Raw genomic sequence first — 56,154 nt, forward strand, 5'->3', positions numbered from 1 at the left:
AGGCTCACGGTCAAGGCAGGTCGCGGTCCGTAGAGAGCCAACTGGAACGAGGACCCCGACAATCAGTCTCAGCCAAGGCGACTGGCCAGATGTAGGGTGGAGACGCCCCAGAGGAGGATTCATTCATGCGTCCGTCTATCCTTGCCCTCGATTTGGAGGGCACCTTGATATCAAACGCTGTAAGCCAAATTCCTCGACCTGGACTCTACGATTTCTTGGAGTGGGCGCAGGCACAGTTCGATCGGTTAGTCATGTTCACGACAGTGGATGAAGCTAGATTTCGACGAATTGCAGCGTTGCTGGCGTCGGAGGGTCGGGCGCCAGCGTGGTTTAGTGAGCTGGCTTGCACGGAGTGGAGCGGTCCAACGAAGGATCTGACATTCGTATCTCCCAAGCTGGGAGACGCACTTCTGTTTGATGACCACGCCGCTTATGTACACCCCGGGCAAGAGAGCCTTTGGGTTGAAGTTCCGCTGTTTGGTTCGCCGTATCCGCCATATGACGACGGGCTTCATGTTGCTTCCCGCCGCTTAGAGAAACGCATAGAGGAGTTGGCAATCGGACCCCAGCCGCCTGATGAGCTTGCGGAGCTGTAGCCACGGCATTTCCCTGATCTCGGATGGCTTGGTCTGTCGGAGCCGACCAAGCTTGTGGCGATCGGCGGAACGGCCGTCGGAAGAAGAGGCAGCTTGGTAGAGCGCCTTCGTGCAATCGCGTCCTCGGGCATCGAGAAGGCTGTGTATGCCCTGGCGAAAAGGCTGCCGTCTAGGAAGAAATCTCCAGACAGTTACGAAATGTCCAACGCATCTTGGGTCGAAGCAGCTTGTGCGGATAGACCAGACTGAAATACTTCTTCATCAGTCTATTGGAGTTGAGCCTCCAGGTAGCAGCGCACGGCCTCAAGGTCCTCAATGTGCCCATTGCACATCAGCTTGATCGCGGGCGCGCCGCAGAAGACGTCTGCCGCATTGTCGCGGTGGATCCACGAATTAGCCTGTTCGGGACTACGAAAGATAGTGTGGAGCGCACGATAGATCGAGATGATATGGCCAATGCGCATAAGCACAAGTTCATCAACCAAGTTTTCCGTGTCGTCCCAGCTCTGTGGAAGCTGCGACAGCGCCAGCATCTGGCGCTGCTCACTCTCGCCCAGAGACCAAGACTCGGCGATTCGACTGAACGTCCGAACTGCGGCGCCCTTCAGATCGCTAGGCTGTTCACTCGCAGACTCGGGCACGGCTCAACTCCTCAGTTGACCTTTCATAAGGGTACGCTGCCGGACTAGCAATCACCACTGACCGAAAAGACTATCGGGCTCTGACCCCATCAAAAAGACGTGCGGTCAACGCCCAACGACCTTTGCGCTCCAGTCCGTGGATGCTGATCACCACGCTGTCCCTGATCTCTGCCAGGAAGCTGAAACCAAACTCATCCAGTTCGACCTCAGCTTGTCCCTCAATCGAATCGACCGCTATTGGCTTCTTATCCTCACTGTTCCAAACCGCGGAGTCCCAGTCAGGAGCGACGAAGCTAGCATTCACAGTGGCTTGGCACCTGCCAAAGCCGATGTACTGGCTGTCTTCCCCACTGATTCGGTAGAGGGACGAAACGGACAACTCGCTGACTCGCAGGACTCGCAGGATCTCCAAAAGCACATCATCCGAGTCTTCGGCCTCTACATCCGTATGGATCAAGGCATCCTCGAGCGGCACAACGAAAATCTCAGTGTCTCGCTCCAGCAGTTCGACCATCGCAGGACCTTCCGGTGCGATCCCCAGCGCGTCGAAGAGTTGAGGCATGGCCTTCACTTGAGTGAGGTGCTCGCCCTGATCACAAGCTTGAGTGAAATCTCCATCACTTGACCAGATGATCAGCGGTCTGTCCGAACTGACATCTGCGGTGATTGCGGCGAAGATGAAGGCGTCGGGAAACTGATCCTTCTTCACCTGGGCGCTGAACAATCCAGTGCCGCGTGTGTAGTGTGCCAGGACGTCGCTTGGCCTCACGCTGTCAATACTTCGGATCTCGGCCCGCATGCGTTGAGTGAGCTGAAAATTCACGGATGCCAGATGTCTGGAAAAGAACGAAGCACGCATCTCGTCCTTGTCCATAACAGGGAGCTCCAAGCCCAGTAGCTGCTTGGCTGCTTGGCTCAGATCAGGCTTGCTCAGGGGCTCGAGTCTTTCCACATCAGAGTTTCCGAAGCGCTTGGCTACTTCGGTTATTGTCAAGTCAGTGGAGACAACTTTGACGATCCCATGCTCTACAAGCTCTTCCAATGTCGACGCCTCAGCTCGCTTAAAGCGGGGCCCCCAACTGATCCAGATGTTGGCGTCAACAAACACTCGATGCGGATAGTTTGGCATGCAGTGCCCAGGGGGTTCGACGGAAATGATGCTGACGTCCAGGCTGTCGTGCAAGCCCACCACGTCGAAGGTTAACCTATTGAAACAGAGCACCAATCGAGTGCGATTTGCACCGCGCGCGAAGGCGACACTCCCCGCCCACTAGGCGGCTGCCGGTGCTTAATCCTCGAGTCTGGACTTCCTCCTACCTGCTGAAGAATATCTTTCTGTCCGCTTCATCGTGGAGGGCGTGCCTTGCGATGTGGGAGTTCGCCGGCGGAACTGCGCTGGAGAACAGGCGGAACGGCAGGTCATCGATAGATATCTCCGCTACTATCGCGCTGAAGTCCTTCTCGTAGCAATCCTGAAGAACCTTTAGGTTCGTCGATGGGAAGCTGTTCTTGAACTCCTTGTTGTACTCGGGCATGAAGTAGCGAATGAGCGAAGCTTCATATAGCGTTATCCGCTCCTGCTCGTTAGTGTCGTGAAGCTTGGCGATGCCTGCCCTAATTCTCGCGCCATCATCATCTCTGTTTTTTGCAAACGGATTGAAGACGGTAAAGAGCTGGCCGTTAGGGAACGTCTTCAGCAGCAGAAGTGTGAGCTTGTGAGTGGCTGGTATCCCCTTAAGGGAGATCTTCTGTAGCGTTTCGTGCTTCAGTAGTCGATCGAGTGCATTGCGAGAGCCGTCTGTGCCATATGCCTGGCCGATGTACTTGACCTCGAAGTCGATCACTTTGCTAATGTCGCTAAGCCTGGACTGGAGGTACTCTGGATCAACCTGATACCTCTCACCCGAGGGGGAAAGCACGATGTACTCGCCTTCTGCTTCAACCAGTGTCCAGTCGTCAGGGCAGTGGAGCGGAACCTCATAGGTCTTGCCCAAAACAGTCATGTAGAAGGTGAGCTTTCCTCCCTCGAGCTTTGCGTCATCCAGGGAGATCTTGGGTACAAGACCGATCAAGTAGATGTGGCAATCCTGAATAAGCTCCATCATTGGAGCAAGCAGTTCCTGATCGTAAATTGTCTCCGCCGGCAGGGTGCAATAGCCATTCGCGTACAGTCCTAGGGCATGCTCAACCTCGAACATTGCCTCACCAAGACGTTCCTTCAGATCCTTCTGCATAGCCAGTCCGCGTAGGTTGATTGTTGGCCGATAGTTGGCCCCAAATGGCTCAGAGTCAAGGGAGCGTTGCGGGGCAAAGGCCGACTTGAATTTTGGCTAGCCCCGGCCCCGCGGTCCGTTTGGTTGCGCCTCCGAGCGACTCGTCATCGCGACGCAGCGCTATCACCCTGGGGCGGCCCCTATCGACGAGTTGGACGCTTGGAACGACGGCTCACCAATCGCGTGAACCTGAAGCTCGAGGAAAAGTAGGTCTGCCCCCTTTTACGGAAGCGATCAGCTCGCTCCTGATCTCGAAAGTCAAAGATGACGTAGCCTTCAGCGAGGAGCCTTGCATTGGTCCTGCCGGCAATGGTCTGGTAGCCGTCGATGTTTGCTGCGAGCCCGCGCAGCATGCTGTACGCGTCCGATGCCTCCTTGGTGCTGAGTTCTTTGCGGAGGGTGGCTTTGATCTTGTACATTCAATCTGATCTCTCTTGACTGAGGAAGAGCGGTCTTTCCCGCTCGTCCCTCATTTACAAGATCAGAAAAATTCCATACCGCAGATGGATTAACCCATTCCATCAGGAGGCTTTGACCTGCACTGAGGTTGAGGTCGCAGAATGGCGATTCCCTCAACCTGGTTCTCAGTATGAACAGCAACAACCAAGTACCGTCTTCCTATGGCATGGTCCGCCTCAGCAATCCGGAGGGTCTGTACGACCCGCGCCCCAACGGCTACTCCCATGTGGCAGAAGTGTCCTTGCCAGCGCGACTGATCCATGTAGCCGGACAAGGCGGCGAGGATGCTTCTGGAGCTCTTTCGAGCAACTTCGAGGATCAGGTCATTCAGGCGCTTTCGAATCTCAGGACCGCTCTTGAGTCGGCCAATGCCAGCCTCAATGACGTGGCTCGGATTAGAGTTCTTGTAGTGGATCACGACCAGAATCGGTTGGGCGTAGTGGCCAACCAGATGCTCGCGCATTGGTCAGATCGAGCGGCGCCGGCGTGTACCTTGATCCCTGTTCCTCGCCTTGCCCTTGATGGCATGCTCTTTGAAATAGAGGCGGAGGCATATGTCGCCTAGGAGATAGGCGGTACAAAGATCTAGCGGCCTACGTTGCCTGAGGGCTCATCCACTTGCCATAAAGTTCAGCAGCGACTAGCCGATAGACGTTGTCGAGCTGGAACGCTCTGCTCTCCCTAAGGACGGGGCAAGGCTCACCTAACTTACTAGCGGTGAACTTACACTGATGAATGCAACCGGTTATAAGAAAGAAATCGCCAGGATTCTTGAATCGCTCCGCGTCAAAGAGGCGGAGGGGAGTGACAGGTCCTCTGGTGCCTCGCTGTACGCTGCGCACTATACGAGGTTACTTACACCGAAGTTCATGCTGGAGAAGTCCGGCACGAACAAGATGAGACAGTTCGATGGCGATTACATGAACGATCCGGAGGAAGGTCGCTATCTTGTAGACGTAATGATCGACGTCGCTGAGTCGTGTCCCCACGATCTCAAGTCCGAGTTCGTGAGTAGGCTTGCCGCTCTTCGGGATGCACCTTTGCTCTACTCAGCTTACGGACGCGCCACTTTCTTGTCATGCTGGACGCGTGTCGAGATCAAGGCAGGTACGGAGAGCGAGAAGGACTCTCTGGATCACTGGAGGTTCTACGGCGATGATGGCAGGGGTTCGTGCATCATGGTGCCCATGGAACACTTGCGGACGATCTTCCCTAATCAACTGTATGACGTGACGTATGGGTCCGATCCGCGTGGTGGAGGTAAAGCTGCGGCTGACCGGCCTGTCAGTCAGTTTAGGAAGGCGCTGGCGGATCTTATTAAGAATTTGCCTAAGACCAAGGCACGTGCGATGGAGCAGCTCGAAGATGTGATCAAGGCGACCCATCCCTTGCTGTTCCTCTTCAAGTCCTCTCATTACGCAGCCGAGAAGGAGATTCGAACGATCGTCCATACGGATGGCTACGGGACTGCGGACCACGTCTTCTTTGACACCAGGGAGCCCGCAAGAGCTTACGTCGAAAGCCCCGAGGGCCTGATTAGTGATGACGCAATCCTGTTCTACGGGCCCAAGGCTAGCCCGCACTGCGCTATTGAAGCTCTTGGCTTGGCCCACAATCACAATCTTCGGCTTAAGGCGTTCTCAAGTACCAAGCCCTATCGGTAGTGTTTGCTGAACCGGAGTTCCCGATCTTGAATCTGAGCACAACCGCTTCAGTGTAAACATTCCCTTGGATCCCCAAGAGAGCCTGTTCTCTTGGGGATCGCTGAACGTGCTAACTCAGCTTCAGAGCTTTCTTTGACATGCCGACCAACATATCGTGCGATTTGATCTTCCGTGCCATGAAGGGGGCACGGAACTGGCCGAATGGCAGAGAAGTCAGCCCGTCCTTTCGACCGAGTGAGACGATCATGAGCTTGCCCGCTCCTTGGCCGGGCATCGCCGGCTTGTAGGGCTTCAAGGTCACTTTGGATTGGCTGTCGGTGGCCACCAACTTCTTCAGGTTGGCAACGACAGACTTCACATGCAGTCCGGCGATGATGGCCAATCGGTTCTCAGGCGTATTTGCTACGTCGCCCACAGCGAACACGGTTGGGTGGTCGACTACGCGCAGGTAGTTGTCTACCTTTGGGGATGACACTCACAGCAGAAGGTGTGGAGTCGGAGGAGCAAGCCAAGTTTGTTCGATGCCTGGTTCCAACAGCGATCGGTCAAGGTTGGCTGCTGGGTCGCCCTTGCAGTGCGGACCAGCACTTGGGGTTGGAAGAGAAGCGGCACGAGCCGTCCTGCCTCTGCTTCACGGAAATGGACTTGGGCTAGGTTGCCGTTCGACAAAAGTTGAGTTAGATCATTGGAAGATGTATGCCGGAATCGATCAAAACAGACCGCCTGGTTAGGCGGGCAGGCGGCAAGCCGCTCTATATGATCCTTGCTGGAGTTTTCTCGCAATCTATCGCGAGCGGCTACTACCCTGTGGGGAGGACGTTGCCGTCAGAGAAGGAACTGACTGTCATTCACGGTGTGAGCAGGCAAACGGTAAGGCAAGCCATCGCAGTGCTGAAGCGGCAAGGCTTGGTATCTTCCCGGCCGGGGATTGGCTCGATCGTCCTCCCGTCACCTCAAGGCCCAGAGCTCTTCCGTCCAATCACTCGCGGAGCGGATCTGATGGAATGTTTGGCGGCAACAGAGCTACATCGGGTTTCCCACGAGAGGGTTCAATCGAACGAGGAGCTCTCTAGGCTGCTGGAATGCCGGCGCGGCACTCAGCTTTCTGAGGCCTGTTTCCTAAGGAAGCGCCCATCGAAAGCACTGGCAATTTGCGTCCTGCGAGCCTATGTTCCCGTCAAGTTTGCCGCCGCGCAGCTGACTCCGCCTGTCGCATCTGGGCCGCTGTTCCGAAACATAGAGAGGATGTTCGGGGAGCAGATCACTGAGGTGAGGCAGGACGTGACCGCTGCCACTCTGGATCGAAGCAGTGCTGAGTTGCTTCAGGCAGCGCCCGGGGACGCAGCCCTACGGGTTGTTCGCTTTTACTTCGCCAATGAGCGCCCCATCCAGATCGCGGTCAGCATCTACCCGAGTAGCCGGTTCCGCCAGAGCATCAACTTCACGCTGGATTCCACGGACCGCGGCGACGCGTGTCCCGGTCGTGGCGAGGGGCAAGACTAGGCTGATTTTGGTCTAGGTGGCACATAATTTGCATACCGTTACTGGGTGCGGGGATAGGGCACAGATTGCGGACATGTCTTGGACTTGTGAGGCGTGACGGTCGAATGCGCTTGCCCTCAAGGCGGGGGAGCTCCATCTAGAAGGGGCAACACCTCGCAACCATGCATTCCCGCGTATGACACAGGTGCCTTGCGGGAGAAGTGGGACCGGAAGGCGGGGCTGAGTTCTTGCTCAATGCGATCTATGCGGGTCTACTCGTTGGTCCGTCGAGTCGCAGAGGGCATCGACCTAGGTATGTGAGAGATCTTAGGGGGGCTTGGTGGATGTGTAACATCCAATCTGGGGTGGGCCAAGACCCAAGGGAACGTCAGGTCCAAGGATGGATAGGACGCGATCTGCCTAAGTGACCTTTCAGGCTTGGTTCGATCTGGGGCGGTGTGTGGCCTGGTCAGGCGCCAGGTTCGCCTCTGGAGAGCGGGCGCGCCTTCCGGTAGTGCTGTGGGGTTTGCTCTGGAGTAGATGGAACGGAGGCCATGCACGTCGCTTCAGTGGCGACCTGCGGCCCCTCACGCCGGGGTCCGTATCGCACCCGGTGCTGAGCGTTTGAGCCAATGCGATGCAGCACCACAACCTGTTGACGCAACCAATGATCGATACCAATCCACTGGGCAGCTATGGCCCGCATGACGACTACATCCTTCTTCGAGAGTACTTGATAGAAGGTGGAACAATTGCGGCGATGTTGGGCATAGTCGCAGATGTTGAGGCCGAGCTGCATTCGGAGCTCGCAGCTACCGACAGAGCCGAAACCAAACGCATGCTCGACCTGGCGGGCATGCTGCGCTACGGACTTTGCACAGCCGACGTCCCCGCCCTCGATAGCGAGCTGGACAAGTTGCGTAATGCGGCCATTGCTAGCGTTGCCAGAGCGGAGCTGGCTGGCAATCAAGTCGAAGATGCTGCTGTCAGGGTGATTGCCGCATTGGAGAAGCTGACCTCCAGCTCTCAGGTGATCGTCATTAGTACGTCGGCGAGGCTTCGCGGATCGCTCACCCGCGCCTTCCCTTGGCTCGGAGGTCTTTTGAAGGCTGTCAATGGCCGTCGCCAGAGCGTGGTCACGGTAGATCGCGCCATGATGGCTGCCGACATCGCGCGGACCGTGAGCCAGGGGGCCGGTACAACGCTGGTCGCCCTGCGCAGCCTCTTGGACTCGCGGTTCGATCGACAAACGCGCATCCCCCCCTATCTGGAGACAATGCAGATTGCTGAGGGCAAGACTCCGGCCTATATCGACGGTCTTGATGAGTTCGCCGACGCGGCTGGACTGGACTGGAATCAGTTGATCACCGCGCTCGATAAGGAGCAGCCAAAGCTCCAAGTTTGGGAGAATGAGTTCAGGCGGACTCTGGAATCAGCGTACGCCTCTGTACGTCCTTGCTTGTTGGGCGACTCCGAATTCTGGCGCAAGCGCCTCCGGCCCAAGATGTATCCCGAAGCCCTGGCATGACCTGCTCCTGCCCCCTCAATCGTGAGTGGGGCTCATCGCCACAATTATCATCCGTACCAGCCAGGTACGACTCCACAATCAAGGAAAGTACACATGACCGGGTCTGAGAAGGTCGACGCGCCTTGCGCCGCCTGCCAGCGCGACACCAAGCACGACATCGTTCGGGAGTACGTGGAAAAGGGGGATGTTCCTGATGACATCGCACTGAGCTGGACTCATGAGTTCCAGATCATCCAATGCAGGGGCTGCTCGCACGTTTCCTTCCGCATGGCTAAGGGAACCAACGACGACGTCCAGCGTCAGGATGATGGTGAATGGGACTATGTCCCGCAAGTCAGCATCTTCCCAGCTCCTTTTGCTGGACGCACCGCAGTGGAAGGCGATGAGCTTTTGCCGCCCAAGATTCAGCGGATCTACGCCGAAACGTTGGCCGCCCTGAATGGCGGACTCCAGGTGCTTTGCGGTATTGGCATCAGGGCTGTCATTGAGACGGTCTGCGCGGACCAGAGTGCGCCTGGCAGAAATCTTGCCGAGAAGATTGATGGACTGGTTGCGCTGAACGTCATGACTCCCGATGGCGCGAAGATCCTGCACAACCTTCGCACCATGGGCAATAGCGCAGCGCATGAAGTTCTCCCGCACTCCTTGGCGGAACTCAATCTGGCGTTTGATGTTGTCAACCACACCCTCCTTGGGGTCTACATTCTGCCTATTCATGCAACAAGGAAATTCAAGGCGAAGTAGGCTGGCCGGCTGGAGGCCGATCGAGCTCACTAGCCCTGTTCTTTGCAGGGCTAGTGGTTCAGCGCATGACTCTCAACCTAGTTTCCAGACCCGCCAATCGTGTTGAATGGCCCGAGAGCTGCCGATGACCAGTCCTTCCTCTCAACCCAAACGCATTCTGGTGGTCGAAGACGATCGTGACAGTGCTGAAGTCATGGACGCGTACCTGCGGCGCGATGGCTTTCTGGTAGCTATCGCCGCTGATGGCGAGCACTCGCTCCGTTCCGTAGCACCTATCGCTATCTCAGCCGGGTGAGGACGGAAAGTGCATTGATTGATGCAATGCACTAGCGAGAATGCACCGCATTCGATCGGCTCGAAGGCCTGATTGATCAAAGCCTTCAGTAGACGGATCTCTTGCCGCTCCGGCGGCCTGCGGATTAAAGTTTCCGAAGCAGGTGTCGCCTGCCGCCGGCAGGTGGAATGCGTCGTCGAGGCACTCGGCCCTGATGCAGACTCCTCAAGATTCGGAGCGGGCGGAGGTTAAGCCCAATTGGCGAGACCCAACTGTCCCTCGGATGAAGCGGTCCTTGGGATAGCCGCACCGGTCTCCCCTAGCACCCTTGGCCAAATTTCTAATGGGCCGTCGGCGGGGTTATCATGAGCCAGTGGCCAATGGACGTCTTGGCTGGCTCGCGTGGCCCGAGGCAGCAAGCAGTCCATAAGGTGACGACTAGGGCGCAACTGGCTTCGTTGCGCTTTAGCTCTCTCTGCATCGTAGTCTGGAACTCTGCCCGATCACGGCGCTGAATATTTACCTCTACGGATACCAACATGGAAGCAGATACCGGAGTCCTTGAAATTGCTGATCGAATCAAGGATGAGCTAAGCAAGGAGGAGCCTGATCGACTGCTGGTGGCTCAATTGAGTCATCGGCTGTTGGACTTGGACAGCGCGAGAGTCCGCTTTACCGTGGACGCCACCCACGTTCAAAGGCTTGGGCGTGAACTAGTCGCAAAGCAGGAGACCGCACTGGCTGAGCTAGTGAAGAACTCCTTCGACGCGGACGCTTGCCTCGTCTTGATCAACATTGCGCCTCCAGGCAAAGCGAATGCCGGGGAGATAGAAATCATTGACGATGGCGTCGGAATGTCGCTGGACGATCTTCGAAATGGCTGGATGCGGCTATCCACCGATTCAAAGGTCGACAAAAGCCAGTCGCCACTCTATGGCCGCCTACGCGCTGGGCGAAAAGGAATCGGACGCTTTGCGGTCGAGCGTCTCGGCAGACGCCTAGTCCTTACAACCGGGCAAGAGGGCAACAGCGTCGGCTACAGAATTTCCTTCCATTGGGACGAGCAGTTCACACGCGGCCAGGAGCTGACATTTGTCACCAATAGCGTAGAGGAATACGAGAAGAAGCTAGAAGAAAAGGGGACGACGCTTCGAATCCTTGATCTGCGCGACAGCTGGACGGCCGCCTCCATAAGGATGGCATGGAAGATGCTGTTTCAGCTTCAGTCCCCCGTTCTCGGTCAAGAGGTTGTGGGAGCCGATGGCTCCGCGAAGGACCCGGGTTTTCAGGTGTTCATTGACTCCATGGACGCTCGCGGTGCGAAAACCTCGCTGTCTTTGGAGGCGGAGTTTGAGAATTTGGCGATCGCCAATGTTGAGGCGGAACTCCAAGACGACGGAACGGTAACTCTCACGCTCGACTCAACCAAACTCAATCATCACGAGAAAGAAACCCTTAACCTGCCGAGCTTGGCTGGCCTAGGGCCGGTGCATCTCAAAGCTCATTATTTGATATTTAACAAGAGTGCCATGCCAGGCGCGGACGTGAAGAGCGCCACCAACCTGGCTCGGGAGCTTGGAGGCATCAAGCTCTATCGCAATGGATTCAGAGTATCACCATACGGCGACCAGGGCGATGATTGGCTGAGCCTGGCAAGCGAGAGCGCCCGTCGCGTCGTGCTCGTGCCAGCGAACAACCACAACTTTGCTGGCCAAGTTCACGTCACTTCCAAAGGCAACCCCGGTCTCGAGGAAACGGCGAGCCGCGAAGGGCTACTTGAAGGGCCTGCATACGAGAAGCTGGTTGAGTTCGTTCACTCATCTCTCATTTGGTTTGCCAAGCGGGTTGGCTCCGTTCGAGAAAGGAAAGTGCTGGCCGGCCAGAAGGATTTTGGGCAGAGGAAGAAAGACTCTCTGCACTCTCGGGTAACGGAGATTGCCAATCGCCTTCGTCAAGCCAAGAGCCAAGTCGAGTCAGAGTCAGCTATCGACGAGATCCTTTCGGTTGCTATCGAGTACGAACAGCAAGTTGAGGGCGAACGCGCTGAAACGTTGAAGTATGAGGCGATGCTCAGGGTGTTGGCCTCGTTGGGTCTATCAATCGCTGTTTTCTCCCATGAGGTTTCCGCCTCAACCGCCTCTCTTGAAGCAGCCGTGGATGGCTTGGCTTCGCTCATTGACGAAGCCGGCGAGCCGCTTCGATCAGAGGCGAGAAACGAGCTGGCACAGGTCAAAGACGGCAGTGGGCGTATTGCGGAACTTGGTGGGTATCTGGGTAACCTGACTACTCAGAGTGAATCTCGGAAGCTACGGACGCTCGTGGTAAGTACCGTGTGCGAGACTTTTAACTCACAATTTGAGAGCTATGCGGCAGGTAGGGGCGTCAAGCTCGACGTTCCCAAGATGAATCCACTGCTTCGCACGTGCCCAATGCATCGAAGTGAGTTCGACTCGATCCTCTTCAATTTTTTCTCTAATTCGATGAAGGCGATCAAACGTGCAAGGCCTGCGCATCCCAGAATACTCGTGGACGCGTTTGAAGAGAAACGATTTATCGTCCTGCGCTTTCAGGATACCGGCGACGGCATCAAGGATATGCATAAGGACAGAATCTTCGATGCCTTCTTCACGACCTCCGGATCGGATGAGGAAGAGGGATCTGGAACCGGACTCGGTCTGCGGATCGTGAGCGACATTGCTCAGTCATACGGGGGAAGTGTCACGTTGGCAGATCCTGACCCCGAGTTCACCACGGCCTTTGAGTTCCGCTTGCTTAAATTTGACCCAGCTAAACACACACTTTGAAGGGATTTGATATGAAAGGAATCTACGTTGATGACCAGCCCAGAGAGGCTAGGATCATCTCCCAACGACTGATGAGCGATGGTGTCTCTATTGATGTGATGGAGCCGTCGGAGGATCTGCTTGCGCTCGCGACCAGCATTGCCGACGCGCGTCCAGACTTTGTACTCCTAGACTACCGACTTGATCAGTTCATCGTTTCCGGCTCGAATACCTCAGTCGGGTACAGGGCAGCGCCGTTGGCTCAACAGTTGCGTGATCGTACCGATGAGCCCTCGACTGCTGAATTTCCTATTGTCCTGATATCTTCTGAAGATAAGATCAGGAAGCTGTTCCGACCGGAAAAAACTGCTCACGATCTATTCGATTGGAAGCTTATCAAGACCAAGGTGGGTGACGCTGAGCGCTCTCCCAGTGTCATCTTGGGTCTGTCACGAGGGTATTCACACTTGAAGAGTCTTGAAGGTAATTTCAGGGATCTTTCCGTCTTCGGTCTCGTCGAAGAACAGGAATTCCTCGTCGACCATCAGGAGCTTCAGCATGCACTGGAGCAAGCTGAGTACGTACATGTTGCCGCAAGGTACTTACTGACCTTCGTGATCAAGCGGCAGGGTATTCTCTTGGATCGCCGTAATCTCCATGCTCGCCTGGGTATCAGCTCAGCCAGCGAAGGCATCGCGGAAATTGAGGCACTCTTCGATGCTGAAAGGTACGACGGCGTGTTCTCGGAATGTCGCGACCTGTGGTGGACGGAGCTGTTTGAGGCGCGCTTCCGGGAGTACTTTCAGGTTTCAACGAACATGATTTCTGCTTCGGATCGGGCAGCTCGTCTCAGTGAAAAGGTCGGCGTCCTCGTCACCGGTGCTGCCGACACTTGGGACGGTAGCAAAGGCTTCTATCCGTCCTTCGCTTGCGCCTGCTGCGGTGAGCCGACTGCCCTCAACCATTCGGTCGCTTGCTTTGACAGCAGATTGCCGAGTTTCGTTCAGAGGCTTCGCGTCTGCTACCGGTGCGTGCAGCAGGACAAGATCCAAGAGGAACGAAGTGCCCATGAAGATGACCACCATCTTCAGGTTGACGCGAAGGAGCTGATCATTGCAGATATGCTTAGAAGCCACCAACTCGTGCCGGGGGAAGCATGATTCCCACCGCAGTGGACATGGCAGCCGCTGTCAGGGCCAACGGCAGCAAGCTCATCGAGCACGGAATCTTGGCCGAGAGTTCTTGGTTGGCAGTCAATTCGCTTTACGCAGATCTTAGGCGCCAGAAGGACAATGAAGCATGGAAGCTAACTGTTCCCCGTGAGTATGCCTTCCATTTCAATATTGTCCAGAACGAGAAGAAAATTCAGTTCAGACCCGTTGTCTCTGTCAAGGGGATCGATACTGATCCGCAGGATGAGAATATCTTCAAGAACCTAGATATATCGCTTCAGGTGAGCTGCATCAAGTCCTTACACCATGCCCGTTGGCATTTCGACAAAGCCAATGAGGAGAAGGGCATTTTCCAGGCGGGTCCTCTCTTTCATATGCAGTTCGGTGGCCACAGCTCTGATCAGGGTGAAGACTTTTGGCTCAAGGAGCCAAGATGGGCTCATGCACCAATGGACCTCATTCTTCTACTCGAGGCAGTTACAGCCAATTTTTTCACTGACAAGTGGCTCACTTCAGTGCGAAGCGATCCGACTTGGTGCGCATATGTCACCAAGTCAGAGAAGCTGTGCTTGAGTGCGTACATCGAAAAGGTTAGCAAGGCCATACAGATCAGCAGCGACACCGTCCTGAGCGCGCTCTGGGCAACCCCGAAGACCTAGACCAAGACGCTTCTGCGACTCCCAGGCATGCGCAGCCTGCGTAATGCCTCCAAGTCCCGCCTTAGCGTTGATACTAGCGCTGCGCTGTATCGATTTCCGATGTAACGTCTCACATACCCATCGGCCAAGTCCATGGCACACCGGTTATCGCCGCGTTTCAGCGCGGCGTCGATGAGCGCAAAGACCTTTGCGGTGTGGGCGGATGCGACGGCCTTCGGCCACGGAATTCGGATTTTTCCAACGTCCCTGGGCTCATGCTTAAGTACACCAGATCCATACGACCTGCCAGTCATCTCTGCATGAAGCTGGGCGTAACTACACTGCAAGGTGATTGCAATCTGTTTGCGTTGAGTCGCAGTGACATCGTCCGCGAAGAAGATCTTATGAACGGTATTGGTGCAGTGGATCTTTTGCGGGTTTAGCACCAGTTTTGGGCCCAGATCGCGCATGACAGGCCAGAAGGCATGTGGGACTTGAGCAAGATTGGTCTGATGCCAGCACCTCCGCTTACGAAAGGTGCTGTTGCCGAGGATGCGATCCTTGGGATACTTGTCAAGGTAGCGCTTTATCGCATCAGGAATTCTGTCATCTTCACTGTAGGAAAGCAGAAAGAACGACAATCCAGCCTCAGCTGCCAATCGCAGCTGAGGCTTTCCGAAGCTAAGCCCAGCGGCCATTCCGCCTTTGGCAAAGACGGGCTGGAGATCACCCACATCGATTCCTTCCTCCTCGGCTCGTTGCCTTGAGAAGAGGAAGTACGGGTTGTCACCGGTCACAGCACCAATGCGGGCGGTGAGAAGCTTTTCCAGCTCTACGGTAGGGACTGCGTCCATCTCCCCAACCTGCTTGAACGGTCGAGCTGCATGCGTTGCTTTAAGGGCTGTTGGCGCCACGACGCCCCAGCTTTTAAGCTGGTCGGCAAGATCGGCAACAGTTTCGACACTACGCTCATCTAGGAAGCATCCCTTCGGATCTCGAAAACCCTCAGCCACTAGGACAACGGACTCCTCGGCAACACCCGCAGGGGTAAAGAGACGCTCATGGACGTGGAATAGGGCGGCTGCGCTAAATTCTCGCCGGAGAACATCCTTGAGATGCCCAGCGTAATTGGCCCGCAGAATGCTGCCAGGCAGAACCCAAGCAACGCGCCCGCCAGGCTCGAGGAAGTTCAGGGCGTGGAGCACGAAGTAAGCCCACAAGCTGGCCCGCGCCGATAGCCCTGGCCACTCTGAACCGTTGATCGTAGCTTGATACCTAGCCCTGTTTTCCCCCAGTGCTTGGTAGGAAACATAGGGCGGGTTGCCGAGCGCAACGTTGAAACGTGCTCCTTCCCATGTCTGGCCGGGCCGGGTATCTAGGAAGTCTACATGAGGGAAATGCTGCGCTGAAGAGTCAGTGCCAAAGGCCTCTCTAAGATATCCAAAGGCCGCCTTGTCCACGTCACAGCCGTGAATGAAGTCATGAGGACTGTTCTGACCAAGATGAACGAGCCTATTCTTGGCAGCCATCAAGAATCCGCATCCGCCAAAGCCTGGTTCAAGCACGCGGTCAGTCGCGGAACCAATCGCCCATTCTGCCACCACCGCGCTGAGGTGATCTGGAGTGTAGTAGGCACCAAGGGCGCGTCGGCGAGCTCGCTCTGCTTCTCCAGCCACGGAGGGATCTCCGATATCAGTGCCGATTGCGTCGTCCAATGTCACTCAATAACTCCTTCATCAAGCATGTCAGCAATCGCCCTCAGGAGAGTAGCCGTAGTCTTTCGCCTCCCTTCAGAGGCCTCTATCACTGCCTTCATCAGCGTGGCAGGGATACCCGGGTTTGGTCCACGCGCCTGTTCTCTCACAAATTCATGAATTTTAGTGAAAGAGTCTGTCCAGCGCGGGGGATTGGTGCTCAATGCGCGCCAAGCTGAAGACTCACTCGTCCCCGCATAATAACCCAATCGCTTCGCAGTCAAGTTATTTTGCTGTACGTATGCGAGAATTTGGCGAAGTGCACCTGAGGCGTCTTCGCCGCCTGTCGCCGGTCTTCTTCCGCGAGCCATCGTGGGCATCTAGGTAATTAGTGAATTAGTGATGAGAGTGTCATTCATTTAATGATCTGGTTCAAGTGCGCTTCGCGACGAAGTCCTAAAGCTGGCATGGGACTCAAGCTTCGAATGGCCTTTGCTCGCCCGAGAGTGCTGGGCCGCTTGCCTGGCAAGAGACACGGAGCCACACGGAGCCCAAGGTTGTGTCAATGGCTTTGAAGGCCTCTTGATGCTTCGCTCTCAGCGGTATCACCGAAGAGCGCGTCCGCAACTCCAAACCACGTCGGTGCGCCGCTTTAGACTCAATGCAGCGTTTCATTCGGCGTACCACTGCCGCGTGCACCGTCTTTAAGTGCAGCTCGCGCGTTGACGTGGTTGCCGCGATGCCAACATCAGTTCATTCCTCAGGCCACCGCGCGGATCGGCCTGGATCACGACACCAGTTTGCGCGTCACGTGCATGACTGATGGGCGACTGAAAAAGGCTATTAGAGCCGGGTCTCCTGCAGATGCGCTGGTGCTTGAGGGCTTGGCGGCAGGCTTCTTAGGTGAGGCCAGTGACCGCCGATACCTTCAGCGAGTCGGCTCCCGCTGCCTGACGGCGCATCTCCACACTAAGCGGGTGCCCGGTAGCGATAACTTCTGAGAGAACTCAACCTTGGGCCAGATACGTCAAGTTCGATCAGGGGCCGAGACCTGATGTTAGATGCGATTGGGCGTAGCGAAGCTGCCCTGCGTACTCTGGTCAGGTATCCCAATTTGCGCACGCTTGCGCCCCGTTCGGCCGCCTGCGCGCCGGCAACTTGGCTGTCTACACACTAGACAGGGCGGGGGAGGAGGCAGGATAGTCCTCGACAGGCCCTGGGGACTGTGCTGTGAGCATACTCAACGTTCTGGTGCGACCTGACCAGCTGGTCGTGGCCGTGGATACCCTCGCGGTAGACGCTTTGAGTGGTCGGCCCTCAGAAGGCGCCAAGGTCCTTCTGATCCCTCAGCACAATCTGGTCCTGGCGACCCGGGGATCGGCTCAATTCTTCTTGAGAATATATGAATTGGCGCTCCAGGCTAGCTTCCGCGCGGACTTCACCCTTGAGCGGCTCATGGCTGAATTGGGCTTGGTGATGGACCAGCTTTGGCCAAATTTTCAGAGGGCAGTGTCTGAGGCTGGTCTCCCGATTGAGCACTTGGGGAGCGAGATAGTCTTGGGCGGCTGGTCCCCCATTGCGGGGCGAATGATGGTCACGGCCTATGCCAAAACCGACAGTCAAACCCCAGCCATAGTGCAGCCCGTCACCGGGCAGCTGGCTTCGCCGGGCGAGCCAATCCAGAACATAGCTCCGAGCATGGCACAGGCCGATCTCTTGGCTGCGGGTAGGTTACAGCTCGCTTTCCTTCATCAAGGCCAAAGTAGTCCAAAGGGGCGCAATCGAATGCTTGCTGCTGTGTTGAGGCAAGGCCAAGCGGTAATGCACGATCTGGGGCCGATTTAGGGCCTGCGCCGGGCCATGGAGCCACGGTCGCTCAGTTCAGTCTGCTCGATGCCGGCGACCAAGATCCAATAGAATCTCCCAACAGTCCGTACCCTGGCGATGGGTCGGCTCCGATCAAACTGGGGAAGGCAGAAATGGCGCCGGATCGACATCCATACGGCTTGGGCATCCCCGACATGATGACCTTTGCGACTGACAACTATGGTCACTATGTTGACAGCGCCCTGGCAGCTTTAAGCCAAGCCAATCTGCTGATGGCTCAAGAAGACCTTGTTAGTCGGTATGCGCGTTTGCCGCGTGCCGCTGAACTCCAGTTGGACATGGTTTCTGTCGCCCAGCGGCTTCAAGAGCGCTACGACCTAGAGACAAAGAGCTCAGCCCTCCTCGATCTGGCCGGTCGGCACGGCACTGACGTGGCAAGCGATGCACTGTGGTCAGCTTCTCGCGTAAGCGTGTATGAGCGGGCCATTGACAATCTGGTTAACGCCATCCGTGAGGAGCAGCAACTTGATCGGCTTGGCTTGGTTGACTACACGTGGGGGCTGATCGAGAGCTACATCGGCGGCGGGCGCGACGCGCGACGTCTGGCGCAGAATATTGCTGGTCCCGCAGATCCTGCAGCAGCTCTGCAAGGCCTATACGACCGCGCCAGCTCGTACGCAGAGTACTCAGCCGAGTTCTTAAGGGAAGTTCAGGAGGAAGTGTTCTCCTACGATCAGATCGATCTGGACATCGATGAGGAAACAGAAGATCTAGATGCAGCATCGGCAAAGAGCAAAGCACTTGAGAGCACCGTCGCCAAGCTAAGTTGCTTGCCGAAGGAGCCAAGTCATCCGCTGTCAAGTGAAAGGATTGCTCTAATATCTGTTTGCCTGGCCTTGGTCTTTGGTCTGGCTGATCAGCTCAAGTGGTACCTGGATGTGCTGGAGAAGCGACGGGAAGCTGCAGAGTCGGTACTGGAGCAGGAAGTGATTGCCGAGCGTCACCGAGAGGCGATGGAGTCGGCCGCACGCCTGAATCGTACGATGGAGGTCCTTGTTGCGCAGGCGCTCAGCCAAGGCATATCCGTCGTTAGACGTCCAGTGGCCGTCAGGTCGAGGCCTGGAGGTGGACTAGTGCTCGGAACTGTGTACCCGAACCAGCAAGTGGAAATTACGGGTAAGCATTCGCGCTGGCTCAAGGTCCATTTGCGAGATCACATTGAGGGGCGAGAGATTGAGGGCTGGGTTCTAAAGCAGTATCTGAGCCCTATGAATAAGGCTGCGGAGCTTGGTGCGGCTGCAGAGCCTGAGCGCAATAGCCGCTAGGACGAAGGCAAAGGCCCGGCGTGGATGAGCCAGCCCAGCATCTGCCTTCATGTGCAGTCCAAACAAGCCGCATGCTAAGGCCGATCCATGCATGTGATGAGTGTTGTCCCAGCCGAAAGGACACGACCTTTCGGCCTGTAGGTTCTACACCGCAGGCGGCACTTGCACGGCAACAATTCCTAAAGTGTGCTTGGCTAGCTAGCAGTTGATCTTTCAAAGCCACTGTTGCTTGCGGGTGTTCCCCACTGGCGGATGAATTCCTCTTGTGCACGTGTTTCCACTGCTCCTGGGCGCACTGCGCGCACCATTGCAACTGCGCTACCGGCGCTCGGGGCTGTGCGAGTATCCAAGAGAAGAAGCGCAGCAACCGTGCCAGCGCGACCGAGGCCACCTTTGCAGTGGACTACCAGCCGTCGCCCGTCGAGCAACTCATCGCAAAGTGCGGGGCCAAGAGTCTTCCAAGGTACAAGGAAGCGCTCATCGGGAGCCGCACCATCGGTGATTGGAAGCCCGTGCCATTGCAGTCCCTGCTGGGAGGCGCGCTCGGGCAACCGCTGTATGCGTAGCTCCTCAAACTCCCAGGATTCGATCAGAGTGATCAGATGGGCAGCGCCCCATGCCTTGATAGCCGCGAGGTCGGTGTCCAGATCCCTGGCCCAAGAGCCGGTCATGGCAATATCTTGGAACTTGCCTGGCGCAAAGGTAACACCGACCCCTCCGCCTCTTTGCCCGATGGGGATCTCTGCGATGAGGAGGGGGTGAGACTGGCTTGTTCTGATCACGAGGTATCTCTAAAGCCGAGCGGAGATTCGTCTAATAGCACCAGATCCAGCGCGACTTCAAGCGTACCAGTAGGCTCACACCTATCTCGGATCGACGGGTCAGCAACTCTGTGGACGTCCCTAGCGCTAGCTCGACTAGGGGCGAGGACGAAACAGTCAGTAGGCCATTATGCGCCGAGGGCAGAGTTAGAATTACCTCAAAGTCCAGGAGGATCTAATGCACCAGCCGTCTATCGAAGATCCTCGACAGCCTTTGCTGGACACCCCGCCCTCATCATCTGAGTGGGTGTGCGTATCTTGTCTGAAGGATGAATTCATAAGAGAGATCTGTGCGCCCAATGACTGGCAGCTTCGCTGCTGCGGTTGCGGCATGTGCGATAAGTTTGGTGCTCGCCTTGACAAGATTGCAGACCGTATTCGTGGCGCCTTGCAGCAGCACTACGAACCGGACATCGGGCTCTATCGAGGCTACGAGCTGGACTTGCCGCAAATCGTCTCGCGGGCTATCGGTTGTAGAAACGCGACGGTGACCGAGGCGATCTCTTCTATTCTGGAAGATAGAGAGTCTGAGGAAGAATCCGGCGACTCGCTCGACGAGAATTCCTTCTATTATCCCGGACAGACCTACAGTAGGGTGCGAAGTCCTTTTGATTCAGAGGATCATGAGCGTTGGTACGTGGTGAGCGATTGGGACCACGTGGCACATGATCTGGTTCACGGTCGTCGCTTCTTCAACGATAAAGCACGGGAATCCTTCAGTCGCCTTCTCAACGAGGCCATGGCGGCTACCTCGCTGGAGGCGCCAGGCTCGGTAGCTGTAATGCGAATTCTGCCGGAGGGAACTCTCGTCTATCGTTCTCGAGTATCCAATGGTGAGGATCAGACGCGTCGATTCCGAGAGTGGCCCGCACAGGAGTTGGGTGCCGCTCCGCGGAGAATTGCGGCAAACAATCGCATGAGCGCCGCTGGTGTGCCGGTGTTCTACGGGTCTGCCGAGATTGAGACCTGTATTGCCGAAGTACGACCGTCCATTGGCGATACTGTTGTAGCTGGCCAGTTTCGCACCACGAGGTCATTGAAGCTGTTTGATTTCACGAGACTGGACTATCGCCTTAGACACGAGCCGCTTAGCCTTCTGGATCCGAAGCACGAACAGCGCTCAATGGACAGAACCTTGCTGTCATACTTGCACGAAGAGATTGCAAAGCCCATGCGCTCCAACGACACGGGGTACGTCGTGACACAGGCCCTGACCGAGTTCATACGGTACGGGAGGGTCGAGAACTTCGATGGGGTTGCCTTCCAGTCTGTCCAGCGGCAGAACGGTTTGAACTACGCATTGTTCGATGAAGATGATCCGTCTGCTCCCCAATCGCTGGATGGCAGATCACGGTTCCCTGTCGAAATACTTTCAGGGGCCGTGACTGAGCACGTTGTGGACTCACTGAGCTACGCCCTGAGTTGTCCCCAGCCGACCTCCTATCGGTAGTATGCGGACAATACTGCTAAGCAGGCTGTCTCCGCTTAGCCTGCTGCGATCCTCCAGTCATTCAAATGGACCGTGCAATGGCTTCCAAAGCATTTCAAACATTCACCCACGTTATTCAGGATGCGGTAGATCTTTTGGCGCATTTCGACGCAATCAATTCGCAGCCGCCGCCTGAGAACTCCGAGGTGTTGAAGAGAGCAAGTCTGGTTATGGCGCTTGCTGCACTTGAAACCTACATTGAAGAACGAATCAGTGAGGCTGCCCAACAGGTCGTGGGGAGAGATGGACCAGGGGGCAGAGTTCGAGAGTTCTATCTAGCCTCCCTTGAGAACGACCTCAGGTACTTCCACACCCCTACGCCTGAGAGGGTTGGCAAAATTTTTGATAAGTACTTGCAGATCAACATCTTCGAAGGCTGGGTGTGGAACCACTATGATCCGGCGCGAGCGAAATCCCATCTCAACACGATTGCGAAGAGGCGTGGAGATATCGCCCACCGATCACTCCGACCAGTCGCAGGACAGACCGCGGCGCACGCTGTCAATCGAGAAGACCTACGGAAGCACATTCGATTCATATGTGACTTGGTCGCAGCCACTGACAAGTACATTGAGACCAAGATTTGATCCTTGCGTACACATCCAATCGCTAGTGAGTAAAGTGTATCTCCCTCGCTGAGCGCTGCGGTGGCCGACCTTTATAGTTCTGGAAGGAGATGGTGTGATCGCATTCATCGGCTGGGGTTCACTTATATGGGACCCACGCGAGCTGCCGATCGTCGGGCATTGGCAAACTGACGGTCCCGAAGTACGTGTCGAATTCCAGCGCCAGTCTGCTGATGGACGCTTGACGCTGGTTCTTAGCCCTGATGCATTGTTGGTGACATCGCTCTGGGCGAAATTTGACGGCACTGATCTGTCCGAGGCGCGCGCAGCCCTTGCTAGTCGCGAGGGCGTTTCCCCAAGGAACGCCAACTCTTTAGTAGGCGTCTGGAGAAGAGGCGATGCCTCACCGGAGTGCTTACCCGGCCTGAGCGGTTGGGCAGAGCGAAAATCTGTTTCTGGGGTGGTATGGACGGCCCTGCCGCCGAAGTTGGCAGGGAAGGTAGTCGAGACTGTAACAAGCGAAGAGGCTCTGTCGTATCTGAGCTCCCTCACAGGCACGGTGCGCGCCTCAGCGGAAGAGTATGTGCGCCGGACACCAGGGCAGATTGCTACCCGCTATCGGACGCGAATCGAGGAGACCTTGGGCTGGAGGCCGCTCTAGGCTGCCCCCACTACAGCGACTCTGCTCGCCTACCTAATGCCAGGCAATGGCCACCTGATCTCGCCCCAAGGCCTTAACGCCAGGGCTCCTTGTGGCAAAAATGGAGGGAAGCAGCGTCCGATGCCATCAGTGATGTCTGATAGCCAAGGACGACGCCTTCCACGCGCGAGTCTCGTTTCTAAATGTGGAGTCTGGTTTTTAGCTGGATATGACAGCCCCCACCCACCAGCGCCGCCGCACTGGCACTGTGATGCGGTGCCCGAAAGGGCCGCTGCCGCCATCGTCTTGGGTCCAGCCCCTCACCGCTCACCGATGCAATCGCAGCCAGCTGCAAAGCCTCGGCTTCCTCGGTATCCGGCAACAGGCTGGGCAGGCGCGAGGCCAGCAGCGTCTTGCCGCAGCCAGGACTGCCGATCAGAAGCAAATGATGCCCACCCGCTGCGGCCACTTCCAACGCGCGCCGCGCATGCGGCTGCCCGCGCACGTCGGCCAGATCCGGCAGCGGCAACGGTGTCGTGTCCACGCGCTCCACGGGCGGCAACAGACGCGGATTGCCCAACCCGGCGCAGCACTCCAGCAGCGTGCGCGCCACACGCACATCGGCATGCTCGGCCAACGCCGCCTCGGCGGCATTCCCCGGCGGCACCACCAGGATGCGCCCGGCTTCAGCGGCGGCGATTGCGGCGGGTAGTGCACCCGCCACCGGGCGCAGTTCACCGGTCAGCCCCAGCTCGCCCAGGAACTCATACTGCAGCAGCGACTGCGGATCGACCTGGCCACTGGCCGCCAGAATGCCCAGCGCGATGGCCAGGTCGTAACGCCCACCTTCCTTGGGCAGATCGGCGGGCGCCAGGTTCAAGGTGATGCGCCGCTGCGGAAAGTCGAAGCGCGCGCAGAGCAGGGCGGCACGCACGCGCTCGCGGGATTCGCGCACGCTGGCTTCGGCCAAGCCCACGATCTGAGTGACAGGCAGGCCGCCAGAGAGATGCACTTCCACCCGCACCAGCGGGGCATCGACCCCGGCGCGGGCACGGCTGTGGACCAGCGCCAGGCTCATGTGTGGTTTCCTGCAGAGAGACGCTTGATGGTGCGGCAGGTAATCTGCGTGGGACTATCGGGAATTGCCGGCAATGCGTCTAGGGGTATTTCTGCCTGCAAAGGGTGCAGCATTCGGATCAAGGGCAGATGATCTGTGCAGCGCGGCGCTGCGATGGCGGTCTCGGAGGTCTTGCGTCAGGCAAGGCGTACAACAGGGCAGTAGCGGAAAGGAGCGAGCTGAAATGCAGTGCATTCGAGTACTGATGGCCCTCTCGCTCGCCGTGGGCCTGCCGGGGTGCCGGGATGAGGTGGAGAGTTCAACGTATCCCATTGGCCAGACGGGAGCGACGTGCACCGCCTACAACGGCTTCGACCGCCAGCCTCCTGAAGTGGTTGTGGCCGAGCTTGCCAAGCGAGGGTTGGATAGTCGCCGATTGGTGCACAGGACAGTCTGCGGCCCGATCACCAGTTGGGACATTCTCCCCGCAGGGGCGTCGATCGACCGGATACCTCCGCCAGACGCATATGTAAACGTCCGCATGCGGGAGGACGGCTCGGTTTCCGTCAGTACAGACCGCCCCTGACGTTGGCGCCGCCCTTGATGATCGAGCATCGGGCGGCCCCTTGCTGTGCAGATGCAGCGCCACTATAGGCGTCAGCCTACGAAGGCACTTCAGCGCTGAAGACGTTGGTGGGATCGGCCTGGCGGTGCGCCGGCCCCCCAAGCAGACACCGCTGCTCATCAGGCACCAACCCATCGAAGCGCCCAAACCGCGCCTCAACCCACGAAGGCCCCGCACTTTCCACCAGCAACCGCCCCTGGCTCTGGTGCAGATCCAGCCAACGCTCGAAGCTGGTGCGCAGACGCTCGATGTCCGGCGCCCGCCACCGTGCATCGGCAGGCATCCGGATCTGCACGCGCGAGGGCGCGTTCTCCACGTCCATCACCAGCACGCCCTTGCAGCGGATCTCGAAGGACGTCGCCCCGGCATGGCGCGCGTGCAGTTCAAAGCCCTCGTGGGCCTTCGCAGTGACGAAGCCCAGCGCATCACTGTGCAGCAGGCGGTAATCGGCCGGCTGCAGCTTCTGGTAGGCCCACACCTGATCGCCCGCTGGCTCGGGCCAGCCCATCCACACCGCCGCCATGATCGAGGCGCACACCGCCGCAGCGGCCAGGCCGTGCTTCTTCATTTGTCCCCCCCACACAGGCAGAAAACTCCGCGCCATAAGCGCGCTCAGTCCTTGGGTCGCATCCGCTCGTGGATGAAGGCGGTCAGCGCCAGATCGGCCATCACCAGCCCCTCCATCACCCGGTCGCCGACGTACTGCTCGGGCTCGCCGTTCTGGCGCGTGCGCTCGGCCGCCAGCAGGATCTCCTGCACGATGCGCTGGCCGGTGAGCGCGCAGTCGGCATCGGACAACGCCATCTGCCGGCTGCGTAGATGGTGCCGCTCGGGCCAGGGTTGGCCGTCGGCCGCAGCGCCCGCGCCGATGGCGTGCAGGATGGCGATCAGGCTGTTGGGGTCCAGCGCGGGCGCGGGTGACGGCGCTTTCTGGATGGGGCGCGGGGGCGGGGAGTGCGGCGTGGTCATGGCGGGCTCCGTGCATGCAGGCAGAAGCCGCCACCGATAAAGGTGGCGGACAGGGCGTGGCTCGAAAACCGGTGTGTGATGATCGCCGGTGGGCACGAGGCCCCCACGCCCCGCCCGCCATAGCCGGCAGACGGATTGCCAGCCGGCACCACGCAAGGTGATGCCGGCTGGCAAGCGCAAACTTCATCACAACAACGGGTTTTCGAGTCCCGGCCACCGATGCACGGTGGCGCAGTAACGATTACCTGCTGTTGTGCGGAATGCCAACGGGTAGGGGTCAATGCCGCCAAAACCCGAGACGCTTTTGGCATTGTCGCATAGCGTGGAAAGGGGCGAGAGCCTTGGCGTGCCAGGCGCAGCGGCACTTCTGGAACGGAGTCGTCAGAACCTTCCGCCAGAGACGCAGGGCGCGGCAAATGCGACAGCACTCGCTCATCGGGCATGTGTGATCGCTCATGCAACCGAACCGCTGCGACACCCGCGAGATGGTTTAAATGACTTCTTGCCTATTGAACCTACCGAGTGCCGCGCGCAACCTGACTACTGATGTAGTCACTCAAGATCGCCCTGGCCGCAGTAGGAAGGTTCTGCAGCGTTCGACTGGATTCCACCCACTGGCGCAGGCCAAACAAGGACCACTGTACATGTCACGCCGCAGCCGACTGCTTCTCTGCGCGGGTCTGGTCCCGCTTCCGTGGTTCCTGTTCTGGACCAGTGTTGCCGCCGTGTTCGCACCGGGCTACAACCCGCTTGCGCAGCACGCCAGCGAGCTGCTGCAGGCGCCAACGCTCGCAAGCATCTGCGGCAGGATCGCCGCCCTCGGCTCCGGCGTGGGCTTCGTGGCGTTTGCCATCGGGGTGTGGCGGGAGTCCGGTCGGCGGATTGCCGTAGGCGCGATCTGCTGGTTGGTCTTTGGCATTTCCATGCTGACCAACGGGCTCTGGCCCATGGGCCATCCGATGCACGGCTTCTACACCATCGGTATCGCAAACATCATTGCACCTGCGATGTCGCACATCGAACTGAGTGCATGGTCGGTCAACCGAAGAGCGTACGCCGTGACCGCGATGGTGAGCATCGCGAGCATCGTCTATCTCTGGTTGAACGTGGTGGGGGCGGACCCGGAGGGCTTCAGAGGGCTGACCCAGCGCCTGTTCTCGTCGGTCAACTCGCTGTGGCCGTTCCTGGTTGCGCTGTACCTGCTGCGAAGGGGTTCAAGCGCGCTGAAGGTGCAGCCTGCGCATTGATGGTGGCGTGCGACAGGAACATAGAGGACCGATCAAGAACTTCTCGATTCTCCGGCCCCAGCTCAAGTTGATCTTCTCGGGATTCATGCCAGGGTGCTCGCTGTTCAAGCCGTGGGCGCTCTTCAACCATCTGTTCCTTGGTGCTGGCACCTCGGGTGGCAAGAGGGGAAAGGTCGTGCGCGCCTTCTGCTATAAGTAGCGCAACCGCGCCCGGAGGGCCTTCAGGAAGATAGTGGACTCATGGAGTTGTACTGGCGCTTGTTCACCAATTGCACATCGCAGCAGGCGGCTCTCAAGGTCGCGGCGCGGATGTTTGAGCAAGCAGGTCTTGAAGTCAGCAATCTCCACGCCGAGCCATATCACAAGGGCGGCTTCGTGGTGAGTGCTTGCTCCCGTCATGCCGCGCAATCGTGGCCTGAATTTGTGGTTCTTGCCCTGGCTTCGGCTCAGTGCACCGGCCGCGGATGGCTCCTGAGTGGCTCAATTGCAGAAGAGCTGGATGCTTGGTCCAGCCATTCCTTGGTTTCTGGTGTTTCGTCTATCCATATCCAGGCGGAAAGGCGGGAGTGACGAATCGCTGGGGTAGATGCCTAGTTCTGGCATGAAGCAGCCCATAGACCGAGGTCGCTAGCCGGTAATCATCTTGCAGTGGCGCGGTAAGAGTCGAGCTTGAGAAGCGCGTAGCCAGCTGGCCTGGCGGGGCCCAGACTCTCGCGCCACTGTTCCTCGATCTGGAAGGCTCCTGCTCTTGCGATTGATGTCCGCTCTTGGCCGGAAGTGGACATAGAGCATGGCCGACATGCCGATGCGGCACCTGAAGTACACTCCCACCATTGGGCCGAATGCCGGGAAGCAGCTCTCTGAATGGCAGGCGTCCTTAGAAGTCAAGAATTAGGAACGGCGTGATGGTGCTCTTCAGATCATGAGGAAGAGGCCCGATATGAAGCGAATTGCAGCAGGCTGAGGACTACTGGGATGTCCGGGAAAGCACCAAGAGGCTCGATAGGATTGTCTACCAGGGTGCTGCGAATGTTGCGGGCTCCATACTCATATGCATTTCTCGTTGCGAGCAACCTGGAGATGTGGGCCGAGTTCGACGCAGGTTGGCGTCGCTTCGGCGGTTCGGTTCTTGTCGCAATCTTTATGGTCCTTCAGACGATCTTCGTGATCATGCTGCTGAGATACTTAGGAGCTGACTTCCTGGAGGGTCGAAGTAATCCGCCATTCTGGATCATGCTTGTCTCGGCGTTTGCGCTGGCTTGGTTCATCTCCGGATCAGGCGCCAAGAATGGCGAATCTCTAGCTGTCGGGCATGACGGAAAGTGGGCAACTATTCTTGCGATCTACCTTATACCAGGGGTGGGCTTGGCGCTGACTCTTCTCTGGAAGCAGTACATACCATTTGCAGTCGTGCACGCGCTGATTATCGGATTCCTCTATTTTTCGTATGGGAAGTATGTTGTACGGCGACTCGGTTGATGGACGTCCGGCGCGAAATCGGGAGTGCGTCAGTTCACCACTGGGGGCTTGCCCTGGCAGTTTCGTGAGCTTGTAAGCACGCCGGTAGAAAAATTGCTGCATGTGCGCCTCCATCTCGGTTGAGTTGGATTCAACGACAGTCTCCACATGCTACGAACAAGAGCGACCATTACGGGTCATTCCAATGTCCTCGCACGAGGAACAGCTGGATGCAGATTTCAAGACCATTTTCCCGAAGCTCAACGTATCGAGCTGGCGTATGCGGATCATGGAAAAGCTGGCCGCCGATGCGCACCTAGTGGCATGGCGGGCGGCGCTGTGGCAATTGGCGAGCGACGGTGCTGATGTCACTAAGATCGAGTGTTTCATCACCGATGCGGATGGCGACAGCCCGAGATCCAAAGCGAGCGCCACTTTGGCGATCACGGCCCCCGTTGCTCCTGAGTGGCTGGCACTATTCGGATGCTTCGTCCGCATTGCGCGACCGTCGCCCTCCTCCAGCTCTTCAAGAGATCTGCTCATTTTTCAAGGATCGGCGAGTTTGGAGCGGCATGAGGACGATGCTCTGCACCATCGGTGGATGGCTAGGGCCAGTCCGCAGCTGACGCCTGCCCTATCCGCGGGCCCTTGCAACCAAAGGTTTTGAGACCTCGCGCAACATAGGAAAAACGTGCACCTATGGTTGCCCGTCTACGAGATCGTCGCCATCGAACTGCTCAACCGCGAACAGATGCCGGACAACAGCGCGTTGCCCCGTCTCAATCTGGTGGTCTCGCAAGCCTGGCTGGCGAACAGTTCGCGGCAAGCTGGAGCGATGTGCTGAACCGCACGATCGCCTACGAGCCCACTCAGACTTGTGTACGGGGCGTCCGCTTTTGGCCGAAATCAGACAAAGCCCGATATCCAGCTCTATTGCTCTTCCGTCAGCCGCAGTGGGCGCCCTTCACCCCATCAATTGATGATCTCCCCACTCCCCGAAGCAACAAACGCCTTCAACTGCCGAACGAATTCCGGGTCGTAGAGCTCCCACTCCACAATCTCCCCAACCACCCGCAACGGCTGCGCACTCCGGTACGACCGCGTCGGGTTCCCGGGAAACTTCTTGTTGGTCACGTTCGGGTCGTCCTCAAACGGCCCGGTCGGCTCCACCACATACACGCGCGGCCGCCCCTCGCCCCGGGCCATCTCGGCAGCCAACCCGGCGCCCTTGGCAATCGTGGTGAAGTAGATGTGGTTCATCACCACACTGTCGCGATAGTTGGAGCGGTAGCCCGCGCTCAGCAACTCGCCCACCGCCAGATCAGCGCGGGTGCCGTGGTAGAACGGCACGGTGACCTGGTCGCAGGTGTCATGCGAAACGGGTGTCCATTCGGTGTCCTGCGCCATCGGCACTGCCCCTGCGTGTCCTGCCGGATCGACAGGCCGGCGAGTCTAGGGCGCCCGGTGGGCCTTGCTGCAAGGCCCCATCCGGGAAATACTCTGTAAACGGGAGGCGCAGTGCGCCTCCTTTTTTCATTCTGCGGCGCCGCGCCCTTCCAGCTCGCGCACGGCGGTTTCCAGCGCGTCCAGCTTCTGGCGGGTCTTCAACAACACCGCGCGCTGCACCTCGAACTCCTCGCGGGTGACCAGGTCGAGCTTGGCCAGGCCGGCCTGCAGCGCGCTCTTGAAGGTGGCCTGCAGTTCCTCGCGCGATTCGCGCAGGCCCGGCGGCACCAGGTCGCTGAGGCGACGGGCGAGGTCATCGATTTGATTCAGGTCGATCATGGGGTGCTCCGTGGGGGTGGGCCCCCGCATCCGGCGCGGGCAGGCCATTCGGGCACAAGGATACTGCTGGCACCCACTGCCCGGACAGGCATTCGCGGCTTCGCACGGGCCGCGTTCAGGCGCTATCCTCCACGCCGGAAGACAGGAGATAGACGATGAAGATGGTCATGGCGGTGATCAAGCCGTTCAAGCTCGATGACGTGCGCGAAGCGCTGGCCGAGCGTGGGGTTACCGGCATCACGGTGACGGAAGTGAAGGGCTTTGGTCGCCAGAAGGGCCATACCGAGCTGTACCGCGGCGCGGAGTATGTGGTCGATTTCCTGCCGAAGGTGAAGCTGGAAGTGGCGGTGACCGATGACCAGGTGGAGGCGGTGGTTGAGGCCATCGTGAAGGCCGCCGGCACCGGCAAGATCGGGGACGGCAAGGTGTTCGTGTACGACCTGGGCAGTGTGGTGCGTATCCGCACCGGTGAGTTGGACGCGGACGCGCTGTAATCCGTTCGGCGGGATGTTGTAGAGCCGAGCCGATGCTCGGCTGCATTTCGCGCGATGCAGGAACAGCAGCCGAGCGTGGGCTCGGCTCTACAATGAGCGGTAAAGCGGTCGAGCAAGCTCGACTCTACGACCGGGATCGGGCGGCGCGAACACCCGTGTGCGACGAAGTGCCCTCCCAGTGTGATCAACCCGGCGGAATGAGGGGGGACGACCGCCACTCCGGTAGACCGAGCGCGCGGCGGGTGCGCGTCACGGTGGCGGCGATCTCTGCCTCGAAGCCGCCATCACGTTGTAGCAGCGGCATGAGTTCGGCACAGCGTTGCTTCAGCACATCGACCCATGGCGCTGGGTGGGTCTCCGTAGCGGCCAGTGCCAAGTGCCTGCGACCCTCGTCGTAAGCGCCCGCCAGCCCGGCAGTGATGCCCGCATGGATGTGTTCGCGGATGCCCGGTTTGGGGTGACGGCTCATCAATGCACGCACATGCCCCGGGGTGGGGAAACGGTCACGCAGGGCCAGTACCTCGGCGGCGGCCTGCTCGGCCAGTGCCTGTGCGGCCGAGGCAAACTCGGCGGTTTCGGTGAAGCGTTCGAATCCGGCAACGCGGCCGCCCACGTCGAAGGACAGATAGTCCTTTTCTTCCCAGAGCCAGCAGGCGCCGACATTGAGGTAGCTGCCCCTGTCCCATGCCGAAGGCTGGAACTCGACCACCCCGACCCACCAGCCCTGGTCGTCAAGCCAAGTGCGCGAACGGCCTTTCTGCACGCAGCCTAAGGGGCGCAGTATGGATCTTGCGGCTGCAGTCAGCAGGCGGGTGTGTTCAGGTGCCGGCATCCCCAGCGTCCTTGCGAGTGGCGTGCCGACGAGTATCGCAGAGCACATCGGGCGTGTGGCCCTGGGCATGATGTGTAGAGTCGAGCTTGCTCGACTCTACAAATACAGGGGGAAACAGCAGTCGAGCAATGCAGGGGCGAACAGCTCTTAACGCCGCTTCGCCCACTTATAGAACCGCTTCCAGCCCTGCCGCACGGCGGCGACCCAGCCGGGGTCGGCCACCAGTGCGGCCTGCGCGGCACTCGGCGCCTGGCCGGTCACGCGCTGGCGGATCTTCAGCAGGTTCTTCATGTCGCTGCGGCGCATCTGCCGGCTCAGTGGGCCGCGACGCAGCCAGCGGGGTACGCGCCAGGCGGAGGTGAAATCCAGCAGCACCGGCACGCCGCCACTGACCACCACGTTGGTGCCATGCAGGTCGTTGTGGGTGATGCCGGCGGCATGCAGGCGGCTGAGCGCGTGCTGCAGCTGCTCGAACACGTCATTGCCCACGGCCTGCGCGGTGCTGAGGGTCTGGCCGGGGATGAATTCCATGCCCAGCGCCAGGCCACCGAGGGTACCGAGCAGGGCGGGGGCGTGCTTCCAGCCGCCCAGGCGCTGCAGCATGCGCGCCTCGCGGCGGACCATCAGCCGCGCGACGGGCGACAGCGGGGTGCCGCGATAGCGGGAGTAGTCCTTGATGACCGCCTCGCGCCCGTCCAGGCAGGTGCGGTAGACATCGGGGGCCAGGAAACGTTCGCCGCGCTTGAGCAGCAGCGGCGCCGCGGCGTCATCGCCGCAGGAGGAGGGGGGCGTAGCAGGGAGGTACATATCAGGGTCTCGGACGACCCGGTGGGCGGCGCTGAGCGTCAAGCGAACCGGTAGTGCAGGGGAAGTACTAATGTTTTGTTAATTTTAGTACTCGTCAGTTCGCTATTCCACGATTTGTCGGAGAAATGTCGGCGCCGTGGCTGGAACAGTTCGTCACGCAGAATCGGACAATTTTGTCTCGCTTAGGGGATATTTCTTCTACGTCAATGGCTTGGACGTAACGTCGGTGGCGATGCGCTGGACGAATGGCAGCAGTGCGTCGCGCAACTGGTCCAGGCCGGGCTGTTCGATGGGGAAGTGGCCGCAGTTGGCCAGCAGCACGCGTTGCTTCGGTGCGGCCAGGCGTTGGAAGAAGCGGTCGCTGATGGACACCGGGGTCCAGTCGTCGCAGGCCGGATGCATCATCAGCACCGGGCAGCGCAGGAACTGCTCCGGCTCCAGTGCCGGGGCGGTGTCGAACAGCGAGGCCAGCAGGCCCAGCGGCACTCGGTTGCCGCCACCCAGCGGGTCGGCACAGACCAGCGCGGTCAATGCCGGATCGCGCGACATCCGCTGCATGTGGGTGAACCAACGCACCGGTACGCGCAGGTTGCGGGTCAGGCGGCTCAACGGGCGCAGCGACCACAGCGCGGCGCGCATCCACGGCTGGCGAACCAGGGCGGTCTGCACCACGGGGTCACGCGGGTCGGCGAGGGTGGTGGCCACAAGCCCCCGCACCCACGCTGATTCGGCGGCCACCAGGTAGGCGAGATAGCCGCCGACGCTGGCACCCAGCAGTACGATCGGACGGGGCCGATACCGGTACTCGGCCTCGATCAGGGCCAGCAGTGCCCGCTTCCAGGCGCCGTAGTCGACCTGGTGCCAGGCCGCCGCGCTCAAGCCGTAGCCGGGAAGGTCGGGCGCCAGTACTTCATGCCCGGCGGCCGCCAGCCCCGCCGCCAGTGGCGCGAACATGCGGCCGTAGCCCCCGGCACCATGCACCAGAACGACGGTCACGCCTGCGTCGGGTGGCCCGTGGCGATCCACCTGCAGCACGCCGCCGCCCCAGTCGAAGCATTCGCTGCGCGGCCCGGCGGCGGGCTGGTCCGGGAAAAAGTCCCCGTAGCGGGCGCTCAGGGCAGGGTAGGGGGCGGTGTCACGTGCAGTCATCATGGCAGTCTAGGCCAGCTGTTCAGGAACGCGACCCTGAACAGGGTGCACGGGCAACTTGACCCCGGCGCACGGCCTGCCGACCATAAGCTGTTAATTCGCGACATCGGCGGCCGCCCCTCCATGGCACGTCCCCGTCCCCTGCCGCGTTCCCCACCGGTGCTGGCCGCCTGGCCGTGCATCGCCCCCGTTTCCCGATCCGGCCGCGGCTGGAGGAAAGTGCTTTGACTATCAAGATCGTACTGGCAGTGCTGTTCGTGGCCTGCGTGCTGTACATCCACTTCCGTGGCAAGGTCCGCGCGCGCTGGTCGCGCCAGCTGCTGGACCATTCCAGTTTCATGGCCCCGATCAACGTGGTCATGTACATGTTCTCGAAGGTGCCGACCACGCCGTTCCTGGACCCGGCCAAGGAGTTCCCGCAGCTGGAGCCGCTGCGCCAGAACTGGCAGATGATCCGCGACGAGGCGCTGGCGCTGCGCGATGCGCAGGCGATCGCGGCCTCCAGCACGTTCAATGATGCCGGCTTCAATTCGTTCTTCCGCCGTGGCTGGAAGCGCTTCTACCTGAAGTGGTATGGCCCTTCGCACCCGTCGGCCAAGGCGATGTGCCCGAAGACCACCGCGCTGCTGGAGTCGCTGCCGGACGTGCGTGCGGCGATGTTCGCGCAGCTGCCGTCGGGCAGCGAACTGCGCCCGCACCGCGACCCGTTCGCCGGTTCGCTGCGCCTGCATCTGGGCCTGGCCACGCCGAACAACGACGGCTGCTACATCGAAGTGGATGGCATCAAGAAGAGCTGGCGCGATGGCGAGTGGATGATGTTCGATGAGACCTACATCCACCACGCACACAACGAGACGCCCGATGACCGCGTGATCCTGTTCTGCGACATCGCCCGCCCGCTGCGCTTCGGCCTGCCGAGCCTGTTCAATCGTGCGGTGGCAGCCACGCTGCTGGCCGGTGGTGCGTCGCCAAACCTGCCGGGTGACCCGACCGGTGGCGTCAACAAGGCCTTCGGCAGCGTCTACAAGGTGCGCCTGAAGGCCAAGGCGCTGCGCGAGCGCAGCGTGGTGGCGTATCAGGTCATCAAGTGGGGCCTGGTGGTGGCGGTGATTGCCGGTATCTGGGCGCTTTGATCGTTACATGAGGTTGCCGGCCAGCGGCCGGCACTACCGGAGCATGAAAAAACCCGCGCTGTTGCCAGCGCGGGTTTTTCTTTTGCATGGGTGGGTGCCAACCCTGGTTGGCACGCCTTACTTCAGTGCAGCCTGCACGAACGGCGGGGTCACCAGCACGCCGGTGTGCAGCGCGGCGGTGTAGTACAGGGTGTTGAAGGTCTTGGCGGCCGAGTCGGCCTGGCGGAAGTCGAAGCTGCTGTCGCCCTTGCGCGCCATGGTCACGCTCCACCAGCCGGTGGGGTAGCACGGCTGCGGGAACGGCAGGGTCTTGAACGAACCGAAGCCGGCCTTGCCCATCTCGGTGCGCATTTCGTTGATCAGCTCCAGCTGCATCAGCGGCGACTCGGACTGCTGCACCAGGATGCCATCGTCCTTCAGGGCCTTGAAGCAGCTCTCGTAGAAGGCCTTGTTGAACAGGCCTTCACCTGGGCCGACCGGGTCGGTCGAGTCCACGATCACCACGTCCACGCTGCCGGCCGGGCAGTTGGCCATGTAGGCCACGCCGTCGTCGAACAGCAGCTCGGCGCGGGCGTCATCGTTGGAATCGCACAGTTCCGGGAAGTGCTTGCGCGCCATCACGGTGACCTGCTCGTCGATATCGCACTGGGTCACGCTCTCCACGCCGCTGTGCTTGAGCACCTCGCGCAGGGTGCCGCAGTCGCCGCCACCGATGATCACCACGCGCTTGGGCGCGGCGTGGGTGAACAGCACCGGGTGGCTGATCATCTCGTGGTAGAAGAAGTTGTCCTTGCTGGTCAGCATGATGGCCCCGTCGATGGTCATCAGGTTGCCCCAGTCGGTGGTCTGGAAGATCTCGATCTTCTGGAACGGCGACTGCACCTCGTCCAGCTTGCCGGTGATGCGGTAGCCGATGGCCGAGCCGGTGCGCTCGAAGTGTTCGATGTACCAGTTGTTGCTGTCAGTCATTGAAAACAGTCCTGTTCGGAGGGGTGAAGCCGGGCTGGCGGGCGGGGCCGCGTGGCACAGATGCCACATCCGGACGGATCGGCCCGTTCAGGTTGAAACCTGTCACGGGCGCGGGCGCGCATGATAACGAACCTGTGGGCATATAGGCGTTATCATGCCCCCCCTTTTATTGCCAACAAGGCCGACTGAAATGACCGATTGGTCCCTCGACCAAGCCCGCAAGACCTACTCGATCCCGCATTGGGCGGACGGTTACTTCGACGTGGATCAGGCCGGGCACATGGTGGTGAGACCGACCGGGGCGGACGGCCCGGTGGTGTCGCTGCCCAAGGTGGTCGATGCGGCGCGCGCGGCGGGTGCCAAGCTGCCGCTGCTGGTGCGCTTCCCGGACATCCTCGGCCAGCGCCTGGGCAAGCTGCAGGCGGCCTTCGGCCAGGCCCAGCAGGACTGGGAGTACAGCGGCGGCTACACCGCCGTGTACCCGATCAAGGTCAACCAGACCCGCGGCGTGGCCGGCACCCTGGCCAGCCACCACGGCGAAGGCTTCGGCCTGGAAGCGGGCAGCAAGCCCGAGCTGATGGCCGTGCTGGCGCTGTCGCGCCCGGGTGGCCTGATCGTCTGCAACGGCTACAAGGACCGCGAGTACATCCGCCTGGCCCTGATCGGCCGCAAGCTGGGCCTGCAGACCTTCATCGTCATCGAGAAGCCGTCCGAGCTGAAGCTGGTGCTGGAAGAGTCCAAGGCGCTGGACGTGAAGCCGGGCCTGGGCGTACGCATGCGCCTGGCCTCGCTGGGCGCCGGCAAGTGGCAGAACAGCGGTGGCGACAAGGCCAAGTTCGGCCTGTCGCCGCGCCAGCTGCTGGACCTGTGGAAGTCGCTGCGTGACACCGAGTACGCCGACTGCCTGAACCTGCTGCACTTCCACATGGGTTCGCAGATCTCCAACGTGCGCGACATCGCCAACGGCATGCGCGAAGCCACCCGCTACTTCGTGGAGCTGTCGCGCCTGGGCGCGAAGATCACCCACGTCGACGTGGGCGGTGGCCTGGGCGTGGACTATGAAGGCACCCGTTCGCGCAGCTTCTGCTCGATCAACTACGGCCTGCATTCCTATGCCAGCAACATCGTGCAGCCGTTGGCCAATGCCTGCGAAGAGTTCGGCCTGACCCCGCCGCGCATCGTTACTGAGTGCGGCCGCGCGATGACCGCGCACCACGCGGTGCTGATCGCCAATGTCTCGGAAGTGGAAGAGGCGCAGGAAGGCCGCGTGCCGGACCAGCACGACGACGAGCCGGCGGCGATCCGCCACCTGCGCGAGATCCACGACGAGCTGGACGTGCGCCCGGCGGTGGAGCTGTTCCAGGAAGCGCAGCATTTCCATGCCGAAGGCCTGGCCAGCTACGCGCTGGGCCAGATCGACCTGCCGCAGCGTGCGCGCATCGACGATCTGTTCTACGCCATCGCCCACGGCGTGCGTGCGCGCCTGAGCTATGACGAGAAGAGCCATCGCCCGGTGCTGGACGAACTGAACGAGCGCCTGGTCGACAAGTATTTCGTCAACTTCAGCGTGTTCGAATCGATCCCGGACGTATGGGCGATCGACCAGGTGTTCCCGATCGTGCCGATCGAGCGCCTGGACGAAACCCCGGACCGCCGCGGCATCATCGCCGACATGACCTGCGACTCGGACGGCATGGTGGAAACCTATGTCGAGAACGAGAGCCTGGACAGCTCGCTGCCGCTGCACAAGATGAAGCCGGGCGAGAGCTACCGCATCGGCTTCTTCATGGTCGGCGCCTACCAGGAGATCCTGGGCGACATCCACAACCTGTTCGGCGATACCGACGCGGTGGAAGTGCTGGCCGATGCCGATGGCTATGCCATCACCCAGCAGCGCCGCGGCGATACCACCGACGTGATGCTGGACTACGTGGGCTACCGCCTGGATGAGCTGCGTGCGACCTACGCGCAGCGCGTGGCCGAGGCCCAGCTGTCGCCGGAACGTGCGCAGGAGCTTTCGGAGGCGCTGGAAGCCGGCCTGACCGGTTACACCTACCTGTCCGACGAACCGCTGGTCTGATGGACGGCGCCGGGCCTGCCCGGCGCTACCGTTGCCGATGAGCGCACGCGCGATCTTCCATCTGTTCCTGCATGCCGCCGTGCCAGCGTTGCTGGCATGGCTGTTCTGGCGCAAGCGCTTTGCCTCGGCGTGGCTGCTGATGCTGCTGGGCTGGATCATCGATCTGGATCACCTGCTGGCCGATCCGATCTACGCGCCCAACCGCTGCAGCATCGGTTTCCACCCGCTGCACACCGCACCGGCGATTGCGGTCTATGCCGGGCTGTGCGTGCCGAAGAAAACGCGGTTGTTCGGCATCGGTTTGATGATCCACATCGTGCTGGACGCGATTGACTGCTGGTGGATGCATCACCGTTGATGCTTGGTGCGTGTCGACCAAGGTCGACACCTGCCGGGTGCACGATGGCGGACGGAACTGACGGACTGCTCTGGTGGATGCCGACCTTGGTCGGCGCTTTTGATGCGTGTCGACCAAGGTCGACACCTACCGGGTGCACGAGGGCCGACGGAACTGACGGACTGCTCTGGTGGATGCCGACCTTGGTCGGCGCTGTTGATGCGTGTCGACCAAGGTCGACACCTACCGGGTGCACGATGGCCGACGGAACTGACGGACTGCTTTGGTGGATGCCGACCTTGGTCGGCGCTGTTGATGTGTGTCGACCAAGGTCGACACCTACCGAGGGCGGGTGAACCGGTAGCGCCGGGCGGCGCCCGGCGAGCGCAGCGGTGCGTCACCCCACCGGCAACCACAACGTCGCACGCAGGCCGGGCTGCGCATTTTCCAGCGCCAAGCGCCCGCCATAACTGGCGGCGATATCGCCCACGATCGCCAGGCCCAACCCGCTGCTGCCTTCGCGCTCATCCAGCCGCACGCCGCGCTGTGTGACCTGTGACAGTGACTCCGCGGCCAGGCCCGGCCCGTCATCACGCACTTCGATGCGCAACTGCCCGTCGCGGGCTTCCGCTTCGACAGTCACCTGCTGTTGCGCCCAGCGCCCGGCGTTGTCCAACAGGTTGCCCAGCATCTCTTCCAGATCCGCACTGGCACCGGCGAACTGCAGCGCCGGATCGATGCCTGCCGCCGTGAACGTGATGCCACGTTCACCATGCACGCGCGCCATCAGCCGGCACATCGCCTGTGCGACGGCCGCCACGTCGGTGCGCTGGCGATGGTCTGCGGCCAACCCTGCGGCCAGGTAGCGGTCGACACTGGCCTGCATGCGCGCACTCTGCTCGCGCACGGTGGCACGCCAGTGCGCGCCGTCGCCGTCAGCCTCGGTGGCCAGTACGCTCAGTGGGGTCTTCAGCGCATGCGCCAGATCCTGTGCACTGGTGCGCGCGCGCGCGACCATGCGTTGCTGGTGGTCCAGCAGTGCGTTGAGTTCTTCACCCAAAGGTGCGACCTCCGCGCCCAGACCGCGCGTCTCGATGCGCTGCGCATCACCGCGCCGCACCCGTTCCAGCTGTGCACCGAGGCGATGCAACGGGCGCAGGCCGAAGTGCACCTGGCTGGCCAGCGCCGCCAGCCACGCTGCGACCAGCACACCCAAAGCGATGGCGGTGCGCTGCCGGAACGCGGCCACATCGGCATCCAGCGCGCTGCGGTCGGTGGCGACCACGGCCACGAACGGTTCACTGGCCCGCGGCAGGCGCACCTGCTGCACACGTGCGCGCAGCGATTGCTGCAACGGGCCGGTCAGGTTGCGCGTAGCCGGGCCAGTGGCCGTGGCGGGAAGCGTTTCATCCCACAACGAGCGTGACTGCAGCAGCACGCGGCCGTCGGCACCGGCAATCTGCCAGTAGGCACCAGAGAACACGCGCTGGAAGCGCGCATCGTTCGGTTCCTGGCGCAGCTGCAGCTGGTTGTCGGGGGTGACTTCCATCTGCGCAACCAATGTCAGCATGTCCTGCTGCAGTTCGTGGTCCAGCCGATCACGCGCGCTGCGCTTGAACAGTTCGCCCAGCAGTGCACTGGCCAGCAACGAGACCAGCAGCAGGCCGACGCCACCGGCCAGCAGCAGGCGCCGCCGCAGCGAGGGTTGCCGGCTCACGGCGCGGCCAGCCGCCAGCCCTGGCCGCGCACGGTCTGGATCAGCTCGGTACCGAGCTTGCGACGCACCCGCCCCAGCAGCACATCCAGCGCGTTGGAGTCGGGATCCAAACCGCCTTCGAACACCTGTTCGCCGAGTCGATCACGGCCGATCACCTGGCCGCTGTGGTGGATGAAGTAGCTGAGCAGGCGGAACTCCTGCGGGCTGAGCGCCAGCGGCTGTCCGGCCAGTTCGAAGCGACCGGCGTTGACGTCCAGCTGCAGCGGCCCGCAGTGCAGGCGCGGGCTGGCGTGGCCATGGCTGCGGCGGATCAGTGCGCGCAGCCGCAGCACCAGTTCGTCGGCCTGGAACGGTTTGGTCAGGTAATCGTCGGCGCCGGCGTCGAAGCCGGCCAGCTTGTCGTGCCAGCGCGCGCGCGCGGTCAGCACCAGAACCGGGAAGGTGCGGTCGTTGCCGCGCCAGCGTTCGATCACGCTCAGTCCGTCCAGGCCGGGCAGGCCCAGGTCGACGATGGCCGCCTGCAGGTCCTCGATCTGGCCGATCTCCTCGGCCTGTCGGCCGTCGGCGACCACGTGCACCACGTAGCCGGCCTGCTCCAGCAGGGGCACCAGGCGCTGTGCCAGTGCGGCATCGTCTTCGGCCAACAGGATGCGCATCAGTCGTCCAGCTCCGTCTTCAGCAGCTTTCCGCTGCGCGCATCATAGTCCAGCTCGGCCACCACACCGTCGTCGCGCAGGATCTCCACTTCGTAGACGCCGTCGTCCAGCTCCACTTCCAGCAGCTGCCCCGGGTAACGCTTGAGTGCATCGCGCACCACGCTTTCCAGCGGCACGTAACGGCCCTGCTGCACAGCGCGACGCGCGACCTGCTGCGCCGGATCCTGCACGGGCGCAGCGGCGGTCGGGGCGTTGGCCAGGGCCAGCAGCAGGGGCAGGGTGGCGAGCATCGCGGGCGTGTGAGGGAAGGGAACCAGGCGTGAGTGTGCAGCGGCCGACTAACAGCGGGCTAACAGGGTCGGCTAAGGGGCTGTTAACCACCCCGTGCATCGTGGCGTTGCCGGGATGGTCCGGCCATGAACACGAACAGGAGAAACCCAATGTTGAAGTCGCTTGCCCTCGCAACCGTCGCTGCCCTGGCCATCGTGCCGGCCGCTCAGGCCGCACCGCTGGGCATGGCCCAGGTTGAACAGACCCTGCGCAAGGCCGGTTACACCCAGATCCACGAGATCGAGCGTGATGACAGCCTGTGGGAAGCGGACGTGAGCCGCGCCGATGGCCGCTTCAGCGAGGTCTACGTGGACCCGAAGACCGGCGAGATCTTCGACGAGCACAACGGCCGCGCGCTGCTGACCACCGAGCAGGTGCTGGCACGGGCACAGGCACATGGCCTGCGCGAGATCCATTCGTTGGAACGTGATGGTGCGACCTGGTCGCTGGAAGCGCGCAATGCCCGCAACCAGAAGGTGGAGGTGCGCCTGAGCGGTTATGACGGCCGCATCCTGCACAGCGAGCGTGATGGCTGGCTGGACTGATTCGCGTGCCGGTAGGCGCCGACCTTGGTCGGCACACGGGGAAAAAGCGTGTCGACCAAGGTCGACACCTACAGGACACGTGCACTGGTAGTGGCCGACCTTGGTCGGCACACGGGGAGGAAGCGTGTCGACCAAGGTCGACACCCACCGGCACATGCGAGGCCGACACCTGCAGGACACGTGCACTGGTAGTGGCCGACCTTGGTCGGCCCAGGCCCGGCGCGGGGCGCTACCAGCCGTACGGCGGCGGGTAGTCCCAGTAGCCCGGGCCACGGCCGTAGTAGCCGCCATACGGGCCGAAGAAGCCCGGGCCCTTGCCTTCGCTCACGTGGATGTTGACGTTGACCCCGTGGGTCTTGCCCTCATCGGTGGTGTAGTTCTTGCTCAGATTCAGCGTGGCGGCGTTGTAGTGGCTGTTGCCGCCGTTCTTGGAATAGCCGATGCCGGTGGTGAAGCTGCCGGACACCTTGACCTTGTCGTCGGTCACGTCAGCGACCTTCGCGTCGTCGTGCACGCGCGGACCGCTCTTGTCACCGTAGTACGTGCCCGGCGGATCCTGTTTCAGGCTCGCATCGTTGAGGTAGCGCATCGGCGCCTGCGGCAGCGTCAGGTCCAGGCCGGCGGCCTGCGGCGCGGTGGCGCCGGCGGCAGACTGGGCCAGTACGGTTCCCGGCAGGGCCAGGCACAGCAGCAGGGTCAGGGGGCGGATCATGACGGCGCTCCAGCGGACAGGTGGCCACGCAACACGCGGCGGTACAGGCCGACGCTAGCAGGGGCTGCTTGAATGATGCCTGTCGGCACCCGCTAGCGGTAGAGCCAGGCCATGCCTGGCTGCACGCTACAACCGCCCGAACCCGAACAGTCCTTCCAGCGCATGCCTGCGCTGCTCGATCCGGGCCCGCAGCAGCTGGGCGCCGATCATCGAATAGGTGATGCCGTTGCCGCCGTAGGCCATGGCGAAATGCACCCGTGGGCCCCACTGAGCGTGCGGGCCGAAGAACGGCAGGCCGTCGGCGGTCTCGGCGAAGGTGCCGCCCCAGGAGAACGCCGCGACCGGGTCCAGCCGTGGGAACCAGTGCTGCAGCTGCTTCATCAGCTTGTCGGCCTTGCGCTGCACGCGCCGGTCGCGGCGGGCCGGGATGTCGATGGCGTCGTCCAGCCCACCCACCAGCAGGCGCCGGTCGCCGGTGGCACGCAGGTACAGGTACGGGCGTGCGCTCTCCCAGACCATTGTATTGCGCAGCCGGCCCAGTACGTCCGCATCAATGGGGTCGGTAATGAAGGCATAGCTGCTGCGGTTGCGGGCGACGCGCTGATCGAGCCAGCGCTGGTTGGCATAGCCCATGGCCAGCACGACATGGCGGGCGCGGATCGTTGCGCCGGCTTCGGTGCGCGCGGTCACCCCGCGCGCGCTGGCGTCGAGGCTGTGCAGCACCGTGCGGTCATGCACGTGGCCGCCGCGCTGGCGCACGCGCCGCAGCAGTGCATGGGTCAGCCGGTACGGATCGACCCGGGCTGCCTGCCGGGTCAGCAGGGCGCCGCCGGCGTCCACGTCGAAGCGCGCCTGCAGTGCCCCAGGGCCCAGCCAGCGGGCATCCAGGCCGATGCTGCGCCGCGCCTCTCCCTCGGCCATCAGGCGCGGCACGTCGCGATGGCGGCTGGCCAGATAGAGGCTGTCCATGCGCTGGAAATCCACGTCCTTCAGGCCGCGCGCCACATTGCCCAGCGCCGGAATGGCCTCGGCACAGGCGAGGTAGGCCGCTGCGGCGGCGTCGTGGCCGTAGCGCTGGGCCAGTTCCAGCAGATGGGTATCGATCTCGTACTGCAGCAGCGCGGTGCTGGCAGCCGTGCTCCCCCAGCCGATGTCGCGCTGCTCGATCACCGCGACATCGTGCCCATGCCGGGACAGCTCGTCGGCGATCAGCGCGCCGGTGATGCCGCCGCCGACCACCAGCACGGCGCAGCGCAGGTCCTTCTCCAGCGGCGGGAACGCCTGGATCAGTCCGTTGCGCACCGCCCACCACGGGTAGCCACTCTTCAGGTCCATGGGCGCATGCGGCTCAGGCTGTGGGGCGACCGGTATGCGGGGTGTGGATCAGTTCGGACAGATCGAAGCCCTGCAGGCGCGCGGTCGCCAGATAATGGTCCTGCACGGTGGCGTCCAGACGCGGCTCGCGGGCCAGCAGCCACAGGTACTTGCGGTCCGGGCTGCCGACCAGCGCCACGCTGTAGTCCGGGGCGACCTGGATCACCCAGTAGTCGCCCTTGGCGAACGGCAGCCAGCGCAGGCCCTTGGGCAGGAAGCTGACCTCCAGGCGCGCGCTGTCGTTGTCCACGGCGCAGGCCTCGCCGGTGGCTTCCTCGATCTCGCCGTCCATGCGGCAGCGGTTGGTGACGCCGACGTTGCCGTTGTCGAGCAGGGTGTAGTGCGCCGACACGTCGGTGCAGCCTTCCGGTTCGTGGCGCATCGGCAGGCGCGCGATCTCGTACCAGGTGCCCAGGTAGCGGGGCAGCTTGAGGTCGGCGACGGTCTTCAGCGGCGGGTGGTCGGTCATCGGCGGTCGTGGCAGGGGGGGAGTCTCCACGATGCCGATGGCCTTGCCATGGGCGGGTGAAGCCGGAGCGATGGCCGTGTCCAGAACGTTCCGTCGCCGCTGCGGCGTGCCCGTTGTCACCGGTGCAGCGGTATGCTGCCGCCAGCGCCGTGTTTTCCTGATCCAACCGAAGTGGAGGTGCCGATGTACCAGGTGATCCTGTTGAAGAGTGAATCCGCGTTCGCACGCGAGCAGTGGCCGCAGGTTGACGACCTGGTCGACTACGAGGGTGTGGCCTACAGCCTGCGTGCCGGCCCGCGCCAGCCGCTGCCGACCGACCACGACTGGCACCCGGTGGCGGTGTATGCGCCCGATGAGATCACCGAGGAAGAGTTCCAGGACTGGTACGCCCTGCAGCAGCCAACCGTGGAAGAGCTGCGCCTGAAGTACTGATACTGCTGCGGGTCCCCCATCCGCCCTTTACCGGCTCTGCCGTATAGTCGCGCGCAGGCGCGGTGGTCCGCGCGAAACGGTGTGGCTGGCGTGTCTTCTTTCCTGCGATCGATCCGTGCACGGGGGCCCTGGCTGGGCCTGCTGCTGTGCACTGCCTTCCTGCTGTCCGCACCGGTGCTGGCACAGGATGAGGACCCCACGCCGAAGCAGCAGCTGGCGGATATCGATGCGAAGCTGAAGGAAGTCGACCGCAAGCGTGGCGATGCCGCGGCCATCGAAACATTGGCCATGCTGTCCGAGGATGCTTCGAAGGCACGGCGTGATGCAGAGGCGCTGGAGAAGGCGCTGCAGCCGCAGCTGGACCGCCTCGACGAACAGCTGGCGCAGCTGGGCACGCCTGCCGAGGGCGCCACAGAGCCGCCGGAACTGGCGGCGCAACGGCGCACCCTCAACAAGCAGCGCGACGGACTGGCCGCATCGGTGGCCCAGGCCAGGACCAGTGCCGTGCGTGCCCAGCAGCTGGCGACCGACATCGACCAGCAGCGCACCGCACAACGCACGGAAGAACTGGGGCAGAAGGTCGCCTCGCCGCTGTCGCCTGCGTTGTGGAGCAAGGTGGCCGAGCGCCTGCCGATCGATATCGCGCGCGTTGCGCCGCTGGCCGAGCAGGGGCGTGACACGCTGATCACCGGAATCCGCACCAATGGCTGGGGCACGCCCTTGCTGGGCCTGCTGGCCGCGCTGGTGATGATGTTCCCGCTGCGGCTGTGGCTGCGCCGCCTGGGGCGGCAGTTCGCCGCGTCCGACCAAGCGCCCGATGGTCGCCTGCGCCGGTCTGGCCTGGCCATGTGGCTGCTGCTGGTGGGGACGCTGCTGCCCGGTTATGCGGTAGTGGTGCTGATGGCAGCATTGGATGCCGTTGATGCGATCGCGCCGCGCCTGCAGGTGGTGGCCGACGGTCTGGAAACCGCGACCTTCCGCGCTGCCTTCATCGCTGCGCTCAGCGCCTGCCTGCTGGTGCCCAAGCGCCCGTCATGGCGATTGTTGAACCTGGACGACACCGCCGCGCTCAAGTTGCGCAAGTACGCCTGGGGCGCGGCGGCACTGGCCTGGCTGAGCACGGTGCTTGTGGCGATCGATCAGGCCACGCGCACCAGCGATGTGACCACCGTGGCGCTGGATGGGCTGATTGCACTGACCTACCTCGGCCTGATCATGGCCATGCTGGTGACGCTGGCGCGCCTGCATCGGAGGCAGACCGCCGAGGCCGAGGCCAAGCTGGAAGCACAGGCCGATGGCCTTGGCGTGAGTACGCCAGTGCGCCGCAGCAGCTGGCTGGTACTGGCCCGGGTAGCGGGCAATATCGCCGTGGTGGCCGCCATCATTGCCACGTTGCTGGGCTACCTGAATTTCGCCAAGTTCGTGAACCAGCAGCTGATCGGCGGCAGCATCGTAGTGCTGGCCGCGACCCTGCTGTTCAAGTTCGTCGATGACCTGAGCACCTGGATGCTCAACGCCGACAGCAAGGTCGGCCAGACCATCCTGCTCAGCACCGGCCTGAGCGTGTCGCGGCTGGAGCAGGCCGGCGTGCTGCTGTCGGCAGCGCTGCGTACGGTGGTCGTGCTGCTTGCACTGCTGGCGCTGGTGGCGCCGTTCGGCAACATCGGCGCGGTGGTGGAGCGCTTTTCTTCGCTGTTCACCTCTGGATTCGATATTGGCGGAACCAAGTTGGAGCCGGTGCGCATCGTGCTGGCGGTGCTGGTGCTGCTGGCTGGCCTGGCCGTTACCCAGCTGGTACAGCGCTGGCTGACCGACACCTATCTGCCCAAGACCGAGCTGGACCTGGGCGCACGCAATTCGGTGAGCACCGTTGCTCGCTACGTGGGCATCATCATCGCGGTGATCTGGGCGTTGAGCGCGATGGGCCTGCAGCTGAGCAAGCTGGCATTGCTGGTCAGCGCGCTGTCGGTGGGTATTGGCTTCGGCCTGCAGGTGATCACCCAGAACTTCGTCTCCGGCCTGATCCTGCTGGCCGAGCGCCCGGTGAAGATCGGCGACTGGGTGAAGCTGGGCGACCAGGAGGGTGACATCCGCCGCATCAGCCTGCGTTCGACCGAGATCCAGGTGGGCGACAAGTCGACGTTGATCGTGCCCAACTCCGAGCTGGTCACCAAGACTGTGCGCAACATGACGATGGGCAACAACCAGGGCCGCATCCAGATCCAGTTCGCGGTGCCACCCAGCACCGATGTCAGCAACCTGCGCCAGGCGCTGCTGGATGCGTACACCGCGCACACCAACGTACTGGAGCAGCCGGCACCGACGGTCTACATCGACAGCATCGCCGGTGGCCAGATCACCATCAACAGCTTTGCGTACGTGGCCAGTCCGCGGCAGGTCTACGCCACCCGCAGCGATCTGTACTTCAGCCTGCTGCAGATCCTGGCCGAGCGGAACATTCCGCTGTCGACCCCGACCGACATCCACATCACCCGCGATCCGCAGGAGTAGGGGTTTCTTTGCAGGGCTGCGCCCTGCACCCGCGGTAGTGCCGGCCGCTGGCCGGCAACTTCAACAGCAACAGCAAAAGCTGGTTTCCTGAGGGATGGCGGGGCGGGTCCGGTTGCGGGGGGCGCTGCAAGTACGTCCATGTAAGCTCGGTCGCCGCTTGCTCGTGTGCGCTGTCCTGCGCACACGGCAAGACCGGGGTTGGGCGTCCTGCCCAACCCGCCCGAGGCATGCCTCGGGCCCATGCGGCTGACACCCCCGCAACCGGACCCACCCCACCTTCGACAGTTTTCCGCGATCTGTCGGAATGGCATGGCGTGCTCTTGGTGGGTGTCGACCTTGGTCGGCACGTAGATCCACGCCATGCGTGGATGTTCTTCGATCAATTGTCGAAATATTCGATTTCGATCGAGTTTCATCCGCGCGTGGCGTGGGTCTACCAGACGCTAGGAACCTGTCAGAGGTGGGGCGGTGTCGGAGTGCGGGGTGTCAGCCGCATGGATGCGGCTGCCAAGCCTCCAGGGACGGATTTACGGCGTCCCCGCACTCCGACACCGCCCCGCCCAACCACGGAATGCACGCTGTTGCCGTTGCTGTTGCTCCGGCTTGTGGCGGGTGCAGGGCGCAGCCCTGCAAAGAACCCTATCCCCGCGGTCGGCTGCGGGATGGCACCAGTGCGAACGTATCCACCGCCAGCTTCTCGGCGTGGTTCAGCCACGCGCGGATCTCCAGATCATCCACCTCGTGGTCCAGCCCGAACGACACGTTGATCTTGCCGTCGGCATCGGGTTGCACCCACTGCTGGGCCAGCACCACCTTGCGCTGCGAGGACACCGCCTCGATCCAGAAACCACGATCCGGGCGCGTGCTCGCCACCAGCTGCAGCATGTACTGGCCGGCGCGGGTACGGCGGCCCTTCTGCGTGATCATGTGCGCCTGGCGCACGCTCGGGCGCGGGCCCTGGAACGCGTCCAGTGGCGCATCCACGGCGATGCCGCCACGCAGGTCGTTGTCGCGGTACAGCTTGATGCCGTTGTCACGGTTGACCAGCAGGGCACACCAGTCTCCGTCGGCCGAGCCGTCCTCGAAAGCGGTGCATCGATCGACATAGGCCAGGGTGTTGTCCGGGTTTGCGTCGTCGAACTGGCGCGAGGTGTTTTCCAGGTACACCGACTTCAAACCCCAATCCTTGTCGTACTCCAGCAGCACCGGTGGCTGCACGTGCTGCAGGCCCACCACCACCTGGTCATCGCCATCGATCTTCAGCTCGCGGGTCGGTTCACCCAGCCACAGCGAACGCGCGAAAGCCAGGTACTGCGGGTAATCGCGGCCGCCATCGCGCTGGGTGGCCACGCTGGCGCTGGGCGCACGCTGGGTATCGATCAGCGAACGGCCAAAGCCCATCGTCTTCAGGTTCGGGTCCAGCAGGCTGAGCAGGGTCGCGCCCGAATCCAGAGTGGTGCCGGCGTCGGCGCTGAGCTGCTGGGGGGCAATGCCATCGCCCAGGAACAGCAGCAGGTTCTCGCGCTTCTGCCGGGTCAGGATGTGGGTCAGATCGTTGGGCATCGCCAGGTGGTCGGAGGCGATCACGATCAGCGTGTCCTTGCCGTACGGGCTGGCCTGGATGCGCTGCACCAGCTGCGAGATCAGCCGGTCGCTGCACTTGAGCGCGTTGAGCATGTTGATGTTGCCGTACTGGCTCTGGTAGCGCTCGCCCTTGCACGATACCGGCAGGTGGCCAGCCGGATGATGGGTGTCCATGGTCAGCGTGGTCAGCATGAACGGCGAACCGGCACGCGAGAGCTGCTCGAAGCGCTGGTAGGCGGTATCCAGCAGCACGTCGTCGTGCACGCCCCAGGCCGAGTAGTGGATGCGGCCGATCTTCTTCTGCTGCTTGAACCAGGCCAGGTCATGCACTTCGTCGAAGCCGTGGCTGGCCAGGAACTGGCCCTTGCCGGCGAACTGGCCGTTCGCACCGCCAAGATAATGGTTGGTGTAGCCCTGCTGCTTCAGGTAATCGCCCAGGCACACCGCCTTGGGCAGGAAGCTGCCCATGCGGTCCATGCTGTTCTCATCGCCCTGCGAGGTGGTCAGCGGCACGCCGCACATCGACGACACCAGGCCGGCGATGGTCCAGCCGCTGCCCTCGGCCGAGGCCAGCCCGCGCACGTCCAGCGACTTCGCGGCCAGGCGGTTGAGATGGGGCATCAGGCCCGGGAACACGTTCTCGTCCAGGTAGGTGCGCTCCAGGCTCTCGCCGTAGATCCAGACGATGTTGCGCGGACGCTGCAGGGGCTGCGTCGGTACCTGGTACTCGGGGGCGATGCGGGCGAAGTCGACCGGACGCAACTGCTGGTAGAGGCGTTGGCCGTCGCGGGCCAGTGGGCTGATCATGATCGTGGCCACCCACACGGCCGCGAACCCGGCGAACAACGCGCCACCGTGGCCGGGCCGGCGCCAGCGCTTCACCCGCGTGGCGAACAGCGGCAGCAGCGAGACCAGCGCCAGCACGATGAAGCCGGCGATGTAGCCCTTGAAGTCGGAGACACCGGCGCCTTCCATGTCGGCGCCGAGGTGGTACAGCGTGGCGGCGTTGAGCCCATCACCGGACAGTTTGTCGATCAGCCACCACGCACTGAGCGCGAGCAGCAGCAGCGAGAACGCACCGGCCTTCCACCACACCCACTTGTCGGACGCGAGGAACAACCAGCACAGCAGCAACAACGACAGCAGCAGTATCCAGAGCATAGGCAGCTTCGGCAGTGACGGGGTGGTGGTGATGGACGTCGTACCGACGCGTGTCCATCCGACCGACGCTGCCGCAAGCACATTCACATGACAGGCCGATGACCCGATAGTGCATGCACGAACCTGACTGAAATGTTTGTTGAAATGACGCGCGCGCAATCGCGCTCAGAAGGTAAAACGAGCGTGAAAGGCTTCGTTGGATTGCATTAAAAACCGCATGAATACGGGTGTTTTCGCAGATTCGCTAGCGATGCCCGCGTTCTTCCCGTGCCCGTGCACGACGGTCGAACAGCAATGCACTGGTCACGATGCCAAGGCCGAGCACCACGCCGATGAACAGCAGAATCAGGGCGATGAGCGGGTAGCCGAACAGGTGCCAACCGGTGTCGATCTTCATCATCATTGCCGCCGCCATGATCAGTGCCGCGCTGATGATGCCGGCCGCTACGCGGTTGGCGATCTTCTGCAGGTTTTCCATCAACCGCGATTCTTCCAGCCCGGTCACCTTCATCTGCAGGCGATTCTCCGCCAGCAGCGCCATGATGTCCGACAGCTTGCGCGGCCCATCGCGCAGCAGCTGCTGCAGCTCCATCGCCTCGCTGGCGAGGTTGGCCGCAGACAGGGATTTTTTCAGGCGCGCACGCATCACGTGCTGCAGCTGCCGTTCGACGATGCGGCGCGTATCCAGGTCCGGTGCCAGCAAGCGGCATACGGTTTCCAGGTTGAGCAGCGCCTTGCCGAGCAGGCTCAACTCCGGCGGTGTACGCAGGCCGCAGGCGGTGGCGATGCGCACCATGTCCAGCACCACGCGGCCTTCGGAGAAACTGCCACTGGCCGCATAGCGTGCGATCAGCTGGCCGGTCTCGCGCAGGTAGCGCTCTTCGTCGAACGCCTCCAACCGCGTGCTGATGCTGATCAGGTCGTCGGCCACTTCCTCGCCGCGACCATCGACGGCGGCGAACAGGATCTTCAACAGCCGCTCGCGCAGGCGTGGTGGCATATGCGCGACCATGCCCAGGTCGAAGATCGCCAGGCGCCCATCCGGCATCACCCGCAGGTTGCCGGGATGCGGGTCGGCGTGGATCTCGCCATGCACGAAGATCTGGTCCAGGTAGCCGCGGATCAGCGCCGCCGCCAGCGGGTCCATCGATTGTTCGGTGCGGCGCACATCGGGAATCGCGTCCACGCGCACGCCGGTGGCCAGCTCCATGGTCAGTACGCGCTGGCTGCTGTAGTCCCACAGCGGCTGGGGAATCCACAGGCGGCGGAACGGCTTCAGGTGTCGGCCGAAACGGGCCAGGTTCTCAGCCTCGGCGTGATAGTCCAGCTCCTGCATCAGGGTCTTGGCGAACTCGTTGAGCCAGTCGCGCAGGCGCACGCGGCGGCCGACCTGGGTCAGGTGGTCGGCGGCCAGCGCGAAGCTGCGCAGCGCCTCCAGGTCCGAGCGCAGTTGTGCAGCCACTTCAGGCTTCTGCACCTTCACCGCCACCTGGCGGCCATCGTGCAGCACCGCGCGATGCACCTGCGCGATCGACGCACAGCCCAGTGGCTCGGGATCGAACGCGGCGAACAGCTTGTTCACCGGGGCGCCCAGTTCCTGCTCGACGATGGCATGGATGCGCTCGACCGGAATCTCGGCCACCTTCTCCTGCATGCGCTCCAGTGCGGTGGCGAACTCCACCGGCACCATGTCCGGGCGGGTGGACAGCATCTGGCCCAGTTTGACGAAGGTCGGCCCCAATGCTTCCAGATCGCTGACGAACTGCTCCGGGTTGCCGTCGGCCGGCACGTCGGCCTGGTTGCTGGCGGCGTCCAGGTTCATGCCCGAGAACACGCCCGAATGGCGGTAGCGCATCAGCAGGCGCAGGATCTGGCTGCGCCGGTTCATGCCTTTGACCAGCGGGGGATTGCCATTGGCGGTGGGCGGATTGCTCAAGCGGAACTCCCATGCGGCAAAGACGGTCGTGCCGGCCGCTGGCCGGCAATGTCCGGATTCCGCAGTGTCGCCGGGGGGCGGTAGGCACGCGGTGAATCCGACCGCTTCCGCAGCCGCCCCGGTATCGGTCAGAATCCGCTCATTCCCTCTCTGGACTTCCCATGGCCGGTGCCAGCCTGTTCGCCCTGCTCGACGATATCGCCACCCTCCTCGACGATGTCTCGGTCCTGACCAAGGTCGCGGCGAAGAAGACCGCCGGCGTGCTGGGCGACGACCTGGCGCTGAACGCGCAGCAGGTTACCGGGGTCAACGCCAACCGCGAGCTGCCGGTGGTGTGGGCGGTGGCCAAGGGCTCGCTGGTCAACAAGGTGATCCTGGTCCCGGCGGCCCTGGCGATCAGCGCGCTGGAGGCTTGGCTGCACAGCCGAGGCTGGAACGTGCCGCTGATCGTGCCGCTGATGATGATCGGTGGTGCCTTCCTCTGTTTCGAAGGCGTGGAGAAGCTGGCGCACCGCTTCCTGCACTCAGCCGAGGACGACGCCGAGCATCAGGCCGAACGGCGCAAGGCACTGTCCGATACCCAGGTGGACATGGTGGCGTGGGAGAAGGACAAGGTAAAAGGCGCGATCCGCACCGACTTCATCCTCTCCGCCGAGATCATCGTATTGACCCTGGGCGTGGTCGCTACCGCATCGTTCACCAACCAGGTGGTCACCCTGGCCGTGGTTGCACTGGCGATGACGGTCTTCGTCTATGGGCTGGTGGCGGGCATCGTCAAGCTCGACGACGTCGGCCTGTACCTGTCGCGCAAGGGCGGTGCCATCGCTGCCTTCGGCCGTGGCCTGGTGGCCTCGGCGCCGTGGCTGATGAAGTTCCTGTCGGTGGCCGGCACCATCGCCATGTTCCTGGTCGGCGGCGGCATCCTGGTGCACAACGTGCCGGCGCTGCACCACGCGGTGCAGGCGCTGGGCGGCGAAGGGCAGTGGGGCTGGCTGATCAGTGCTGCGGCCAACATGGTGGTCGGCATCATCGCCGGCGCCATCGTGCTGGCGGCGGTGACCGGGTTCCAGAAACTGCGCGGGAAGTAATCACCGGCGGGTCGCAAGGTAGAGGCCGACCTTGGTCGGCGCTTTGTTTCCCGCGTGTGCCAACCAAGGTTGGCACCTACCAAAGCGGTTTGCGGCGGGCCGGACGGTCAGCCCGCCTGCACCCGGTTCTTGCCCTGCCGCTTGGCCGCATACAGCGCGTCATCGGCGCGGCGCAGCAGGGTTTCGGTATCGTCGCCCGGCTGCCATTGCGCCAACCCGGCACTGAAATGCACTGGCACGCGCCGGTCCTGCACGGTCAGCACGCGGTGCGCCAGCGAGCGCTGCAGGCGCTGCACGGTGGCCATGCTGTCGGCACCCTGGGTTTCCGGCAGCACCAGCACGAACTCGTCGCCGCCCAGCCGTGCGATGCCGTCGGTGGCGCGCAGCAGCAGCTTGCACACGGCCACCAGGTGCTGCAGCAATGCATCGCCACCGGCGTGGCCGTGCGCCTCGTTGGTCAGGTGGAAATCATCCAGGTCGATCACCGCCACGCCCAGCGGTGAGTTGTTGCGCGCGGCACGCGCCAGTTCACGCTGCAGCAGTTCGTCCAGGCCGCGGCGGTTCAGCGCCTGGGTCAGTGGATCGATGCGTGCCAGGTCACCAGCGGCACGCAGTTCCTGCTCCAGCTCGGCAATGCGCTGCTCTGCACGTTCCACTTCCTGCCGCGCATTGGCCAGGTGATCGCGGGCCTGCGCGGCCTGCTGCTGCACCTTGCCGGTGTCGCGCATCACGTCCTGCAGCAGCTGATTGAGGTCGGCGATGCTGCGTGCCTCGCGCAGCTGCAACGCGTAGCTGCCGATGCGGTCGTGGTATTCGCCGGTGCTGGTGGCCATGCCATCCATGCGCTCGATGAACTCGCCCATCAACCCGCGCATCGCCGCCTTCGAATCGTCGATGCCCTGGCGCAGCAGGCCCTGCTTGTAGATCACTTCGCGCAGTTCAGCGCGGGTACGCTCGACCGCTTCAGCTTCCAGCGGCCCGTCCAGCAGCTGGCGTACCGCAGCGATCTGGCCCTGCAGCCAACTGCGGTCGTCCAGCAGTTCGCTCACGTTTTCCAACAACAGCGCGAACAGCTCCAGCAGCAGCGCCTGCTGCTCCTGCCAGCTCTCGGCGCGCACGCCGACCTGGTGGCCGAGTTCGCGCACGCCCTGTTCGATCGGCTCCAGTGCGGTACCCGGCTGCCACTGGCGCAGGCGCGTGGCCAGGGCCTGCGCTTGTTCGCGCAGATCCGGGTCGTGCTGCAGCAGGGCCACCACGGCGCCACCCAGCAGCAGCCGCAGCTGCTCGGACAGGCGCAGGCTTTCCGGCTGCCCGTCCGGCGAATGCTGTTCGATGGTGCGGATGTACTTGTCGATCAGCTGCCGCATCGCGCGCCCATAGCGCGGCCAATCGGCGCTGGCCTGCGCCGACTGCAGGCGGTCGCCCATGTCGCCCAGTTCGCCGGGCAGGGTGGCCATGCCGTTGGCGAACGCCGCCAGCAGCGGTTCCGGTGCATCGGCCCCCGCGAACAGCTGCTGCAGGGCCACGCCACCGCCACCCTGCAGTACCACGCGGTCGCCCAGCCCATCGTCCACCACCGCGCGCACGCGTGCCGGCGGCCCAAGGGCGGTACCGGGGGCAGGGCGGTGGTCGGGCTGGTCCGTCATGGAGCAAATCCTGGGGCTGGCAGGGACTGGTTCCAGCATATCGGCGCGGCCGCCGACGGCTTGAACGGCTAGGATGGGCGACAGGATGCCGCAGTGGAGGTGGTGATGCGCGTGATGTTGCTGGGGGCGACGGGCCTGGTGGGCGGGCTGACCCTGTCCCGGCTGCTGGACGACCCGCGCTGCAGTGGCGTGGTTGCTCCCACCCGCCGCCCGTTGGGCATGACCCACGGGAAGCTGGAGAACCCGGTGCTGGCCTTCGATGCGCTGCCTGCCGCCGCCGAGTGGGCGCGCGTGGACGCGGTCATCTGCGCGCTGGGCAGCACCATTGCCCAGGCCGGCAGCCGCGAGGCTTTCCATCGCATCGACCATGATTACCCGCTGGCGTTCGCCCGGCTGGCACAGGCACAGGGTGCACAGACCTATGTGCTGAATTCCGCCGCCGGTGCCAACCCGCAGTCGTCGATCTTCTACAGCCGGGTGAAGGGTGAGCTGGAGCGCGATCTGCGCGCGCTGCCCTTCGCATCGTTGACCCTGGTTCGCCCAGGGCTGATAGGTGGCGAGCGCAACGAGGTGCGCCGTGGCGAGCGTTTCGCACTGACGGTGTTGGGTGCATTGGGGCCGGTGTTGCCACGGGCGTGGCGGATCAACCCGGCCAGTGAGATCGCCAAGGCACTGGTCGAGGCCGCGCTGGCCCCGCAACCGGGTGAGCACGTGGTGGCATCGAGCGCACTGGTCGGCTGATGTCGCGTGCGCTGCGCCTGACACAGCTTCAACAGCTGCTGCGCCGCCATCGGCGGCCGGTGGCCGGGCAGGTGCTGGCTGACGCGCTGGGCATCAGCCTGCGCACGCTGTACCGCGATATCGAAACCCTGCGCGAGCAGGGCGCTGACCTGCGTGGCGAGGCCGGCGTGGGCTACCTGCTGGCGCCGAGCGATACGCTGCCACCGATGACCCTGCCGCCCGCCGAGATCGATGCACTGGTGCTGGGCCTGCGCTGGGTTGCAGCGCGCACTGAGCCGGCGCTGGCCGACGCCGCACGCGACGCCCTGGCGCGCATCGCGCATGTGTTGCCTGCTGCCCGCCGTGAGGCGCTGCGTGACAGTGGCCTGCGCGTGGGCCCTTCGCGCGCCGCGGCGAAGGTTCCCGCCGCGCGTCTGCAGGCCGTGCGTGAGGCGGTGGGTTCGCAGCAGCGCCTGACGTTCGGCTACCAGGACGCGCACGGCCAGCGCAGCGAGCGCACCGTCTGGCCGTTCGCGCTGGGCTATTTTGATGAAGTGCCGATGCTGGCGGCGTGGTGTGAGAGCCGCGAGGATTTCCGCCATTTCCGGCTGGATCGCATCCGCCAGGTACGCGCGCTGGAGGATCATTACCTTGTGCCGCGCGCCACCCTGCTGCGAAGCTGGCAGAAGGCGCAGGGCATCGCCCCGGACTGGCTGGACCGTTCGTAGCGTCGAGCTTGCTCGACTGCTTCCGCACTTCGCTTCCTGCTGCTGGGGAGGGCGGCCTTCGCTCTTTGCTCCTGGTAGGGGTCGAGCTTGCTCGACTGCCCTTGATCTTCGCGAACAGCAGTCGAGCAAGCTCGACATCTACCAGAGCAACGGCAGCAACCGTCGAGCACGCTCGACGCTACTGACAGAATCTGTCAGCAGGGCCGTACCACCATGAAGGCTCCCAACAACGGAGCTTCCCCATGTTCACGCCCAGCACCCTGCTGCAGTACGTGCGCGACGTCGCCGCCAGCGCGACTTTCTACAGCGGCATCCTCGGCAAGCCGCCGGTCGAGCAGTCGCCCGGCTTTGCCCTGTTCCTGCTCGGCGATGGCGCCGCACTGGGCCTATGGCAGCGCGATGACGTGCAGCCGCCGGTGTCCGCGCACGCCGGCGCCGCGGAACTGGCGATGGTGGTCGCCAACCCGGAGGCTGTGCAGCAGATGCACGATGCGTGGCGCGCACTCGGCGTGCAGATCCTGCAGGCGCCGGTGACGCTGGAGTTCGGCCACACCTTCGTCGGCGCCGATCCGGATGGTCATCGCCTGCGTGTCTACAGCCGTGCCGAGGGCATGGTGGCGCGCGATTGATCGCCCGCATTGTGTAGACCCACGCCATGCGTGGATGCAGGCACAAAAAAACGCCGGGCAATGCCCGGCGTTTTTTCCAAGTCATGTGCCAACCAACGGTTGGCACCCACCGGTCAGGTGGTCGATCAGCTGGCCAGTGCCAGGTCGTCCATCATCGCGCGCAGGAAGCGGGCGGCTTCGCCGCCGGTCGCCGCGCGGTGGTCGAAGGTGACCGACAGCGGGATCACCTTGTGTGCTTCCACGCCGCCCATCACCGGGGTCATCTGGTGACGGGCACGGCCGGCACCGACGATGGCCACGCACGGTGGCACCACGACCGGGGTCGCGTAGCGGCCGGCGAACATGCCGAAGTTGGACA

At 62.1% G+C, this 56,154-nt stretch carries 52 protein-coding genes and 3 pseudogenes (1 of these 55 cut by a window edge); 29 read left to right on the plus strand and 26 right to left on the minus strand.

The genetic code is table 11. From position 1 onward, the window contains the following. The first annotated feature begins 125 nt into the window (after nt 1-125). On the plus strand, nt 126-596 hold the full coding sequence (locus AC5P57_RS12335; protein WP_495219592.1) for an NIF family HAD-type phosphatase: 471 nt from the start codon (nt 126-128) through the stop codon (nt 594-596). A gap of 266 nt (nt 597-862) precedes the next feature. Here the strand turns inward: AC5P57_RS12335 and AC5P57_RS12340 are convergent, their stop codons facing one another. The 4 genes from AC5P57_RS12340 to AC5P57_RS12355 form a co-directional block, all read right to left on the minus strand. Next, on the minus strand, nt 863-1,237 hold the full coding sequence (locus AC5P57_RS12340; RefSeq protein ID WP_262091087.1) for an antitoxin Xre/MbcA/ParS toxin-binding domain-containing protein: 375 nt from the start codon (nt 1,235-1,237) through the stop codon (nt 863-865). Between the two features lie 70 nt (nt 1,238-1,307). Continuing rightward, nucleotides 1,308-2,420: a PIN domain-containing protein gene (locus AC5P57_RS12345; protein ID WP_262091088.1), complete on the minus strand. Its 1,113-nt coding sequence runs from the start codon at nt 2,418-2,420 to the stop codon at nt 1,308-1,310. Between the two features lie 130 nt (nt 2,421-2,550). After that, complete coding sequence (locus tag AC5P57_RS12350) at nt 2,551-3,471, minus strand: hypothetical protein (protein ID WP_262091089.1); 921 nt, start codon at nt 3,469-3,471, stop codon at nt 2,551-2,553. 179 nt (nt 3,472-3,650) lie between these two features. Further along, nucleotides 3,651-3,929: a hypothetical protein gene (locus AC5P57_RS12355; protein ID WP_262091090.1), complete on the minus strand. Its 279-nt coding sequence runs from the start codon at nt 3,927-3,929 to the stop codon at nt 3,651-3,653. A gap of 170 nt (nt 3,930-4,099) precedes the next feature. On the opposite strand from AC5P57_RS12355, the gene AC5P57_RS12360 reads away from it, so the two are divergent. Together AC5P57_RS12360 and AC5P57_RS12365 are read left to right on the plus strand one after the other, a co-directional pair. Beyond that, a complete protein-coding gene (locus AC5P57_RS12360; protein WP_235644720.1) occupies nt 4,100-4,534 on the plus strand; it encodes a RidA family protein in 435 nt (144 codons plus the stop codon). Between the two features lie 166 nt (nt 4,535-4,700). Next, nucleotides 4,701-5,633 (plus strand): hypothetical protein, encoded by a 933-nt coding sequence (locus AC5P57_RS12365; protein WP_235644718.1) that lies wholly within the window; start codon nt 4,701-4,703, stop codon nt 5,631-5,633. 109 nt (nt 5,634-5,742) lie between these two features. Here AC5P57_RS12365 and AC5P57_RS12370 read toward each other — a convergent pair whose 3' ends face one another. After that, the gene (locus AC5P57_RS12370; protein WP_262091091.1) at nt 5,743-6,015 is read right to left on the minus strand and encodes a hypothetical protein; all 273 of its coding nucleotides are present in this window, start codon (nt 6,013-6,015) and stop codon (nt 5,743-5,745) included. 374 nt (nt 6,016-6,389) lie between these two features. Between AC5P57_RS12370 and AC5P57_RS12375 the strand changes: the two genes are divergently transcribed. The 7 genes and pseudogenes from AC5P57_RS12375 (at nt 6,390) to AC5P57_RS12405 (ending at nt 14,275) form a co-directional block, all read left to right on the plus strand. Beyond that, nucleotides 6,390-7,136: a GntR family transcriptional regulator gene (locus tag AC5P57_RS12375; RefSeq protein WP_262091137.1), complete on the plus strand. Its 747-nt coding sequence runs from the start codon at nt 6,390-6,392 to the stop codon at nt 7,134-7,136. Nucleotides 7,137-7,752: 616 nt separating this feature from the next. Next, entirely contained in the window at nt 7,753-8,643 is an 891-nt protein-coding gene (locus tag AC5P57_RS12380; RefSeq protein ID WP_495219593.1) for a hypothetical protein, read from the plus strand. A 93-nt stretch (nt 8,644-8,736) separates the two neighbouring features. After that, on the plus strand, nt 8,737-9,387 hold the full coding sequence (locus tag AC5P57_RS12385) for a DUF4145 domain-containing protein (protein ID WP_262091093.1): 651 nt from the start codon (nt 8,737-8,739) through the stop codon (nt 9,385-9,387). A gap of 124 nt (nt 9,388-9,511) precedes the next feature. Next, nucleotides 9,512-9,649: pseudogene (locus AC5P57_RS12390) on the plus strand (DNA-binding response regulator); the annotation flags it as partial. Between the two features lie 551 nt (nt 9,650-10,200). Continuing rightward, the gene (locus tag AC5P57_RS12395) at nt 10,201-12,465 is read left to right on the plus strand and encodes an ATP-binding protein (RefSeq protein WP_495219594.1); all 2,265 of its coding nucleotides are present in this window, start codon (nt 10,201-10,203) and stop codon (nt 12,463-12,465) included. A gap of 11 nt (nt 12,466-12,476) precedes the next feature. After that, nucleotides 12,477-13,604 (plus strand): response regulator, encoded by a 1,128-nt coding sequence (locus AC5P57_RS12400; protein WP_495219595.1) that lies wholly within the window; start codon nt 12,477-12,479, stop codon nt 13,602-13,604. A 17-nt stretch (nt 13,605-13,621) separates the two neighbouring features. Continuing rightward, the gene (locus tag AC5P57_RS12405; protein ID WP_262091096.1) at nt 13,622-14,275 is read left to right on the plus strand and encodes a hypothetical protein; all 654 of its coding nucleotides are present in this window, start codon (nt 13,622-13,624) and stop codon (nt 14,273-14,275) included. On the opposite strand, the gene AC5P57_RS12410 is transcribed toward AC5P57_RS12405, so the two are convergent. Then, entirely contained in the window at nt 14,272-15,975 is a 1,704-nt protein-coding gene (locus tag AC5P57_RS12410) for an N-6 DNA methylase (protein WP_262091097.1), read from the minus strand. The genes AC5P57_RS12405 and AC5P57_RS12410 overlap by 4 nt on opposite strands. A 1,994-nt stretch (nt 15,976-17,969) precedes the next feature. On the opposite strand from AC5P57_RS12410, the gene AC5P57_RS12415 reads away from it, so the two are divergent. Further along, nucleotides 17,970-19,100 (plus strand): SH3 domain-containing protein, encoded by a 1,131-nt coding sequence (locus AC5P57_RS12415; RefSeq protein WP_495219596.1) that lies wholly within the window; start codon nt 17,970-17,972, stop codon nt 19,098-19,100. A gap of 194 nt (nt 19,101-19,294) precedes the next feature. On the opposite strand, the gene AC5P57_RS12420 is transcribed toward AC5P57_RS12415, so the two are convergent. Next, on the minus strand, nt 19,295-19,771 hold the full coding sequence (locus AC5P57_RS12420; RefSeq protein WP_235644646.1) for a cyclin-dependent kinase inhibitor 3 family protein: 477 nt from the start codon (nt 19,769-19,771) through the stop codon (nt 19,295-19,297). A gap of 328 nt (nt 19,772-20,099) precedes the next feature. Between AC5P57_RS12420 and AC5P57_RS12425 the strand changes: the two genes are divergently transcribed. Beyond that, nucleotides 20,100-21,371 (plus strand): RES family NAD+ phosphorylase, encoded by a 1,272-nt coding sequence (locus AC5P57_RS12425; protein WP_262091099.1) that lies wholly within the window; start codon nt 20,100-20,102, stop codon nt 21,369-21,371. A 77-nt stretch (nt 21,372-21,448) separates the two neighbouring features. Beyond that, a complete protein-coding gene (locus AC5P57_RS12430; protein ID WP_235644641.1) occupies nt 21,449-21,997 on the plus strand; it encodes a HEPN domain-containing protein in 549 nt (182 codons plus the stop codon). An 854-nt stretch (nt 21,998-22,851) separates the two neighbouring features. Here the strand turns inward: AC5P57_RS12430 and AC5P57_RS12435 are convergent. The 3 genes and pseudogenes from AC5P57_RS12435 to AC5P57_RS12445 all read right to left on the minus strand — a co-directional run. Next, nucleotides 22,852-23,694: pseudogene (locus tag AC5P57_RS12435) on the minus strand (magnesium chelatase domain-containing protein); the annotation flags it as partial. A 641-nt stretch (nt 23,695-24,335) separates the two neighbouring features. Continuing rightward, nucleotides 24,336-24,866 (minus strand): cold-shock protein, encoded by a 531-nt coding sequence (locus tag AC5P57_RS12440; RefSeq protein ID WP_262235454.1) that lies wholly within the window; start codon nt 24,864-24,866, stop codon nt 24,336-24,338. 44 nt (nt 24,867-24,910) lie between these two features. Next, a complete protein-coding gene (locus tag AC5P57_RS12445; protein ID WP_075675966.1) occupies nt 24,911-25,267 on the minus strand; it encodes a hypothetical protein in 357 nt (118 codons plus the stop codon). 644 nt (nt 25,268-25,911) lie between these two features. Here AC5P57_RS12445 and AC5P57_RS12450 point away from each other — a divergent pair. The 5 genes from AC5P57_RS12450 (at nt 25,912) to AC5P57_RS12470 (ending at nt 28,816) form a co-directional block, all read left to right on the plus strand. Further along, nucleotides 25,912-26,514, plus strand: coding sequence for a DUF998 domain-containing protein (locus AC5P57_RS12450; protein ID WP_262235451.1), 603 nt, complete (start codon nt 25,912-25,914; stop codon nt 26,512-26,514). A gap of 240 nt (nt 26,515-26,754) precedes the next feature. After that, a complete protein-coding gene (locus tag AC5P57_RS12455) occupies nt 26,755-27,084 on the plus strand; it encodes a hypothetical protein (RefSeq protein ID WP_099554862.1) in 330 nt (109 codons plus the stop codon). Between the two features lie 510 nt (nt 27,085-27,594). Further along, complete coding sequence (locus AC5P57_RS12460; protein WP_099554864.1) at nt 27,595-27,993, plus strand: hypothetical protein; 399 nt, start codon at nt 27,595-27,597, stop codon at nt 27,991-27,993. Nucleotides 27,994-28,177: 184 nt separating this feature from the next. Then, nucleotides 28,178-28,639, plus strand: a complete 462-nt coding sequence (locus AC5P57_RS12465; RefSeq protein ID WP_099554866.1) for a hypothetical protein — start codon at nt 28,178-28,180, stop codon at nt 28,637-28,639. A gap of 36 nt (nt 28,640-28,675) precedes the next feature. Next, a complete protein-coding gene (locus AC5P57_RS12470; RefSeq protein WP_158230224.1) occupies nt 28,676-28,816 on the plus strand; it encodes a hypothetical protein in 141 nt (46 codons plus the stop codon). A 128-nt stretch (nt 28,817-28,944) separates the two neighbouring features. Here AC5P57_RS12470 and arr read toward each other — a convergent pair whose 3' ends face one another. Together arr and ubiK are read right to left on the minus strand one after the other, a co-directional pair. After that, nucleotides 28,945-29,379 carry an NAD(+)--rifampin ADP-ribosyltransferase gene (arr, locus tag AC5P57_RS12475; RefSeq protein WP_262235450.1) on the minus strand — a complete coding sequence of 145 codons (435 nt, stop codon included), beginning with the start codon at nt 29,377-29,379 and terminating at the stop codon, nt 28,945-28,947. A gap of 126 nt (nt 29,380-29,505) precedes the next feature. Beyond that, on the minus strand, nt 29,506-29,757 hold the full coding sequence (gene ubiK, locus AC5P57_RS12480) for a ubiquinone biosynthesis accessory factor UbiK (RefSeq protein WP_005419983.1): 252 nt from the start codon (nt 29,755-29,757) through the stop codon (nt 29,506-29,508). 155 nt (nt 29,758-29,912) lie between these two features. Here ubiK and AC5P57_RS12485 point away from each other — a divergent pair, with 155 nt between their 5' ends. After that, complete coding sequence (locus AC5P57_RS12485; protein WP_005411374.1) at nt 29,913-30,251, plus strand: P-II family nitrogen regulator; 339 nt, start codon at nt 29,913-29,915, stop codon at nt 30,249-30,251. Nucleotides 30,252-30,435: 184 nt separating this feature from the next. Here AC5P57_RS12485 and AC5P57_RS12490 read toward each other — a convergent pair whose 3' ends face one another. From AC5P57_RS12490 to AC5P57_RS12500, 3 genes are all read right to left on the minus strand, one after another. After that, the gene (locus tag AC5P57_RS12490) at nt 30,436-31,083 is read right to left on the minus strand and encodes a hypothetical protein (RefSeq protein WP_495219598.1); all 648 of its coding nucleotides are present in this window, start codon (nt 31,081-31,083) and stop codon (nt 30,436-30,438) included. 147 nt (nt 31,084-31,230) lie between these two features. Beyond that, complete coding sequence (locus AC5P57_RS12495; RefSeq protein ID WP_262235449.1) at nt 31,231-31,890, minus strand: RIO1 family regulatory kinase/ATPase domain-containing protein; 660 nt, start codon at nt 31,888-31,890, stop codon at nt 31,231-31,233. Between the two features lie 198 nt (nt 31,891-32,088). Then, nucleotides 32,089-33,039: an alpha/beta fold hydrolase gene (locus AC5P57_RS12500; protein WP_262235448.1), complete on the minus strand. Its 951-nt coding sequence runs from the start codon at nt 33,037-33,039 to the stop codon at nt 32,089-32,091. A 224-nt stretch (nt 33,040-33,263) separates the two neighbouring features. Here AC5P57_RS12500 and AC5P57_RS12505 point away from each other — a divergent pair, with 224 nt between their 5' ends. Further along, on the plus strand, nt 33,264-34,172 hold the full coding sequence (locus tag AC5P57_RS12505) for an aspartyl/asparaginyl beta-hydroxylase domain-containing protein (RefSeq protein WP_262235447.1): 909 nt from the start codon (nt 33,264-33,266) through the stop codon (nt 34,170-34,172). A 117-nt stretch (nt 34,173-34,289) separates the two neighbouring features. Here the strand turns inward: AC5P57_RS12505 and speE are convergent, their stop codons facing one another. Beyond that, nucleotides 34,290-35,141: a polyamine aminopropyltransferase gene (gene speE / locus AC5P57_RS12510; protein ID WP_251102148.1), complete on the minus strand. Its 852-nt coding sequence runs from the start codon at nt 35,139-35,141 to the stop codon at nt 34,290-34,292. A gap of 190 nt (nt 35,142-35,331) precedes the next feature. On the opposite strand from speE, the gene speA reads away from it, so the two are divergent. Together speA and AC5P57_RS12520 are read left to right on the plus strand one after the other, a co-directional pair. Beyond that, on the plus strand, nt 35,332-37,221 hold the full coding sequence (gene speA, locus AC5P57_RS12515) for an arginine decarboxylase (protein WP_012512349.1): 1,890 nt from the start codon (nt 35,332-35,334) through the stop codon (nt 37,219-37,221). A gap of 37 nt (nt 37,222-37,258) precedes the next feature. Beyond that, nucleotides 37,259-37,579, plus strand: a complete 321-nt coding sequence (locus AC5P57_RS12520; protein WP_006474656.1) for a DUF6122 family protein — start codon at nt 37,259-37,261, stop codon at nt 37,577-37,579. 376 nt (nt 37,580-37,955) lie between these two features. Here AC5P57_RS12520 and AC5P57_RS12525 read toward each other — a convergent pair whose 3' ends face one another. The 3 genes from AC5P57_RS12525 to AC5P57_RS12535 are packed head-to-tail and all read right to left on the minus strand — an operon-like array spanning nt 37,956 to nt 40,221. After that, nucleotides 37,956-39,275 (minus strand): sensor histidine kinase, encoded by a 1,320-nt coding sequence (locus tag AC5P57_RS12525; RefSeq protein WP_495219599.1) that lies wholly within the window; start codon nt 39,273-39,275, stop codon nt 37,956-37,958. Beyond that, a complete protein-coding gene (locus tag AC5P57_RS12530) occupies nt 39,272-39,931 on the minus strand; it encodes a response regulator transcription factor (RefSeq protein ID WP_262235445.1) in 660 nt (219 codons plus the stop codon). Before AC5P57_RS12530 ends, AC5P57_RS12525 begins: the two co-directional genes overlap by 4 nt. Then, nucleotides 39,931-40,221 carry a PepSY domain-containing protein gene (locus AC5P57_RS12535; RefSeq protein ID WP_099554886.1) on the minus strand — a complete coding sequence of 97 codons (291 nt, stop codon included), beginning with the start codon at nt 40,219-40,221 and terminating at the stop codon, nt 39,931-39,933. The genes AC5P57_RS12530 and AC5P57_RS12535 overlap by 1 nt, the downstream gene beginning before the upstream one ends. Nucleotides 40,222-40,371: 150 nt before the next feature. Between AC5P57_RS12535 and AC5P57_RS12540 the strand changes: the two genes are divergently transcribed. Further along, nucleotides 40,372-40,806 (plus strand): PepSY domain-containing protein, encoded by a 435-nt coding sequence (locus tag AC5P57_RS12540; RefSeq protein WP_043034271.1) that lies wholly within the window; start codon nt 40,372-40,374, stop codon nt 40,804-40,806. 229 nt (nt 40,807-41,035) lie between these two features. Here AC5P57_RS12540 and AC5P57_RS12545 read toward each other — a convergent pair whose 3' ends face one another. The 3 genes from AC5P57_RS12545 to AC5P57_RS12555 all read right to left on the minus strand — a co-directional run bounded on the left by AC5P57_RS12545 (nt 41,036) and on the right by AC5P57_RS12555 (nt 43,361). Next, complete coding sequence (locus AC5P57_RS12545; protein ID WP_099554884.1) at nt 41,036-41,518, minus strand: hypothetical protein; 483 nt, start codon at nt 41,516-41,518, stop codon at nt 41,036-41,038. Between the two features lie 126 nt (nt 41,519-41,644). Next, nucleotides 41,645-42,853 carry an NAD(P)/FAD-dependent oxidoreductase gene (locus AC5P57_RS12550; RefSeq protein ID WP_142806900.1) on the minus strand — a complete coding sequence of 403 codons (1,209 nt, stop codon included), beginning with the start codon at nt 42,851-42,853 and terminating at the stop codon, nt 41,645-41,647. Nucleotides 42,854-42,866: 13 nt separating this feature from the next. Next, nucleotides 42,867-43,361: a lipocalin family protein gene (locus AC5P57_RS12555; RefSeq protein ID WP_099554880.1), complete on the minus strand. Its 495-nt coding sequence runs from the start codon at nt 43,359-43,361 to the stop codon at nt 42,867-42,869. Nucleotides 43,362-43,544: 183 nt separating this feature from the next. On the opposite strand from AC5P57_RS12555, the gene AC5P57_RS12560 reads away from it, so the two are divergent. Further along, nucleotides 43,545-43,793 (plus strand): hypothetical protein, encoded by a 249-nt coding sequence (locus AC5P57_RS12560; protein ID WP_006399378.1) that lies wholly within the window; start codon nt 43,545-43,547, stop codon nt 43,791-43,793. An 81-nt stretch (nt 43,794-43,874) separates the two neighbouring features. Then, entirely contained in the window at nt 43,875-46,304 is a 2,430-nt protein-coding gene (locus AC5P57_RS12565; RefSeq protein WP_262235444.1) for a DUF3772 domain-containing protein, read from the plus strand. Between the two features lie 639 nt (nt 46,305-46,943). Here the strand turns inward: AC5P57_RS12565 and AC5P57_RS12570 are convergent. Further along, complete coding sequence (locus tag AC5P57_RS12570) at nt 46,944-49,049, minus strand: phosphoglycerol transferase I (protein WP_142806898.1); 2,106 nt, start codon at nt 49,047-49,049, stop codon at nt 46,944-46,946. Between the two features lie 244 nt (nt 49,050-49,293). Further along, nucleotides 49,294-50,940: pseudogene (locus AC5P57_RS12575) on the minus strand (ABC1 kinase family protein); the annotation flags it as partial. Nucleotides 50,941-51,146: 206 nt separating this feature from the next. Here AC5P57_RS12575 and AC5P57_RS12580 point away from each other — a divergent pair. Beyond that, nucleotides 51,147-52,073 (plus strand): DUF808 domain-containing protein, encoded by a 927-nt coding sequence (locus AC5P57_RS12580; protein WP_099554040.1) that lies wholly within the window; start codon nt 51,147-51,149, stop codon nt 52,071-52,073. Between the two features lie 107 nt (nt 52,074-52,180). Here the strand turns inward: AC5P57_RS12580 and AC5P57_RS12585 are convergent, their stop codons facing one another. Next, nucleotides 52,181-53,719: a GGDEF domain-containing protein gene (locus AC5P57_RS12585; RefSeq protein WP_099554042.1), complete on the minus strand. Its 1,539-nt coding sequence runs from the start codon at nt 53,717-53,719 to the stop codon at nt 52,181-52,183. Between the two features lie 105 nt (nt 53,720-53,824). Between AC5P57_RS12585 and AC5P57_RS12590 the strand changes: the two genes are divergently transcribed. The 3 genes from AC5P57_RS12590 to AC5P57_RS12600 all read left to right on the plus strand — a co-directional run bounded on the left by AC5P57_RS12590 (nt 53,825) and on the right by AC5P57_RS12600 (nt 55,796). After that, complete coding sequence (locus AC5P57_RS12590) at nt 53,825-54,460, plus strand: Rossmann-fold NAD(P)-binding domain-containing protein (RefSeq protein WP_262235442.1); 636 nt, start codon at nt 53,825-53,827, stop codon at nt 54,458-54,460. Further along, the gene (locus tag AC5P57_RS12595; protein WP_262235440.1) at nt 54,460-55,167 is read left to right on the plus strand and encodes a helix-turn-helix transcriptional regulator; all 708 of its coding nucleotides are present in this window, start codon (nt 54,460-54,462) and stop codon (nt 55,165-55,167) included. Before AC5P57_RS12590 ends, AC5P57_RS12595 begins: the two co-directional genes overlap by 1 nt. Nucleotides 55,168-55,409: 242 nt before the next feature. Continuing rightward, nucleotides 55,410-55,796: a VOC family protein gene (locus tag AC5P57_RS12600; RefSeq protein WP_262235439.1), complete on the plus strand. Its 387-nt coding sequence runs from the start codon at nt 55,410-55,412 to the stop codon at nt 55,794-55,796. Between the two features lie 125 nt (nt 55,797-55,921). Here AC5P57_RS12600 and AC5P57_RS12605 read toward each other — a convergent pair whose 3' ends face one another. Further along, on the minus strand, nt 55,922-56,154 hold the 3' end of the coding sequence (locus AC5P57_RS12605) for a dihydrolipoamide acetyltransferase family protein (RefSeq protein WP_005411350.1). It continues 1,159 nt past the right edge of the window; 233 of the gene's 1,392 nt are visible here — the last part of the coding sequence; its start codon lies beyond the right edge, outside the window — the gene reads right to left on this strand; the stop codon is at nt 55,922-55,924.

Source organism: Stenotrophomonas sp. YJH_SMC_79 (genome assembly GCF_059367995.1).

Coding starts and splice junctions, on each gene's coding strand:
- AC5P57_RS12335 (WP_495219592.1), top strand. CDS start 126: ATGCGTCCGTCTATCCTTGCCCTCGATTTGGAGGGCACCTTGATATCA.
- AC5P57_RS12350 (WP_262091089.1), bottom strand. CDS start 3,471: ATGCAGAAGGATCTGAAGGAACGTCTTGGTGAGGCAATGTTCGAGGTT.
- AC5P57_RS12355 (WP_262091090.1), bottom strand. CDS start 3,929: ATGTACAAGATCAAAGCCACCCTCCGCAAAGAACTCAGCACCAAGGAG.
- AC5P57_RS12360 (WP_235644720.1), top strand. CDS start 4,100: ATGAACAGCAACAACCAAGTACCGTCTTCCTATGGCATGGTCCGCCTC.
- AC5P57_RS12365 (WP_235644718.1), top strand. CDS start 4,701: ATGAATGCAACCGGTTATAAGAAAGAAATCGCCAGGATTCTTGAATCG.
- AC5P57_RS12375 (WP_262091137.1), top strand. CDS start 6,390: ATGATCCTTGCTGGAGTTTTCTCGCAATCTATCGCGAGCGGCTACTAC.
- AC5P57_RS12380 (WP_495219593.1), top strand. CDS start 7,753: ATGCAGCACCACAACCTGTTGACGCAACCAATGATCGATACCAATCCA.
- AC5P57_RS12385 (WP_262091093.1), top strand. CDS start 8,737: ATGACCGGGTCTGAGAAGGTCGACGCGCCTTGCGCCGCCTGCCAGCGC.
- AC5P57_RS12395 (WP_495219594.1), top strand. CDS start 10,201: ATGGAAGCAGATACCGGAGTCCTTGAAATTGCTGATCGAATCAAGGAT.
- AC5P57_RS12400 (WP_495219595.1), top strand. CDS start 12,477: ATGAAAGGAATCTACGTTGATGACCAGCCCAGAGAGGCTAGGATCATC.
- AC5P57_RS12405 (WP_262091096.1), top strand. CDS start 13,622: ATGGCAGCCGCTGTCAGGGCCAACGGCAGCAAGCTCATCGAGCACGGA.
- AC5P57_RS12415 (WP_495219596.1), top strand. CDS start 17,970: ATGATGACCTTTGCGACTGACAACTATGGTCACTATGTTGACAGCGCC.
- AC5P57_RS12420 (WP_235644646.1), bottom strand. CDS start 19,771: ATGACCGGCTCTTGGGCCAGGGATCTGGACACCGACCTCGCGGCTATC.
- AC5P57_RS12425 (WP_262091099.1), top strand. CDS start 20,100: ATGCACCAGCCGTCTATCGAAGATCCTCGACAGCCTTTGCTGGACACC.
- AC5P57_RS12430 (WP_235644641.1), top strand. CDS start 21,449: ATGGCTTCCAAAGCATTTCAAACATTCACCCACGTTATTCAGGATGCG.
- AC5P57_RS12440 (WP_262235454.1), bottom strand. CDS start 24,866: ATGAAGAAGCACGGCCTGGCCGCTGCGGCGGTGTGCGCCTCGATCATG.
- AC5P57_RS12445 (WP_075675966.1), bottom strand. CDS start 25,267: ATGACCACGCCGCACTCCCCGCCCCCGCGCCCCATCCAGAAAGCGCCG.
- AC5P57_RS12450 (WP_262235451.1), top strand. CDS start 25,912: ATGTCACGCCGCAGCCGACTGCTTCTCTGCGCGGGTCTGGTCCCGCTT.
- AC5P57_RS12455 (WP_099554862.1), top strand. CDS start 26,755: ATGGAGTTGTACTGGCGCTTGTTCACCAATTGCACATCGCAGCAGGCG.
- AC5P57_RS12460 (WP_099554864.1), top strand. CDS start 27,595: ATGTGGGCCGAGTTCGACGCAGGTTGGCGTCGCTTCGGCGGTTCGGTT.
- AC5P57_RS12465 (WP_099554866.1), top strand. CDS start 28,178: ATGTCCTCGCACGAGGAACAGCTGGATGCAGATTTCAAGACCATTTTC.
- arr (WP_262235450.1), bottom strand. CDS start 29,379: ATGGCGCAGGACACCGAATGGACACCCGTTTCGCATGACACCTGCGAC.
- ubiK (WP_005419983.1), bottom strand. CDS start 29,757: ATGATCGACCTGAATCAAATCGATGACCTCGCCCGTCGCCTCAGCGAC.
- AC5P57_RS12485 (WP_005411374.1), top strand. CDS start 29,913: ATGAAGATGGTCATGGCGGTGATCAAGCCGTTCAAGCTCGATGACGTG.
- AC5P57_RS12490 (WP_495219598.1), bottom strand. CDS start 31,083: ATGCCGGCACCTGAACACACCCGCCTGCTGACTGCAGCCGCAAGATCC.
- AC5P57_RS12495 (WP_262235449.1), bottom strand. CDS start 31,890: ATGTACCTCCCTGCTACGCCCCCCTCCTCCTGCGGCGATGACGCCGCG.
- AC5P57_RS12500 (WP_262235448.1), bottom strand. CDS start 33,039: ATGACTGCACGTGACACCGCCCCCTACCCTGCCCTGAGCGCCCGCTAC.
- speE (WP_251102148.1), bottom strand. CDS start 35,141: ATGACTGACAGCAACAACTGGTACATCGAACACTTCGAGCGCACCGGC.
- speA (WP_012512349.1), top strand. CDS start 35,332: ATGACCGATTGGTCCCTCGACCAAGCCCGCAAGACCTACTCGATCCCG.
- AC5P57_RS12520 (WP_006474656.1), top strand. CDS start 37,259: ATGAGCGCACGCGCGATCTTCCATCTGTTCCTGCATGCCGCCGTGCCA.
- AC5P57_RS12530 (WP_262235445.1), bottom strand. CDS start 39,931: ATGCGCATCCTGTTGGCCGAAGACGATGCCGCACTGGCACAGCGCCTG.
- AC5P57_RS12535 (WP_099554886.1), bottom strand. CDS start 40,221: ATGCTCGCCACCCTGCCCCTGCTGCTGGCCCTGGCCAACGCCCCGACC.
- AC5P57_RS12540 (WP_043034271.1), top strand. CDS start 40,372: ATGTTGAAGTCGCTTGCCCTCGCAACCGTCGCTGCCCTGGCCATCGTG.
- AC5P57_RS12545 (WP_099554884.1), bottom strand. CDS start 41,518: ATGATCCGCCCCCTGACCCTGCTGCTGTGCCTGGCCCTGCCGGGAACC.
- AC5P57_RS12550 (WP_142806900.1), bottom strand. CDS start 42,853: ATGGACCTGAAGAGTGGCTACCCGTGGTGGGCGGTGCGCAACGGACTG.
- AC5P57_RS12555 (WP_099554880.1), bottom strand. CDS start 43,361: ATGACCGACCACCCGCCGCTGAAGACCGTCGCCGACCTCAAGCTGCCC.
- AC5P57_RS12560 (WP_006399378.1), top strand. CDS start 43,545: ATGTACCAGGTGATCCTGTTGAAGAGTGAATCCGCGTTCGCACGCGAG.
- AC5P57_RS12570 (WP_142806898.1), bottom strand. CDS start 49,049: ATGCTCTGGATACTGCTGCTGTCGTTGTTGCTGCTGTGCTGGTTGTTC.
- AC5P57_RS12580 (WP_099554040.1), top strand. CDS start 51,147: ATGGCCGGTGCCAGCCTGTTCGCCCTGCTCGACGATATCGCCACCCTC.
- AC5P57_RS12585 (WP_099554042.1), bottom strand. CDS start 53,719: ATGACGGACCAGCCCGACCACCGCCCTGCCCCCGGTACCGCCCTTGGG.
- AC5P57_RS12590 (WP_262235442.1), top strand. CDS start 53,825: ATGCGCGTGATGTTGCTGGGGGCGACGGGCCTGGTGGGCGGGCTGACC.
- AC5P57_RS12595 (WP_262235440.1), top strand. CDS start 54,460: ATGTCGCGTGCGCTGCGCCTGACACAGCTTCAACAGCTGCTGCGCCGC.
- AC5P57_RS12600 (WP_262235439.1), top strand. CDS start 55,410: ATGTTCACGCCCAGCACCCTGCTGCAGTACGTGCGCGACGTCGCCGCC.